Origin of the sequence: Bacterioplanes sanyensis, assembly GCF_014652515.1 — a bacterium.
GTDB classification, from domain to species: domain Bacteria; phylum Pseudomonadota; class Gammaproteobacteria; order Pseudomonadales; family Oceanobacteraceae; genus Bacterioplanes; species Bacterioplanes sanyensis.
The window spans coordinates 115,344-171,974 of record NZ_BMYY01000008.1; the positions used below are offsets into that span (position 1 = coordinate 115,344).

Annotated in this window: 58 protein-coding genes (2 of these 58 running past the window's edge); 35 read left to right on the top strand and 23 right to left on the bottom strand. The window is 53.5% G+C overall.

From position 1 onward, the window contains the following. Positions 1-716, top strand: partial view of a Tex family protein gene (locus IE090_RS12470; RefSeq protein WP_189388718.1) — the 3' end only. 1,615 nt of this gene lie to the left of the window's left edge; only the last 716 of its 2,331 coding nucleotides appear in the window; its start codon lies beyond the left edge, outside the window; the stop codon is at positions 714-716. Positions 717-833: 117 nt separating this feature from the next. Further along, positions 834-2,396 carry a glutamate--cysteine ligase gene (gene gshA, locus IE090_RS12475; protein ID WP_308428507.1) on the top strand — a complete coding sequence of 521 codons (1,563 nt, stop codon included), beginning with the start codon at positions 834-836 and terminating at the stop codon, positions 2,394-2,396. A 12-nt stretch (positions 2,397-2,408) separates the two neighbouring features. Here the strand turns inward: gshA and IE090_RS12480 are convergent, their stop codons facing one another. Beyond that, the gene (locus tag IE090_RS12480; RefSeq protein ID WP_189388719.1) at positions 2,409-2,840 is read right to left on the bottom strand and encodes a flagellar basal body-associated FliL family protein; all 432 of its coding nucleotides are present in this window, start codon (positions 2,838-2,840) and stop codon (positions 2,409-2,411) included. A 120-nt stretch (positions 2,841-2,960) separates the two neighbouring features. Between IE090_RS12480 and IE090_RS12485 the strand changes: the two genes are divergently transcribed. From IE090_RS12485 to IE090_RS12495, 3 genes are all read left to right on the top strand, one after another. Further along, complete coding sequence (locus IE090_RS12485) at positions 2,961-3,491, top strand: disulfide bond formation protein B (protein ID WP_189388720.1); 531 nt, start codon at positions 2,961-2,963, stop codon at positions 3,489-3,491. A 135-nt stretch (positions 3,492-3,626) separates the two neighbouring features. Next, positions 3,627-4,100: a sigma D regulator gene (gene rsd, locus IE090_RS12490; RefSeq protein WP_189388721.1), complete on the top strand. Its 474-nt coding sequence runs from the start codon at positions 3,627-3,629 to the stop codon at positions 4,098-4,100. Between the two features lie 23 nt (positions 4,101-4,123). Further along, positions 4,124-5,089 (top strand): WD40 repeat domain-containing protein, encoded by a 966-nt coding sequence (locus IE090_RS12495; RefSeq protein WP_189388722.1) that lies wholly within the window; start codon positions 4,124-4,126, stop codon positions 5,087-5,089. A 7-nt stretch (positions 5,090-5,096) separates the two neighbouring features. Here IE090_RS12495 and IE090_RS12500 read toward each other — a convergent pair whose 3' ends face one another. Beyond that, the gene (locus IE090_RS12500) at positions 5,097-5,540 is read right to left on the bottom strand and encodes a DUF4124 domain-containing protein (protein WP_189388723.1); all 444 of its coding nucleotides are present in this window, start codon (positions 5,538-5,540) and stop codon (positions 5,097-5,099) included. 128 nt (positions 5,541-5,668) lie between these two features. Between IE090_RS12500 and IE090_RS12505 the strand changes: the two genes are divergently transcribed. Both IE090_RS12505 and IE090_RS12510 read left to right on the top strand, forming a co-directional pair. Next, positions 5,669-6,442 carry a nucleotide-binding protein gene (locus IE090_RS12505; RefSeq protein ID WP_189388724.1) on the top strand — a complete coding sequence of 258 codons (774 nt, stop codon included), beginning with the start codon at positions 5,669-5,671 and terminating at the stop codon, positions 6,440-6,442. Positions 6,443-6,527: 85 nt separating this feature from the next. Next, positions 6,528-7,766 carry a hypothetical protein gene (locus IE090_RS12510; protein WP_189388725.1) on the top strand — a complete coding sequence of 413 codons (1,239 nt, stop codon included), beginning with the start codon at positions 6,528-6,530 and terminating at the stop codon, positions 7,764-7,766. Here IE090_RS12510 and IE090_RS12515 read toward each other — a convergent pair. Beyond that, positions 7,746-8,219, bottom strand: a complete 474-nt coding sequence (locus IE090_RS12515; protein WP_189388726.1) for a DUF2390 domain-containing protein — start codon at positions 8,217-8,219, stop codon at positions 7,746-7,748. The genes IE090_RS12510 and IE090_RS12515 overlap by 21 nt on opposite strands. Before the next feature lie 19 nt (positions 8,220-8,238). On the opposite strand from IE090_RS12515, the gene IE090_RS12520 reads away from it, so the two are divergent. Further along, positions 8,239-10,134 (top strand): ATP-binding cassette domain-containing protein, encoded by a 1,896-nt coding sequence (locus IE090_RS12520; protein WP_189388727.1) that lies wholly within the window; start codon positions 8,239-8,241, stop codon positions 10,132-10,134. A 57-nt stretch (positions 10,135-10,191) separates the two neighbouring features. On the opposite strand, the gene IE090_RS12525 is transcribed toward IE090_RS12520, so the two are convergent. Then, positions 10,192-11,508: a Na+/H+ antiporter NhaC family protein gene (locus IE090_RS12525; RefSeq protein ID WP_189388728.1), complete on the bottom strand. Its 1,317-nt coding sequence runs from the start codon at positions 11,506-11,508 to the stop codon at positions 10,192-10,194. A 219-nt stretch (positions 11,509-11,727) separates the two neighbouring features. Between IE090_RS12525 and IE090_RS12530 the strand changes: the two genes are divergently transcribed. Beyond that, complete coding sequence (locus tag IE090_RS12530) at positions 11,728-12,201, top strand: Dps family protein (protein WP_189388729.1); 474 nt, start codon at positions 11,728-11,730, stop codon at positions 12,199-12,201. A 132-nt stretch (positions 12,202-12,333) separates the two neighbouring features. Here the strand turns inward: IE090_RS12530 and IE090_RS12535 are convergent, their stop codons facing one another. The 7 genes from IE090_RS12535 to IE090_RS12570 all read right to left on the bottom strand — a co-directional run bounded on the left by IE090_RS12535 (position 12,334) and on the right by IE090_RS12570 (position 17,021). Next, entirely contained in the window at positions 12,334-12,759 is a 426-nt protein-coding gene (locus IE090_RS12535) for an NUDIX hydrolase (protein ID WP_189388730.1), read from the bottom strand. 11 nt (positions 12,760-12,770) lie between these two features. Next, a complete protein-coding gene (locus tag IE090_RS12540; RefSeq protein WP_189388731.1) occupies positions 12,771-13,277 on the bottom strand; it encodes a GNAT family N-acetyltransferase in 507 nt (168 codons plus the stop codon). 378 nt (positions 13,278-13,655) lie between these two features. Beyond that, complete coding sequence (locus IE090_RS12545; RefSeq protein ID WP_189388732.1) at positions 13,656-14,309, bottom strand: FkbM family methyltransferase; 654 nt, start codon at positions 14,307-14,309, stop codon at positions 13,656-13,658. A gap of 479 nt (positions 14,310-14,788) precedes the next feature. Then, the gene (locus tag IE090_RS12555; protein WP_229815755.1) at positions 14,789-15,175 is read right to left on the bottom strand and encodes a DoxX-like family protein; all 387 of its coding nucleotides are present in this window, start codon (positions 15,173-15,175) and stop codon (positions 14,789-14,791) included. Continuing rightward, positions 15,168-15,599: a thiol-disulfide oxidoreductase DCC family protein gene (locus IE090_RS12560; protein ID WP_189388734.1), complete on the bottom strand. Its 432-nt coding sequence runs from the start codon at positions 15,597-15,599 to the stop codon at positions 15,168-15,170. The genes IE090_RS12555 and IE090_RS12560 overlap by 8 nt, the downstream gene beginning before the upstream one ends. A gap of 106 nt (positions 15,600-15,705) precedes the next feature. Beyond that, positions 15,706-16,179, bottom strand: a complete 474-nt coding sequence (locus IE090_RS12565; protein ID WP_189388735.1) for a DTW domain-containing protein — start codon at positions 16,177-16,179, stop codon at positions 15,706-15,708. 104 nt (positions 16,180-16,283) lie between these two features. Continuing rightward, the gene (locus IE090_RS12570; RefSeq protein WP_189388736.1) at positions 16,284-17,021 is read right to left on the bottom strand and encodes a hypothetical protein; all 738 of its coding nucleotides are present in this window, start codon (positions 17,019-17,021) and stop codon (positions 16,284-16,286) included. A gap of 308 nt (positions 17,022-17,329) precedes the next feature. Between IE090_RS12570 and IE090_RS12575 the strand changes: the two genes are divergently transcribed. The 3 genes from IE090_RS12575 to IE090_RS12585 are packed head-to-tail and all read left to right on the top strand — an operon-like array spanning position 17,330 to position 20,082. Then, positions 17,330-17,971: a TetR/AcrR family transcriptional regulator gene (locus IE090_RS12575; protein ID WP_189388737.1), complete on the top strand. Its 642-nt coding sequence runs from the start codon at positions 17,330-17,332 to the stop codon at positions 17,969-17,971. A gap of 2 nt (positions 17,972-17,973) precedes the next feature. Further along, positions 17,974-19,863, top strand: a complete 1,890-nt coding sequence (locus IE090_RS12580; protein WP_189388738.1) for an MFS transporter — start codon at positions 17,974-17,976, stop codon at positions 19,861-19,863. Positions 19,864-19,899: 36 nt separating this feature from the next. Then, complete coding sequence (locus tag IE090_RS12585) at positions 19,900-20,082, top strand: hypothetical protein (protein WP_189388739.1); 183 nt, start codon at positions 19,900-19,902, stop codon at positions 20,080-20,082. A 51-nt stretch (positions 20,083-20,133) separates the two neighbouring features. On the opposite strand, the gene IE090_RS12590 is transcribed toward IE090_RS12585, so the two are convergent. Further along, positions 20,134-20,385: a DUF1145 domain-containing protein gene (locus tag IE090_RS12590; protein WP_189388740.1), complete on the bottom strand. Its 252-nt coding sequence runs from the start codon at positions 20,383-20,385 to the stop codon at positions 20,134-20,136. Between the two features lie 149 nt (positions 20,386-20,534). Here IE090_RS12590 and ubiE point away from each other — a divergent pair, with 149 nt between their 5' ends. From ubiE to tatC, 9 genes are all read left to right on the top strand, one after another. Then, a complete protein-coding gene (gene ubiE / locus IE090_RS12595; RefSeq protein WP_189388741.1) occupies positions 20,535-21,293 on the top strand; it encodes a bifunctional demethylmenaquinone methyltransferase/2-methoxy-6-polyprenyl-1,4-benzoquinol methylase UbiE in 759 nt (252 codons plus the stop codon). Further along, positions 21,293-21,922: a ubiquinone biosynthesis accessory factor UbiJ gene (locus IE090_RS12600; RefSeq protein WP_189388742.1), complete on the top strand. Its 630-nt coding sequence runs from the start codon at positions 21,293-21,295 to the stop codon at positions 21,920-21,922. The genes ubiE and IE090_RS12600 overlap by 1 nt, the downstream gene beginning before the upstream one ends. Positions 21,923-21,924: 2 nt before the next feature. Continuing rightward, positions 21,925-23,580, top strand: a complete 1,656-nt coding sequence (gene ubiB, locus IE090_RS12605; RefSeq protein WP_189388743.1) for a ubiquinone biosynthesis regulatory protein kinase UbiB — start codon at positions 21,925-21,927, stop codon at positions 23,578-23,580. Positions 23,581-23,660: 80 nt separating this feature from the next. Continuing rightward, entirely contained in the window at positions 23,661-24,041 is a 381-nt protein-coding gene (gene hisI, locus IE090_RS12610; protein WP_189388744.1) for a phosphoribosyl-AMP cyclohydrolase, read from the top strand. Between the two features lie 36 nt (positions 24,042-24,077). Further along, positions 24,078-24,410, top strand: a complete 333-nt coding sequence (locus tag IE090_RS12615) for a phosphoribosyl-ATP diphosphatase (RefSeq protein ID WP_189388745.1) — start codon at positions 24,078-24,080, stop codon at positions 24,408-24,410. Between the two features lie 26 nt (positions 24,411-24,436). After that, on the top strand, positions 24,437-24,769 hold the full coding sequence (locus tag IE090_RS12620; RefSeq protein WP_189388746.1) for a histidine triad nucleotide-binding protein: 333 nt from the start codon (positions 24,437-24,439) through the stop codon (positions 24,767-24,769). Between the two features lie 27 nt (positions 24,770-24,796). After that, a complete protein-coding gene (gene tatA, locus IE090_RS12625) occupies positions 24,797-25,054 on the top strand; it encodes a Sec-independent protein translocase subunit TatA (RefSeq protein ID WP_189388747.1) in 258 nt (85 codons plus the stop codon). Beyond that, positions 25,054-25,347, top strand: a complete 294-nt coding sequence (gene tatB, locus IE090_RS12630; RefSeq protein WP_189388748.1) for a Sec-independent protein translocase protein TatB — start codon at positions 25,054-25,056, stop codon at positions 25,345-25,347. The genes tatA and tatB overlap by 1 nt, the downstream gene beginning before the upstream one ends. Next, positions 25,344-26,099, top strand: a complete 756-nt coding sequence (gene tatC / locus IE090_RS12635) for a twin-arginine translocase subunit TatC (protein ID WP_189388749.1) — start codon at positions 25,344-25,346, stop codon at positions 26,097-26,099. Before tatB ends, tatC begins: the two co-directional genes overlap by 4 nt. 34 nt (positions 26,100-26,133) lie before the next feature. On the opposite strand, the gene IE090_RS12640 is transcribed toward tatC, so the two are convergent. Further along, positions 26,134-27,537, bottom strand: coding sequence for a sensor histidine kinase (locus IE090_RS12640; RefSeq protein WP_189388750.1), 1,404 nt, complete (start codon positions 27,535-27,537; stop codon positions 26,134-26,136). Further along, complete coding sequence (locus tag IE090_RS12645) at positions 27,534-28,715, bottom strand: FIST signal transduction protein (protein ID WP_189388751.1); 1,182 nt, start codon at positions 28,713-28,715, stop codon at positions 27,534-27,536. Before IE090_RS12645 ends, IE090_RS12640 begins: the two co-directional genes overlap by 4 nt. Positions 28,716-28,842: 127 nt before the next feature. Between IE090_RS12645 and IE090_RS12650 the strand changes: the two genes are divergently transcribed. The 3 genes from IE090_RS12650 to pbpC all read left to right on the top strand — a co-directional run bounded on the left by IE090_RS12650 (position 28,843) and on the right by pbpC (position 37,012). Then, positions 28,843-29,553: a glutathione S-transferase family protein gene (locus IE090_RS12650; RefSeq protein WP_189388752.1), complete on the top strand. Its 711-nt coding sequence runs from the start codon at positions 28,843-28,845 to the stop codon at positions 29,551-29,553. Between the two features lie 92 nt (positions 29,554-29,645). Then, positions 29,646-34,724, top strand: coding sequence for an alpha-2-macroglobulin family protein (locus tag IE090_RS12655; RefSeq protein WP_189388753.1), 5,079 nt, complete (start codon positions 29,646-29,648; stop codon positions 34,722-34,724). Then, a complete protein-coding gene (pbpC, locus tag IE090_RS12660; RefSeq protein ID WP_189388754.1) occupies positions 34,724-37,012 on the top strand; it encodes a penicillin-binding protein 1C in 2,289 nt (762 codons plus the stop codon). The genes IE090_RS12655 and pbpC overlap by 1 nt, the downstream gene beginning before the upstream one ends. Here the strand turns inward: pbpC and IE090_RS12665 are convergent. Continuing rightward, on the bottom strand, positions 37,009-37,296 hold the full coding sequence (locus IE090_RS12665; protein WP_189388755.1) for a hypothetical protein: 288 nt from the start codon (positions 37,294-37,296) through the stop codon (positions 37,009-37,011). The two genes, pbpC and IE090_RS12665, sit on opposite strands and share 4 nt — an antisense overlap. Before the next feature lie 2 nt (positions 37,297-37,298). Continuing rightward, positions 37,299-38,297, bottom strand: a complete 999-nt coding sequence (locus IE090_RS12670) for an LLM class flavin-dependent oxidoreductase (RefSeq protein ID WP_189388756.1) — start codon at positions 38,295-38,297, stop codon at positions 37,299-37,301. 177 nt (positions 38,298-38,474) lie between these two features. Here IE090_RS12670 and IE090_RS12675 point away from each other — a divergent pair, with 177 nt between their 5' ends. Together IE090_RS12675 and IE090_RS12680 are read left to right on the top strand one after the other, a co-directional pair. After that, positions 38,475-38,801 (top strand): hypothetical protein, encoded by a 327-nt coding sequence (locus tag IE090_RS12675; RefSeq protein ID WP_189388757.1) that lies wholly within the window; start codon positions 38,475-38,477, stop codon positions 38,799-38,801. A 69-nt stretch (positions 38,802-38,870) separates the two neighbouring features. Beyond that, positions 38,871-40,253 (top strand): M17 family metallopeptidase, encoded by a 1,383-nt coding sequence (locus IE090_RS12680; protein WP_229815756.1) that lies wholly within the window; start codon positions 38,871-38,873, stop codon positions 40,251-40,253. Positions 40,254-40,433: 180 nt separating this feature from the next. On the opposite strand, the gene IE090_RS12685 is transcribed toward IE090_RS12680, so the two are convergent. Together IE090_RS12685 and IE090_RS12690 are read right to left on the bottom strand one after the other, a co-directional pair. Further along, positions 40,434-41,414 (bottom strand): hypothetical protein, encoded by a 981-nt coding sequence (locus IE090_RS12685; RefSeq protein ID WP_189388758.1) that lies wholly within the window; start codon positions 41,412-41,414, stop codon positions 40,434-40,436. 228 nt (positions 41,415-41,642) lie between these two features. Continuing rightward, a complete protein-coding gene (locus IE090_RS12690; RefSeq protein ID WP_189388759.1) occupies positions 41,643-43,019 on the bottom strand; it encodes a hypothetical protein in 1,377 nt (458 codons plus the stop codon). Positions 43,020-43,683: 664 nt separating this feature from the next. Between IE090_RS12690 and IE090_RS12695 the strand changes: the two genes are divergently transcribed. From IE090_RS12695 to IE090_RS12705, 3 genes are all read left to right on the top strand, one after another. Further along, positions 43,684-43,884, top strand: coding sequence for a M17 family metallopeptidase (locus IE090_RS12695; protein WP_229815757.1), 201 nt, complete (start codon positions 43,684-43,686; stop codon positions 43,882-43,884). 179 nt (positions 43,885-44,063) lie between these two features. Then, positions 44,064-45,842 carry an SLC13 family permease gene (locus tag IE090_RS12700; protein WP_189388760.1) on the top strand — a complete coding sequence of 593 codons (1,779 nt, stop codon included), beginning with the start codon at positions 44,064-44,066 and terminating at the stop codon, positions 45,840-45,842. A gap of 328 nt (positions 45,843-46,170) precedes the next feature. Beyond that, positions 46,171-46,638 (top strand): hypothetical protein, encoded by a 468-nt coding sequence (locus tag IE090_RS12705; RefSeq protein ID WP_189388761.1) that lies wholly within the window; start codon positions 46,171-46,173, stop codon positions 46,636-46,638. Between the two features lie 84 nt (positions 46,639-46,722). Here the strand turns inward: IE090_RS12705 and IE090_RS12710 are convergent, their stop codons facing one another. Further along, on the bottom strand, positions 46,723-47,610 hold the full coding sequence (locus IE090_RS12710) for a hypothetical protein (RefSeq protein ID WP_189388762.1): 888 nt from the start codon (positions 47,608-47,610) through the stop codon (positions 46,723-46,725). A 21-nt stretch (positions 47,611-47,631) separates the two neighbouring features. Continuing rightward, a complete protein-coding gene (locus tag IE090_RS12715; protein WP_189388763.1) occupies positions 47,632-48,537 on the bottom strand; it encodes a hypothetical protein in 906 nt (301 codons plus the stop codon). Between the two features lie 176 nt (positions 48,538-48,713). On the opposite strand from IE090_RS12715, the gene IE090_RS12720 reads away from it, so the two are divergent. From IE090_RS12720 to nadN, 3 genes are all read left to right on the top strand, one after another. Further along, on the top strand, positions 48,714-49,556 hold the full coding sequence (locus IE090_RS12720; protein WP_189388764.1) for a hypothetical protein: 843 nt from the start codon (positions 48,714-48,716) through the stop codon (positions 49,554-49,556). 367 nt (positions 49,557-49,923) lie between these two features. After that, positions 49,924-50,286: a hypothetical protein gene (locus tag IE090_RS12725; protein WP_229815758.1), complete on the top strand. Its 363-nt coding sequence runs from the start codon at positions 49,924-49,926 to the stop codon at positions 50,284-50,286. 586 nt (positions 50,287-50,872) lie between these two features. Then, on the top strand, positions 50,873-52,732 hold the full coding sequence (gene nadN / locus IE090_RS12730) for an NAD nucleotidase (protein ID WP_189388766.1): 1,860 nt from the start codon (positions 50,873-50,875) through the stop codon (positions 52,730-52,732). A 368-nt stretch (positions 52,733-53,100) separates the two neighbouring features. Here the strand turns inward: nadN and IE090_RS12735 are convergent, their stop codons facing one another. Continuing rightward, on the bottom strand, positions 53,101-53,637 hold the full coding sequence (locus IE090_RS12735) for a dihydrofolate reductase family protein (RefSeq protein ID WP_189388780.1): 537 nt from the start codon (positions 53,635-53,637) through the stop codon (positions 53,101-53,103). A 55-nt stretch (positions 53,638-53,692) separates the two neighbouring features. Here IE090_RS12735 and IE090_RS12740 point away from each other — a divergent pair, with 55 nt between their 5' ends. The 3 genes from IE090_RS12740 to IE090_RS12750 all read left to right on the top strand — a co-directional run bounded on the left by IE090_RS12740 (position 53,693) and on the right by IE090_RS12750 (position 55,274). Next, positions 53,693-54,202: a TetR/AcrR family transcriptional regulator gene (locus IE090_RS12740; protein WP_189388767.1), complete on the top strand. Its 510-nt coding sequence runs from the start codon at positions 53,693-53,695 to the stop codon at positions 54,200-54,202. Between the two features lie 75 nt (positions 54,203-54,277). Next, on the top strand, positions 54,278-54,808 hold the full coding sequence (locus tag IE090_RS12745) for a GNAT family N-acetyltransferase (protein WP_229815759.1): 531 nt from the start codon (positions 54,278-54,280) through the stop codon (positions 54,806-54,808). Positions 54,809-54,989: 181 nt separating this feature from the next. Continuing rightward, positions 54,990-55,274, top strand: coding sequence for a GNAT family N-acetyltransferase (locus tag IE090_RS12750; protein WP_229815766.1), 285 nt, complete (start codon positions 54,990-54,992; stop codon positions 55,272-55,274). Between the two features lie 405 nt (positions 55,275-55,679). On the opposite strand, the gene IE090_RS17855 is transcribed toward IE090_RS12750, so the two are convergent. Continuing rightward, positions 55,680-56,054 carry a hypothetical protein gene (locus tag IE090_RS17855; RefSeq protein WP_229815760.1) on the bottom strand — a complete coding sequence of 125 codons (375 nt, stop codon included), beginning with the start codon at positions 56,052-56,054 and terminating at the stop codon, positions 55,680-55,682. A gap of 83 nt (positions 56,055-56,137) precedes the next feature. Continuing rightward, a protein-coding gene (locus tag IE090_RS17860; protein ID WP_229815761.1) for a hypothetical protein crosses the window boundary here: on the bottom strand, positions 56,138-56,631 show its 3' portion. The gene runs 31 nt beyond the window's last position; 494 of the gene's 525 nt are visible here — the last part of the coding sequence; its start codon lies beyond the right edge, outside the window — the gene reads right to left on this strand; its stop codon occupies positions 56,138-56,140.

Below are 56,631 nucleotides of genomic sequence, written 5' to 3' on the forward strand. Positions count from 1 at the left end.
AAAAAGTCGCTCGTTTAGGCCCTAAGGCCTTTGAGCAAGCGGCGGGTTTTTTGCGCATTATGAACGGTGACAATCCGCTCGATGCCTCAGCCGTGCACCCTGAGTCTTACCCTGTGGTGGAAAAAATCGCCCATCAGTTCAGCAAAGATGTGGCCAGCCTGATTGGCGATGGCAGCCTATTGAAATCGGTCAATGCGGCAGACTTCACTGACGACAGCGTCGGTGAAATCACCGTGAAAGACATCATCAGCGAGCTGGAAAAGCCGGGCCGTGACCCGCGTCCTGAGTTTAAGTTTGCCGAGTTCAAAGACGGCGTGGAAGACATCAAAGACCTTAAGCCCAATATGGTGCTGGAAGGCGTGATCACCAACGTCGCCGCTTTTGGTGCGTTTGTTGATATAGGTGTGCACCAGGATGGCTTGGTGCATATTTCGGCGCTGTCGGACACCTTCGTTAAAGACCCGCGCGACGTGGTGAAAGCCGGCGATATCGTTAAAGTCAAAGTGATGGAAGTGGATGTGCCACGCAAACGCATTGGCCTATCTATGCGCATGAGTGACGACGCCCAGGAAAAAGCCAATGAACGCTCGCTGGGTGAGCAAAACAAAGAGCGTCGTGGCCGTTCACAGCCGAAACAACGCAGCGCAGCGCCGGCCGGTGGTGCCATGGCCGGTGCCATGGCAGCCGCCTTTGCTAACGCCAAACAGCGTAAATAAGCACTGGTGCTAACACGGCAATGGGCTGTTCCACTGAGCGGGCCCATTTGCCGGTTTACCTGCGACCAGCGCAATCCTCTATAATCTCCCGATTCCGACTCCTACTCCGAGGCGACCTTGATCACATACCAACAGCGGCTGGCCATGCTCAGCCACCCAGAGCATCAACCCCTGCTGACTCAGCTGCGACGCGGTGTTGAAAAAGAAGGTTTGCGTTGCGACAGTCAGGGTGTGATCAGCCAGCAACCGCATCCGCGCGGCTTGGGCTCTGCACTGACCCACGACAGCATCACCACGGATTATTCGGAAGCGCTGCTGGAGTTTATTACCCCAGTCTTTGTCAGTGCTCACGAAGCCATCGCCTATTTGGACGTGGCGCATCGTTATACCTACAGCCAGCTAAATGGCGAGATGATTTGGCCCAATTCCATGCCCTGTATTTTGCAGGGTGAAATGAGCATTCCCATTGCCGATTATGGCCGCTCTAACGTTGGCCAGTTGAAGCATGTCTATCGCCACGGCTTATGGCACCGCTATGGCCGCATGATGCAATGCATCGCCGGTATTCATTACAACTTCTCGTTGCCAGATGAGCTGTGGCCATTATTACAACAGCAGGAAGAAGACCAACAACCGCTGCAGGATTATATCTCCAGCCGTTATTTTGCTCTGATTCGCAACTTCCGCCGTTATTCCTGGCTGTTGTCGTACTTGTTTGGTGCCTCGCCAGCCTTGTGTGAAAGCTTCCTTGATGGCAAGCAGCACAACCTTGAGCGCTTGCATAAGCACACCTTGTACGCGCCTTACGCCACCTCATTGCGCATGAGCGACCTAGGCTATCAAAATGATGCGCAATCGGATTTGATCGTTTGTTACAACCGCCTCGACAGTTACATCGACACCCTTGGCAAAGCCATCAGCATCCCAGTGCAGCGCTACGAAGATATCGGCATTCAAGATGAGGACGGTACCTTCAAGCAGCTCAATACCAACTTGCTGCAAATCGAAAACGAGTATTACAGCGATATTCGCCCGAAACGCGTTGGGCCAAATGGTGAAAAGCCGCTGCAAGCGCTGGATAAATATGGCGTAGAGTACATTGAAGTGCGCAGCACCGACCTCAACCCCTTCCTGCCTCTGGGGCTGGATGTGCCGCAAATGCAGTTTATGGATGTGTTCCTAACTTGGTGTTTGTTGCAACCTAGCCCAGAGCTGGATATGGACGAATATCTGCGTATTCGCCGCAACCAGCAAAAAGCCCTGATGGAAGGGCGTAAGCCAAGCCTTCAGCTGGAAAGCGCTGACGGTGAACGCAGCCTGGTCGATTGGGGGCGCGAGGTATTGGAAGGCATGCGTGGCTTGGCTGAGCAAATGGATGCCGCCAATGGTCACAGCTTCCATATCGATAGCCTGAACCAGCAGTTACTAAAGCTGGCCGATAGCGAGCTGACGCCATCCGCGAAGGTGCTGGCCGCTTTGCGTGAACAGTCGCTTGAGTTTGGGGAATTTACCCGCCAGCAAGCACTGCAGCATCGCAAGACCTTGTCTGAGCCGCTGGCCGCCGAAGTGCGTCAACGCTGGCAGCAACAGGCGGAGGCATCGCTAGAGCAGCAATACGCGATGGAGGCCGCCGACGACCGGCCCTTCGCACAGTTTTTGGCCGAGTATCAGCAGCGCTAACACAGCTGCAGGTCAGTTCTGTACTACAAAATTACTGAAATAGAGGTCGTCTATATAAGGCGACCCTTCTAGCTCCACCATCACAGCGCGTACTTCATCCAACGCCACTTGGCGCAGGGACTCTCGCCCTTGGGCGGTATTCATCACATCGCCTTCCTGGGCACTGAGCAGCATCACCAAATTGTTGCGAATGTAGGGCTTATGGTGGCTGACGCGTGATGCTGCATCGCTACCCGTCACCCGCAGGGCTACCTCCGTACGCAAGTATTTCATGCGCCCTTCGCTGCCGTAATTTAGAACAAACGCCGGCTCCAAATGAATGTACCTCGCTTGTGCTGATGCCTCAGCGGCGCTTTCTTCGTCAACAGCCTCCTCCTCAGCACTGGCCCAGATTGGCCATGCCAACAGCAAAGACATGATCGCCAGCAATGCCGCACGGAACATATCGACTCTCCTGTAAACTAATAGCATTCTCGATTTTAGCGCATCGGCTCGGCCACAGGCTTTAGTTTTAGCAGCGCAAGTCCTAAACTCGATACGGCTTTAAACTGGATAAAAACTCTTATGTCATCAAATCCTGTTATTCGTTTTCTGCAATCACCGCAATGGCTGGGGCGAGCGGGCCTGCTGGGCTTTTTAACTTGTGCGGCGTTGCTGGCAACCGCCTACTACTTTGAGTACGTCCTGTACATGGAGCCTTGCCCCATGTGCATGGTGCAGCGGCTGGCCTTTTTGTTGATAGGCCTGGGCTGTTTGGCGGTGTTCTTCGCGCGTAATCATTACAGCTTGCGGCTAGTCACCTTAGCCTTGACCGTAGCGGCGGCCATCTTTGGCTATTGGAGTGCCGATCATCACGTGTGGTTGCAAAACCTTCCCCCCGAAGAGGTGCCCGATTGCGGCCCCAGCTTTGGCTACCTGATGGATACTCTACCGCTGACGGAACTGTTGAAGATCATGCTGCAAGGCAATGGCAATTGTGCCGAAATCTCCTGGAGCATGTGGGGCCTGAGCATGCCGGAGTGGACGCGCATCTGGTACGCCGGTTTTGCTCTGGTGGTGGGTACTGCATTTTTCAGCAATCTGCGCCGCGATTAGGTCATTTCCGGCACAAGTCATTGTGGGTCAATAAAAGCGACATCAAGGCTTGCACCTTCATTTCTCTGACACATATATTGGACTCATGTCGCGGACATGGGTCCGCTGTTTTCACGGCCGCGAATGAGGCACGTTATGTTAGAGAACTGCAAAACTGCACAAGAACGCTGGGGCGGTGTTCATCGCTTAATCGACAAGTGGCTGAATGATCGTAAACAGCTGATCGTTCAGTACTACGCACTGAGCTCATGCCAGCCATTGGCCAATGACTATAATCTAGGAGAGGCCGTCAGTCGTTTGTGTGAGGCCATGGTCGATTATTGCTCTGTGGGTCACTTTGAAATATATGAGCAACTGATCAACGAAGCCAAAGAATATGATGATGGCGGCTTAGATTTGGCGCGTGAGTTGGTACCTCGCCTAGATCAGCTGACCACTCGCTGCGTCGACTTTAACGATGTCTACGATCAGCATTGCGGCTTAGAAGATTTGGCTAAATTGCCCGCTGACTTATCCAGCATTGGTGAAGCGCTGGAAGAGCGGTTCGAGTTAGAAGATCAACTGATCGAAAAGCTGCATAACATTCACCGTGAGCTGGCTACAGAGTAGTCAGTTAAAGCAACGGAACCTCTATGCCTGACAACCGCTTTGCCCTGCTTTGCTGTCTCACTCTCAGTGTGTTGCTGAGTGGTTGTGAACAGGGCAAGGCCCCTAGCAGCAGCCGAGAGGTCGCGCGTCAGGGCGCTTATAGCATGCAGTTTTCCCATAGTGGTCAACATGTAATGGTGGGGAGCTTGCACCACGGCGGCAGCTTATGGAGCCTAGCGCCGTTTGAGCGCCGCTACGACTGGAATCATATGGCCGAGGGCTATAGCAACCTCACCAGTTTGGCTTTTTCTCCACAAGACCAATACGTCGCCACTACAGATTTACGCACCATTGTGTTGTGGCAATTAGAAAACGGTGAGGCAGTCTGGTTTTGGAATGCGCCAGGCGACATCGAAGACATTGCCTTGGGTCCGAATGGCGACTTTGCTCTGCTGGCCATGCAGGACTACACCGCCACCCTGTTTGACAGCAAAAACGGTGGCATTTTGCGCCGCTTAGCCCATGACGGCATCGTCTATGACGTCAGCCTCAGCAGCAATGGCCTGCTTGCGGCCAGCGCCAGTGATGACTTAACCGCCAAGGTGTGGAATCTGCAAAACGGCGAGCAATTACAATCCTTCGAGCATGCTAACCAAGTGCGCACGGCGGAGCTATCCGCCAAAGGTGACGTCCTGTTTACCTCAGCCATGAGCAGCTCGGGCAAATTATGGGATGTACGCAGTGGTCAGCTGCTGCACAAGCTGGGTAATACCCGTGGCTATTTCAGCGCGGCACGCTTTGATGACAATGGCCGCCAGCTCTTAACGGGTACCACATCTGGTTTGATTAGCCTGTGGGATGTCAGCAGCGGCAAACTGGTACAGCAATGGCATGCCGAGCAGCGCGATAGCTGGGTTAACAAAAGCGTAGTCATTGAAGACGTTGCCTTTATCGCGGGAGGTTACCGCGCCGCCGGAGCCAACGGCTTAGTGTTTGAATTGCAAAAGTGAACCTGCACTACTGAATTTGCTGGAGCTGCTCGTTGCGCTCGTTCATCAGGTTTTGCACATCCTTGGCTTTATCCATCATGTCTTTAACGCCTTCCGGGTCTACCGTCATCGGCAGTGGCATGGTTTTTTCAGGCTTCAGCTCTTCTTCTTTGTCTTTTTCTGGCTCTTTTTTTGCCACAACAACGGGCTGCAAAATATTAGCGGCGGTATCAACACTCACAGCCTTTGCCTGCACACCCTCGGGCGGCTCATCGCCAAAATGCCACTGGCCGTTGTCATCCTGCCATTTATAAAAGGTTTGCCGCGTTTGCTCGGTGGAAATAACGTCACGCATCACAGGTGTGCCGTCGCTGCCCATATTCAAATAACGACTCATTAAATACGGCCCCATCAACGCACCGCCCAATAACAGCACCATAAACCCGATACGAAACTTGGTTCTTGTTTTCACTTTTTCTATCCATGATTACCACCTTGGCGCAGTATAACCTAAGCTTTGGTGACAAAAACCCGTGCATGTTCTCCGTGTCAGCCATGCTGGGTAGCGGCCACAGGACGTATAACAGCGCATGAATGCTTATGACTGAGCCCAGCAACTCCACCATTTTTCGCCCCCAGGCACGCGTTGTGGGCTATACCGCGCCCATTCGAGTCATGGTGGCCAATGCCAAGGGCGGATGTGGCAAAACCACCTTGGCGACCAACCTCGCTAGCTATTTCGCCCAGCAACACCAGACCGCGCTTATCGATTACGACCCGCAAGCCTCGGCGATGGACTGGCTCAAAGTGCGCAGCCCTTATTTACCCAACATTGAAGGTGTGGCGGCGTTTAAAAAACATCAGCCGCATGTATCCACTCGCACTTGGAGCTTGCGCGTAGCTGCCAACACCAGCCGAGTGGTGATTGATACGCCCGCTGGCCTGCATAGCAATGAGCTGAGTGACATGATTCAACATGCCGATGTGTTGCTGATTCCGGTGATTCCTTCCGCCATCGACATTCGTGCTGCCACCCGCTTCATTAGTGACGTCATGCTGTCGCGGCCTTATCGACTCAACCCGCGCCCAATAGCAGTGGTGGCCAACCGAGTACGCAAGAATACGCTTATTTATTCCAAGCTGGAGCGCTTCTTAAACAGCCTGCAAATTCCCTTTGTTACTTCCCTCCGCGATACCCAGTTTTATGTGCGGGCCAGCGAGCACGGCTCAGGCATTGTTGATTTGGACGATGCCCGCGAGCGCGATGGGCAAGACTGGTCACCTCTACTCGACTGGCTCGACAGCATCACTTGCCAGTTAACCGCCGCCAACGATGAACATAAAGCGTTGTCGTCTGCCCCTAGGCAGGAATAACCTAGCGCCGTAAACTCAGCACTTCTCTGCAACGCCCAACGGCATTGCACGAATGCGTTCAATGACAGGATTGAGGTATCACTTTATGGCCGCCGCAAAAAAGACGACCGCCAAAAAAACTGCTGCGAGAAAAACACCGGCGCGCAAAGCCAAAGCGGCCGCACTGACCCCCGTGCAGCAGCTAGAAAAGGACATCGCCACGCTGCAAACCAAGCTCGAAAAAGCCCGCGCCAAGCAGCTGAGTGATACAGAAAAAGCGGTGCAAAAAGCGGAAACGGCGAAGAAGCGCGCCGCCGAAAAAGTAAAAAAAGCCACCGAAGCGCGTAAAAAAGCCAGCGCCAAATGGAAAGAGCGCAAAACCGCAGCCGTCGAGCGCCAGTTGGATAACGCACGAGCCCGCTTGGAGCTGGCCAAAACAGAAAAAGACGCCGCGCAACAAGTACTGGTTGATGCCAAAGCTGAGCTCGCTACTTTGAAAGCGGAAGAAAAGCAGCGCCTCGCTATTGCCAAAGCCGTCGCAGCGGCCGAAAAGCAGCTCAACCGCAGCGCGAAAAAGGCCCCGGTGCGCAAAGCTAAAGCCCCAGTAAGCAAAACCACAGCCGCCAAGCCAGCCAGCGCAACGAAGAAAACAGCGGCGGCGAAGCCTGCCACGAAAGCGGCAGCGAAACCCACGACCGCCAAGGCCTCTAAAACAGCCGCAGCAAAAAAATCCACCAGCAAAGCGGCAGTGAGTAAAGCCGCCGCCAAGACCACAACCAGCAGCAAAAAAGCACCGGCGAAAAAAACCGCAGCCAAGACCACGGCCAGCAGCAAGGCCGCCAGCGCCAGCAAATCAGCAGCGAGCAGCAGCAAAAAAGCGCCGGCAAAGAAAACCACCGCCAACAAAGCAGCAAGCACAGCACCCGCCAGCAAAACCACCGCTGCAAAGAAGACCAGCGCGGCTAAAAAGCCAGCCAAACCGGCAGCAAAGAAAACCACCCAACCAACGCCAGCGGCTCAACCAAACAATGAGCCAGACACAGCGCCAGCGGTAGAGCCTGCTCTGACTAAGCCAGAGCAACCGCCAACGGCTCAGCCCGCGGCAACCATGCCAGAGCAGCCAGAGACACATGCCGCAGAAACGCCGTCCGAAACCCAAACGCCAGCACCGGTGAGCGTCGATCAGCCGGCAAGCAGCCCCGTCGATAACGGCACACCCGCTCAGGTGGAGCAGCCCAGTTCAACCCCAGCCGAGCCAGAGCAGCCGGCAGAAAACCCAGCGAGCCCGAATAGCGATAAGGGCGCCAGCGGCTCTGTCTTCAGCCTATTTGGCGACGACGAGTAACTCCGCTATGCGTTCGGCTGCCAGCGCATCCTCAGCGCGGCAGTCGGCTTGCCAGGGCTGCCCGAGGGCAGTGCTGGCTGGCTCTGGCGAAGGTTGTTGAGGCTGCTCCTGCAGCCATTGCCACAAATACGCCAGCCCCTGCTGCTCGGCTTCGATTTCCACTTGCTGCAAGCTTGCCCGCAGCGGCACTTGTTTATCTAACTGGCCACGCAAACGGCGCAGCGGCCAAATCATTTGCTCTCGCCAGTGCCAGTAATGCCGCGGCACCTCCGTGCTGGGCCAGCCTTGCTCGTTGCGCTGCAGCCATAACATCAGCAGCAGCAACAGCACATCGGCCTGGTGTTCATTCTGCAGTTGCAGCAAGCGCACACGCACGGCCTCATCGTTATAAATGTGCAGCGCAAACTGCCACAGTGGGTTATCCAGCGTATCTGTGGCACACTTCGGCGGCATTTTTTTCATCTCCACGGTTATGATCGAATTTAATCAGGTTACCCTGCTGCGCGGCGTGCAAACATTGCTCGATGGCGCCAGCTTACGCATTCACGATGGCCAAAAGCTGGCCTTAATCGGCGCCAACGGTGCCGGCAAATCCAGCTTGTTTGCCTTGCTCAATGGCGAGCTCAGCCTCGATGGTGGCGATTTGTTGCTGCCCAGTAAATGGCGAATTGCCCATATGGCCCAGGAGGTCGAAGCCAGCGAGCGCAGCGCGATCGATTACGCCATTGACGGTGACCAGGATTATCGCCGCATCGAGCAAGGCATCGCCAACGCCAGCGATGACAATGAGCTGGCCAAATGGCTCGACCAGATGGACCACCATCAGGGCTATGAAGTCACGCCAAGGGCCGAGCAACTGTTACATGGCTTGGGCTTTAGCCAAAGCGACCTGCAACGCCCCGTCAAAGACTTTTCGGGTGGCTGGCGTATTCGCTTGAATCTGGCTCAGGCCTTGATGATGCCCTCTGATTTGCTGCTGCTCGATGAGCCTACCAACCACTTGGACTTAGAAGCCACCGTCTGGTTGGAACAGTGGTTAAAGAACTACCGCGGTACCTTGCTGTTTATTTCTCACGACCGCGATTTTATCGACGGCGTCGCCGACCATATTGTGCACTTGCACCAGCAAGCGCTGACGGTTTATCCGGGCAACTATTCTGCCTACGAGCGCATTCGTGCGGAAAAACTCGCACAGCAGCAAACCCTGTATGAAAAACAGCAAACACGCGTGGCAGAAATTGAAAAATTTGTCGCCCGCTTTCGTGCCAAGGCCAGCAAAGCCAAGCAAGCTCAAAGCCGGTTAAAAGAGCTGCAGCGCATGGAGCTGATCGCCCCAGCCCATGTCGATTCACCTTTCCGGTTTGAATTCCCCTGCTACGAAAAGATGTCGAGCCCGCTGCTGGCCATTGATCACGCCAGCCTCGGCTACGATGGCACAGCCATCTTGCCAGAGTGCAAATTATCGTTAGAGCCGGGCCATCGCATAGGTTTACTGGGTCCTAATGGTGCGGGTAAATCGACCCTACTTAAGACTCTGTGCCAAGAAATTCCTATGCTCAGCGGTGAGCGCAGCGAAGGCGAGCACCTGCGCTTGGGCTATTTTGCCCAGCACCAGCTGGAATCCCTCGATACCAGCGCCTCTGGCGTGACCATTTTGCAACGTCTTAAGCCCCAGGCCAGTGAACAGGAAATTCGTAATTTTCTCGGCGGCTTTGGTTTTCACGGCGATAAAGCGCTGGAAGTCATTGCGCCGTTTTCCGGCGGCGAAAAAGCCCGTATGGCGCTGGCCTGTGTGGCTTGGCAAACGCCGAATCTGCTGATTCTCGATGAGCCGACCAACCATTTGGATATCGAGATGCGCGAGGCCCTCACCTTAGCGCTGCAAAACTTCGCCGGCGCCATTGTCATCGTTAGCCACGATCGCCATTTGCTTAAAGCCACGGTGGACGAATACTGGCTGGTCGACCATGGCCAGGTGCAAGCCTTTGACGGCGACCTGGATGACTATCACCACTATATGCAGCAGCGTGATCAAGCCGCCAATAGTGACGCCACGGCAGAGGGCAATGCAGCGACAGCAGCCAAAGCTCCCAGCGTCGATCGCAAAGAGCAAAAACGCCTGGAGGCTGAACGCCGACAGCGACTAGCGCCGATCCGCAAGCAACAGCAAGCGGCTGAAAAGCAGATGGAAAAACTCAGCAGCCGGTTGGCCGATATTGAGTCACAGCTGGCCGATAACGGCCTGTACGACGCTGAACGCAAGGATGAACTCAATCATTTGCTGCAAGAGCAAGGGCAGATTAAGGGCGAGCTGGAAGAAGTGGAAATGCAGTGGATGGAGCTGACCGAGCAGTTAGAGGCGGAATAATTGCACTTAATTCCCCAGCCCTATAACAGGGCTGGGGGATTCTCGACAACAGCCGCCTTAAGCTTCCTTCCCTCGCGGCCAGCCAACCATCACAGATATCAACGCCATCAGGCCCAATAACCAGCAGTACACCACGGTGGTCACCAGCTGCAGTGGCGACACACCTGCAATCGACGCCGCCAACAGCATTTGCGCGCCATAGGGCAAGATGCCCTGCACCACACAAGAAACGATGTCCATCAAGCTGGCGCTGCGCTTAGGGTCGACGCCGTAGCGCTCGGCAATGTCCTTGGCCAGAGAGCCTGAGATTAAAATCGCCACGGTATTATTGGCCGTACAGGCGTTAGATAATGCCACCGCTAAGCTGATGCTCAGCTCACCGGCACGACGATGGGCCTTGGGCTGCTCGCTGCTACGACTTAAGCGGTCAATCATATTCGCCAGCCAGGCCAAGCCACCACCGGCCTTCATCATGGCGCCAAGACCACCGATCAGCAGAGATAAAATCAGAATTTCCTGCATGCCGGTGTAGCCGGCATAAATGTCTTTCGACCATTGAGTAATGCTGTAATCGGCCACCTGGGTCAAGCCAACCACGCCCGCCAATACAATGCCGGTTAGCAGTACTACCAGCACATTGAGGCCAGATACCGCCAACATCAGCACCGCCAAATACGGCAGCACTTTAATAAAGCTGGCGTCTTCACCTGGCGTGACCTGAGTATCACTGCCCTGGAAGAACAGCCATACCAGCGTCAACAGCGCCGCCGGCAATGCGATACGCAAGTTCAGGCGGAACTTATCCGCCATCGAACAGCCTTGGGTGCGCGTCGCAGCAATGGTGGTGTCAGAAATAATCGATAAGTTATCGCCAAACATGGCACCGCCCATCACGGTCCCCACGGTGAGCAACAACGGCAAGTCTGTGGCTTCGGTCAGACCCACAGCAATGGGAGCCACAGCAGCGATGGTGCCCATGGAGGTGCCCATGGCGGTGGCCATAAAGGCCGTCATCACAAACAAGCCGGGCAGTAACAGCGAGGAAGGAATCACGCTCAAGCCCCAGTTCACGGTGGCATCCACCCCGCCCACGGCCTTGGCAACGCTGGCAAAACCGCCGGCCAGCAAGAAGATCAGTAACATGGTCACTAAGGTGTGATCACCACAGCCTTTAACGAAGGTGTCGACCCGAGCATTGATGCTGCCGCGACCGAGCAGCAATGCCAAAATCACCGCCGGCAAAATCGCTACCGGGGCCGAGATTTCATAAAAAGCAAACTCAACACCAGCAGCCTGATGATACAAACCACTGCCGATAAACAGCGCCAAAAACAGCAGCATGGGCAACAACGCCCAAGGGGATCGCTCAACCATGACCGGCCTCTCCATAAAAAGCGCCGTATTTTACGGGTTCGCATGCGGCTGAATAATACTTTTTTGTTATTTGCTTGGAAGCCTTAGCTATGGCGGCTCGCAGTAAAGCAAGCGGCGATTTATTTAGACAATCGCTTCTATTGATATAACTCACTGGGCATTTCGTGCCCAACCTGTTTTTATAGAAGTGAATTCAACGGCAGCACAAGGAGCAGTCGAATGACTAAGACATTTATTGGATTGAAGCAAGAAGACGCCCAAGCACTGGCGCAACAACTCAACCAGCTGCTGGCCAACTACCAAATTTTGTACATGAACGTGCGCGGTTTTCACTGGAACATCAAAGGTGAAAACTTCTTCGAGCTGCACGTTAAATTTGAAGAGCTGTACAACGACCTATTGCTCAAGGTCGACGAAGTGGCCGAGCGCATTCTGACCTTGGGCCAACAACCCAGCCATGCGTTTAGCGATTACATTGAAGCGTCCGCCATCAAAGAACGCAAAAACGTCAGCGATGGCCGCACAGCCGTAGAGAGCATTGTTGAAGGCTTGGCCCAACTGGTTGGCCAACAGCGCGCTGTTTTGGCCAGTGCTTCCGACGCAGACGATGAAGGTACCGCTGCGCTGATGAGTGATTACATCTCCCAGCAAGAAAAACTGCTATGGATGTATCGCTCTTACCTGGGCCACTAAGCCCAGCAGTAGGACTTGCCCCCTTGCCTGACTTACAAGCCGCCTGCGGGCGGCTTTTTCGTTCGTGGATAAAAAATATCCGCTGCTGTGCGTTAAAGCGGGAGCCATAACCAGGCAAATAACCAAGCAGGGCTAGCTATTTATCACTTTCAGAGCACCCTGTTTTAGCAACTTTTGCAGTTTATTAACGGCCGTTTCTGGTTGCACATTAATGACTCCCAACTTTGCAATATCAACCCACTGGGGTGTGTAGGCGTTGCTTGCGGATTGCTTTAGCTTTTCAGGACCATTACCTAATTCAATCTTGCTAGGTGCCGTGCCTACCAAGAAGTAGCTCTCTTTGCGACCGGCATTGAATTGTTCGAATGCAAGGCTAACGCTTTCCGCCATCAAGCTGGTTTCTTCTTCAACTTCTCGAACAACAGCTTGTTCAGCAGTTTCACCTGGCTCAATGCCCCCACCAGGAAACACCCAATACTCACGGCCATCTTTTATGCGATGAATCAGCAGTATTTGTTGGCATTCATTCAGTATCAGCGCACAGGCTCTTGGCTTCATATAACGCGACCTTATACAGCTGCCTGCTGAGCCAGCAGCAGGTGCATTTTTAAACTTTGGGCTTTATCGCCATTAGGTAATGTCACTTCCTCTCCTGTGCCAACGTAGTGAAAACCAAAGGCTTCATAGAGTTTTCTGGCGGCGATATTCGACTCATAGACTTCAAGCTTGAGCGCTTGGTAAGCAAAGCGCTTGCTATCCGCAATAACACGCTCTAATAGCTTTTTGCCAATGCCTTGGCCTCTAAAATCACGGTGGACTTGGGCACCCAAAAAACCAATATCTGTGCCTTCTTGCCCACACATAGAGCCAGGAAAAGCCTCAACACTGGCTATTACTTTACCATCTGATAAGGCCACAAAGTTTGGAATTTCAAGCTTCTCAACTTTGCCAAGTACCGATAACACTTTCTCTTTAGGCGGTGGCGGACTTCTGAGATAAGCCCCCTCTTCAAATACGCCTTGCCAAAGAGCAACAAAGCTCTCTAAATCGTCTTGTTTGATTCTTCTTATTTCCATATTAGTCTCGAAATCACGGTGCTTGCGTTATATGTATTAACCGTTGTGGCTGAAAACCACGAGTCTCTTCTCGGGTATCACCATTAAAACAGCCTCATGTTTGCACGAATAGTACGAACCTGCGGCTCGTCCACTCTCTACGATTTCATCGTACTAGGAGTCAGCGATACTCCCACCGCACAGCAGCTGATATGACCAATCTTCTGCTCTGCGCCAGCCATCTCTGGGCGTTTTCTTTCACTTAACATAAACATGGAATCCACTAGAAAAGCCAGAACACGACAGCCATTCTGAGTCCCTTATTCGCTTGAGGGAAAGTATACCGCATACCGGAGTTCTGAGCTTAAGCTCTGACCTCCGGTAATAGAACAAACGCAGCTATAACCCCAAGCAATTATTATCACGATAAAAAATAGTGGTACGGTCTGGGCTATAGCCCGCCGGTTTTAGCCCTTCTATGTTTAAGTGGCGAAAGCCTTTAAGGCGTAAGTATTCGAAGGCCTCTGAATATCGCGTTCGCAATGAGTCGTCCAAAATAATGACGCCCGTTTCCGATAAGCACTCGGCGCTTTGCTTGATGCAGTTCACTCGGTCTCTACCATCAACGACGACCACATCAAACACCTGACCGGTGTCATGAATGGCGCGGCAGTATGCGCCATTAACGTCTTTTTCTTTAAACAGCAGCTTAACATTGGCAGGTGCGCTGTCAGCCACACGCTGTAGCCATGCCTGGTTGTACTCTAACGAAATAACGTCTCGAACCAGCTGTGCGTAAAATGCCGTTGAGTAGCCGCTGCCATATTCGAACAGGTGCAGATGTTTATGTAGCCGCTCTTTTAGAAAGTTCACGACCGGGTAGTTCATCCATGGAACCTCGACACCTTCGGCGTCGCATGGGCAGCCACGTTTTAGTGACTCAACCCACCCTGTTAAATATAAATAGGAACGACGGTTAAACGCCAATTTACGCAGCAGTGTTAAGCGCCAGAATTTTTTACGTAGCAGTGCTTTGATGTCTCGTTTTTTCATCGCTCAATCTCACGCCGACAGCAACCAGCGAAATACTTAGGAAGTACTGAAGCAGTGCTGGTTCTCTGGGTTTACTGGCAGTCGATGTACCGCCCTAAAGAAGCCTCTGAGCCGTTCGATACCACTCTTAACAAGAGCTGCAGGCCATCAGATCCAGGGGCTACAACAATCAATGCCGCCCCCTTGTCCTGCAAGCACCGAACGGCTCAGAGACGGCGTTAGATTAGCGCGGGTTAAGCTGAGCTTAAATGTGACATATGTCATTAAGACAATCACAGATGCTTATACCCCAAGCAAAGCGCTTGGGCCGATTTTTGCTCTTGGGCCGACTTTTGCTCTTGGGCCGACTTTTGCTCTTGGGCCGACTTTTGCTATAGCTGGCTAGAGCAGCAAACCGGCTTCGTGATCTGGAGCCCTCTGACGATCCAGAGCGTGCACCGGATTATTCAGAGGTGCCCTTAGTTTTATACGTTTCGCTATCAGGTTGACTGCTCATGCTGAAGTTGTAGCGTCAGCCAAGCTAAGGCCATCACGGCAATATTGGTAGTCACAGGGTTAAAAGCACCGAGGGCCAGTTGCGGCTGCACCAGCAAAACAAACGTCAATAACACAGGCATCGCTGCCAAGGTTAACCAAAGAGGCCAGCGCTGTCGCCAAAACACCAGCATGCACAGGGCCATGACGATTTCAGCGATGCCCGCCAGTTGCGCAGCATTGACTGCTTCTGCGTGTGACATGCCCAGTGCCATATTCATCGCCAACTCATCTTTATGCTGGCTTAGCAGTTTTGGTACCAGGCCATGGTAGAACCAGATAAAGGCCAGGGTTACACGGCAGATCGCATAACTGCTGCGTGTGCTATTCACCCCAAAACCTCGCATTGTGATCTTTGCTGGGCAGTACGCAGGCCTCTAAACGGCCAAACAAGCGGTAGCGATTTAGAGCAATGCGATCATATAGCCAATTGCGCAGTGGGCCGGGAATTAACCAAGTTACGCACAGCAGCGGCCAAGGCCAGGGCAAACGGCGCATCACACGTAAAAAGGCCGTCGACTGAATGTAGGCTTTGTCGCCTTCAATCAGCACCATGGTGTCGTAGTGGCTGGTAGGCAAACCGAAGTGTTGCAGCAATGCCTGGCCCTGCGGCGACTGCACCGTCGCTAATTTAAACTGGTGCTGACGATCAAAGCGAATCAAAAACCGCGCCCAGGCGGAGCACAGCCGACAAACACCATCAAATAATACGACTCTTTCCTGCGGGCCAAGCGCTGGGGTTGGCGATGTTTGCATGGGTGTAATCACCTCTAATGACTGGCGGGATAAGCAAGCCAAGGCAGACAAAAATACTGTCTCTCACCAAACAGTATCGCACGCACACTGTTGTTGAGAAAATCAGTTATCGCCGACCCTCGCCAGCAATAAACTCCGCCAACCGCTGCTGCAAACGCTCAGCGTTCAGTTGCTCGTTATTGGCGTTTAACAGTTCAATAACACTTTCAGCCGTGCATAAACCACCGTCGACTTGATTACGTCGCAAGCGAAACATAGAAGGCTGTAAAGCACTGATGGCGATTTTATCTAATTTATGTAGATACGGGCTGCGGTTATAGATTTTTCTGGCTTGCTGCCAGGTGCCATCTAACACAATGTAATGCCGGTAGGATTTAGCCGTTGCCAACGGTTGGCTTTTTTCGCCGGGAAACAACAGCGCCGCCTCGCCTTGCTCAATTTGCTCTAATAACCAAGGATCTGGCCGAGTGCGCTCCCACACCACTAGCCGCGCACGCTCTCCCAGCTCCTCTGTCACCAGTACGCCGGTATTGGTGCCTTTGCTGAGCTCACAGCTATGGGTAAGCAATATGATAGTCATGGAATGGCGTATCTGGCTGCTTTAAATCTTGTGATAGAAAGATAAGGATCAGTTTTTAAATAGAATTCGAGGTGGTGAGCCAAACACCACCCCAAATCACTGGCTTAGTTGGAGCGCTTGGTAAAAGTGCTTCCTTCACTGTCAGCAGAAACATCCATCGATGAGATTTCATCGTAAACCAAGTGAATAGTGGACTCTTCTCCTATCCTAGCCCAGCCAACGGTGCCATACACTTGTACGTTGGCATTCGATTTATCGCTGGTCAACCAAGGAACATCGCCATTAACAAACACATTACCGGTGAAGTTTTCCATAAATAGATTGGCAATATTTCCATCTACACAAACAGTGCCCTGGTAGTCGTAGAGATGCACACCATGGTGTTCAGCTGTTGGCTTCACCCGATACAAATTGACCTCGTTACCGTCAATAATTGCGGTGCCTTCTATCAGCTCTGCTCCTGAGCACAACTGCTTGGCAGACTCGTAAGTGGCTACGTTCGCACCCGGTTGCTCCGGCTCTTCTGGCGTATCATCGCCGTCAGTATTGCCCTCATCCACCACAGGATCAGTGGTACTGGTGTCGTCATCGCTAGAAGAACTTCCGCCGCCACCACCGCATGCCGATGTCATTGCAACCAAAAGCGACAGTATTAGTAGATTTGATTTTTGCATGAAAGTATTCCCTCTTTCGTTAGTTTTGCTGTCCAGAATTAGCAGCCATAGCGATGCTATCGCAAACATCCCCATGGATAAAATCAGCCGTCGACCAATTGCTAACAGCGTGTGCCAGATCACAAGACAAAATGAAGCGAGAGGGCTTGGATCGTCCGCTAAAAGCATACGAACTGCTGACTCTCGACATTAGCTCATCAACCCTCGAAAACGGCGCCAACTATAAAGCAAACTCGCCACAGCCATCAGCCCTGCCAACCAGCCATAACCGCACATCGCAACTATGGCAGCCAAAGCCATGCTGGTGCGCGGCCCGTGTCGTTCTAATCGTGAGCGCGTCGAAGTTTGTGGTTTCATGCTGACCTCCTCCGTGTGGCATCGGCCACAAAATATGAACACCGTTCAAAATACACTTGCATTATGAACACCGTTCACTATAGTTGCAAGCCATTGGATAAAGCATTGGAGTAAACAACATGGCACGGCGCAAAGATCACACCCACGAGCAAATACGCTCACTGGCCATTGAAGCCGTGCTGGCACATTTACAGCAGGCACCGGCCAGCGATATGAGCTTGCGCAAACTGGCACAGCAGTTGGGCTATTCACCCGGCACCTTGATCAACGTTTTTGGTAGCTACGACTTGCTACTACTCAGCGTCAACGCCCACACCCTAGATCAGTTAGCGGCGCACTTGCCCAGCGCCGATTTGGCGTCAACAGAGCCAACAGAGTTAGCAACGCTAGAGCACACACACCTTCGGCTGTTGGCACTGGCCTCTGCTTACCTCGACTTTGCCCGCCAACATCGCTATCAATGGCAGCTGCTGTTTGATCATCGTTTGCCGGAAGATGAGGCTCTGCCAGTATGGCAGCAGCAACGCATCAGTGATTTATTTGCGCAACTGGAGGCTTTGCTCGCCGCTTGCTCACCTCGGGCCAGCGCCGGCGAGTGCCAACGTGCGGCCCGCACATTGTGGGCATCGGTACATGGCATCTGTGTTCTGTCACTGAGTGAAAAGCTGTTTACCAGCGAAGTAGATGATGGCCCAGCCATGCTGGCATCGTTAATTCAGCATTACATCAGCGCCTGGCATCAGGCCCACAAGGAGTGTTAATCATGAGCGAGCACAGCCAGTTTACCCTGCTCGGCAAACGCCGTTTTTTGCCCTATTTCCTCACTCAGGCTTTGGGTGCCTTCAACGACAATTTATACAAGAATGCGTTATTGCTGCTGATCGCCTTTGGTGGCATTACCAGCCAAGACAACAGTGCTTTGCTGACTAATTTGGCAGCCGGCATCTTTATTTTGCCATTCTTTTTATTTTCACCGATTGCTGGCCAAATTGCCGATAAAACCGAAAAATCCGTGTTGATCCGCTGGGTAAAGCGTTTAGAGCTGGTCATTATGCTATTAGCAGCCTGGTGCATCATTAGCGGCAATATCTGGGGCATGATGTTGCTGTTGTTTTTAATGGGTTTGCAGTCGGCCATTTTTGGGCCGATAAAATTTGCGTTATTGCCACAACACCTGCAAAGCGAAGAACTGGTAGGCGGCAATGCGCTAGTAGGTATGGGCACCTTTGTGGCGATTTTAGCCGGTACCATTGGCGCCGGCTTTTTATTCAGCTTTGCCGACAAAGAAGTCTGGCTCGCCATCGCTGTGGTTGCTTTTGCCTTAGCAGGCGTGGCCGCCAGTCAGTTTATTCCCACCGCTCCGGCCAATGACCCGAAGCTGCGTATTAATTGGAACCCTTTAACTGAGTTGGTAAACACCCTTAAGCAGGCGCGTCATAACCGTGCCGTTTTTTTGGCCATTGTCGCCATCAGCTGGTTTTGGTTTATGGGGGCCAGCTATCTGACTCAGTTCCCGAATTTTTCCCGTGACTACCTAGGTGGCTCAACTGAGCTGGTCACTGTGCTGCTGACGTTGTTTTCGTTAGGCGTTGCTGGCGGCTCGTTATTATGTGAGCGCTTGTCGGGTCATAAGGTCGAGCTGGGCATTGTGCCGATTGGCTCACTGGGCATGAGTATTTTTGGCATAGATTTATGGTTTGCCATCGACCAGTTAGAAGTCACTGCCAACATGAGTGCGATGGCGTTTATCAGCCATCCAAGCAACTGGCGCTTAATGATCGACATTGCCCTGGTCAGCGCCTCCGGTGGTTTATTTGTGGTGCCACTGCAAGCATTGATTCAGCAACGCAGTGACGATAAAAACCGCGCACAAATCATTGCTGCCAACAATGTATTGAATGCCTTGTTTATGGTGGCCAGCGCTGCCATTGGCATTTTGCTATTGGGTGTCATGCAGCTGTCGATTGGCGATTATTTTTTAATTCTTGCGCTGATGAACATTGCCGTGGCGGCTTATGTTTATACCCGTGTGCCGGAGTTTGCCCTGCGCTTTATGATTTGGCTGCTCAGTCATACGCTGTACCGTGTGAGCCATAAGGGGCTGGACAATATTCCCGAGCACGGGCCAGCGGTATTGGTGTGCAACCATGTGAGTTACGTTGATGCGCTATTAATTGCCGGGACTTATCAGCGTCCAATTCGCTTCGTAATGGACCGCGGCATTGCCCAAATGCCAGGCCTAAAGACCTTTTTTAAACTCGCCAAAACCATTCCCATTTGCTCACCCAAAGCCGATGCCGCAACCTATGAACGGGCATTTGCACGCATCAAAGAAGAACTCAATGCTGGCGAGCTGGTATGTATTTTCCCCGAAGGCAAGCTCACTCAAGATGGCAACATCGACGAGTTTAAAAAAGGCATTGAGCGCATCGTCGCGGAAACGCCCGTGCCTGTGGTGCCCATGGCCTTAACCGGCCTGTGGGGCAGTTTTTTCAGCCACAAAGACGGCCATGCTTTAACCACACGCCCCAAACGCTTTTGGTCAAAAGTTGGCTTGCAAGCCGGGCCAGCCATTGCTCCTGAGCAGGTCAAAGCCGATGCGCTGCGTGAAACTGTGCTGGCGTTAGCAGCCCAGAGTAAGCAGCCAATCTAAACTGTGCCTTTGAACCCCCTGGGTCTGGAGATCCGTATGAAATTGATTGCCATCTTAATCACTGCCGCCGCCATCAGCGCCTGTAGCCCTAGCGAAGAACAGGAAAAAACCGACCTGCTCAAAGGCCAGCGCGAGGCGCTGGAAAAGGCCAAACAGGTCGAAGGCTTATTGCAAGAGGCTGATGAAAAACGTCGCCAGCAGCTAGAGCAAGATCAATAAGGCACCTCGGAATAGTTCGGCGCCCACACTGGGTCACAACAGGGCTCTAGGTCACGAAGCCGGCCGAATAAAGCGCTGCAAATGAAAAATGCCAAATACAAAAACCTGCAGCGCATCTAGCCCCGGTTGCTGGCTGTGCTGTTTTAGCCCCAGCCAGAAGTACGCCACTTCCAGCGCATGAATGGCCGCCACCAACACGGCAAAGGGAGGCAGCCAGGCCAACCAACCGTCCCATCCTTGTAGCCAAGCCAAAGCGGCCAGCAGCCAAAACAGCAAGGTGGCGATTTTATTGAGTACAATCACAACGTGCTCCTGTCGTCATATGATGCACGCCAGCTTACCCCAGTCACCTTTATTGCACAGGTCCGTTACTGCCGCAGCGCAAGACTTTCCCCATCAGGGTCGCTAAAATGCCGGATCATTCAGACTTTCCCAGCACAGCGGAGTGCCCGATGTCAGAGCAGCCTAAAGACGATACCACCCACTTTGGCTACCAAACGATCGAAGCCGAAAAGAAGCAAGCCATGGTGGCCGATGTATTCCATTCGGTAGCGAGCAAATACGATCTGATGAACGACTTAATGTCGTTTGGCATTCACCGCTTATGGAAGCGCTTTACCATTGATATGAGCGGTGTGCGCCCAGGCAACAGCGTGCTCGACTTAGCCGGCGGCACCGGTGATTTAACCAAAAAGTTCTCTCGCATTGTCGGCCCCAGCGGTCGTGTGGTGCTGGCCGATATCAACTCGTCGATGCTCAATGTTGGCCGCGATCGCCTGACCGACCAGGGCTATGTCGGCAACATCGAATATGTGCAAGCCAACGCCGAGTGCTTGCCCTTTGAAGACAACAGCTTCGATGTCATTACCATCGCCTTTGGCCTGCGCAACGTCACCGATAAAGACGCGGCCCTGCGCTCGATGGCACGGGTGTTAAAGCCAGGTGGTCGCTTGTTGGTATTGGAGTTCTCTAAGCCTACCAACCCGCTGATGAGCAAAGCCTACGATCTGTATTCGTTCTCGGCATTGCCGATGATGGGCAAGATAGTCGCCGGCGATAGCGACAGCTATCAATATTTGGCGGAGTCCATTCGCATGCACCCGGATCAAGAAACCCTGAAAACCATGATGGAAGAAGCCGGTCTGGTGCGCTGCAGCTATCACAACATGACCAGCGGCGTGGTGGCCCTGCACCGTGGAGTCAAACCCTAATGAGCAGCGTGTTGCAGGCTGGGCTACTGCCGGTTGAACACAGCATCAATGCGCTGCTGCGCCAAGACCCAGCCAGCTTGCTGGCGCTGGCGCCACTGCAAGGCCGCTTGGTGGCGCTGCAACTGACCGAGCTGCCGTTTGTCATCGGTATTCGCTTATTTGACGACGGCATTAGCTTGTCAGGGGCGGCTGACCAGGCCGATGGCGGCTTGCACGGCTCCATCAGTGATTTTCTGCAGCTCGCCAGCAGTGCCAACAAAGCCAGTGCGCTGATTAACAGCCGCATTCAACTGAGCGGCGATACCGAGCTGGTGCTCGCACTGGCGCGCATCGCCGACCGTTTAGACATCGATTGGGAAGCGTTCGTCAGCCCAGTCACCGGCGGCTTGCTGGCCCACCAGCTGGGCAAAGGCGTGCGTAGCCTGCTGCGTTGGGGGCAGGATACCGCCCGCACCAACCGCATGGCCGTCAGCGATTATCTGCAAGACGAAGCACGCGTCATCGTGCACTGCCAAGAGCTGGAGCAGTTTGCCAGCAGCGTCGACCAACTGCGCCTCGACAGCGACCGCTTAGAGGCCAAACTGCAACAACTCGCACAACAACGCCAACAACAGCGCACTAAGGACTGACTATGGCCAACTGGTGGCGCCTGTGGAAAATTCTGTTTGTTTTTACCAAATACCGCCTCGATAGCCTGGTGCCGCTGCAGCAGCTACCGCTGTCGCTGCGCATTTTGCTGTGGCTAGCGCCCTGGCGCCTGAATCCAGTGCCCTCCAAATACAGCCGCGGTGCTCGCCTGCGCCTGGCACTGGAAGCATTAGGGCCAATTTTTGTGAAGTTCGGCCAGATTCTCTCAACCCGACCGGACTTAATCCCAGATGACATCGTGCAAGAGCTGCGGCGCTTGCAGGACGACGTGCCGCCCTTTCCTGAGGCTGAAGCCATTGCCCTGATCGAAGATCAGCTGGGGCAATCCGTCGCGACGCTATTTGCGGAGTTCTCCCCGCGCCCGCTGGCCTCCGCCTCCATTGCCCAGGTGCACGCCGCCCGTCTGCATCCGCTGAGCAGCAGTGATGCTGGCCAAGAGGTGGTGGTCAAAGTGGTGCGCCCCGGCATTGAAAACACCATTGAGCGTGACTTACAGCTGTTAGAAACCATGGCGCGGCTGCTGGTGAAATACTCCGCCGAAGGCCGACGCTTAAAGCCGCTGGAAGTGGTCGAAGACTATCGCCATACCATTTACGGCGAGCTCGATCTGCAAATTGAAGCGTCCAATGCCACCCAGCTGAAGCGCAATTTTCAGGATTCTGAGCTGCTGTACATGCCCGATGTTTACTGGGAGTACACCCGCAGCAAGGTCATGGTGAGCGAGCGCATTTATGGCATTCCCGTGGCCGATGTCGATGCCTTGAATGCGCAAAACACCAATATGAAGGTGCTGGCCGAGCGTGGCGTCGAGATTTTCTTTACCCAAGTGTTTCGTGACAGCTTCTTTCATGCCGATATGCACCCGGGCAATATTTTTGTCTCGCGCCATAACCCACAGCAGCCGCAATACATTGCCATCGATTGCGGCATTGTCGGCAGTCTGACCGAAGAAGATCAAAACTACCTGGCGATGAACTTGCTGGCGTTTTTAAACCAGGATTACCACCAGGTGGCGCAGCTGCACATCGACTCGGGCTGGGTACCGCCCAGCACCAAGGTGCATGAGTTTGCTGCTGCTATTCGCAGCGTGTGCGAGCCGATTTTCGACAAACCCCTGGCCGAGATCTCCTTTGGTCAGGTGCTGATTCAACTGTTCAGTACCGCGCGGCGCTTCAACATGGAAGTGCAGCCGCAGTTGGTGCTGCTGCAGAAAACCCTGCTCAACATCGAAGGCCTAGGCCGCCAGCTGTATCCGCAGCTGGATTTATGGACCACCGCCAAACCCTTTTTAGAGCGCTGGATGCGCGACCGCTTCGGCCCCAAGGCAGCCTGGCGCGAGCTCAAACGCCAACTACCCGGCTGGATCGAAAAGGGGCCGCAAATTCCCGGGCTGGTGCATGGCGCCCTGAGCCGCATCAACCATATGGACGAGCAACAACAGGCACTGCAAAGTGAGCTGATGGCCCTGAGGCAAGATTTGGCCCGCCAGCGCCAGCTTAAGCGCCAGCAAACCTTGGGCCTGGCCGGCCTGATCAGCGGTGGCTTTTTATGGTGGCATGCGCCCTTGTTGGGCTTGCCTGATATAGCCGGTCTCATTATTGCGGCCTGTGGCCTGGCATGGCTGGCACTCAACACCTGATTGCTTTCCCGCCCCACGCCCATGCGGTATGCTGCGTCGTCCGGCAATAAGCGCCTAGCGGCACAGACACGAGGAACGGTATGAGCGACTGGCTGGATCAAGTAAAGTGGGACGAAAACGGTTTGATACCGGCCATCGCCCAAGATCACCAAAGTGGCCGTATTTTGATGATGGCGTGGATGAACCGCGAAGCACTGCAGCTAACGGTGCAGGAGCAGCGCGCCATTTATTATTCGCGCTCGCGCCAACAGCTATGGCGCAAAGGCGAAAGCTCCGGCCATGTGCAACAGCTGCACGAAGTTCGCCTCGACTGCGATGCCGATGTAATCGTCCTGCAAGTCGAGCAAAAAGGCGGCATTGCCTGCCATACTGGCCGCGAAAGCTGCTTTTATCGCGTCTATGAAAATGGCCAGTGGCGCACCGTGGATGAGGTCATTAAAGACCCCAGTGAGATTTACTGAGCCTAACGGCCATAAGTTAACGAAACTGAAACAGCTATGAGCAATATTCTTCCGGCTCTGGGCGATATCCTAGAGCAACGCAAGCACGCCGAGGCCGATTCTTCCTATGTTGCTAGCCTGTACGCTAAAGGGCTGAACAAGATTCTAGAAAAAGTCGGTGAAGAAGCCACAGAAGCCATTTTGGCGGCCAAAGATGCCGAACACAGTGGCGATAACCAGGATCTGATCTACGAAACGGCCGACCTGTGGTTTCATTCGCTGGTGGCCCTCGCCCATTTGGGCGAACGTCCTGAGGCAGTGTTGCAGGAGTTGGCGCGACGCTTCAATATCTCTGGATTGGATGAAAAAGCAGCGCGCCAAACTGATTGAGCGGATTCAACAGCGATGGAGGCCGTATGAGCGATTGCCTGTTTTGTAAAATTGTTGCCGGCGAAATTCCCGCCCGCATCACTTATGAAGATGAGCTATTACTGGCCTTTCACGACATCGCCCCTAAGGCCGATACGCATTTGCTGGTGATTCCTAAACAGCACATTGAAAACCTGAATGACCTCAGCGCCGATGATGCTGAGCTCATGAGCCATCTGATGCTAAAGCTGCCGGTGATCGCTCGCCAACAGCAACTCAATGGCTTTCGCACCATCGCCAATACCGGCAAGGACAGCGGTCAGGAAGTGTTCCACATGCACTTTCACATTCTCGGCGGCGAGCAGCTGCCCGGATTTTGAATCAATACGAATAAAATGAGGTAATCCATGCTCGGTGGTATCAGTATCTGGCAACTTCTGATCGTGCTGGCCATTGTCATCATGATTTTTGGCACCAAAAAACTGCGCAGTTTAGGTGGCGATTTGGGCGGAGCCGTCAAAGGCTTTAAAAAAGCCCTCAACGAAGACGAAAAGAAAGACGACGAGCAGGCCGAGAGCAACGACCCGCTGAAAACCCTGCCGAAGGAGGACTCTCAGGTGCAGGATGCTGACTTCAGCAAAACCAAGGACAAAGACAAACACTGATGTTCGATATCGGTTTTTTGGAGCTGATGGTGGTCGCCATCATCGGCTTATTGGTGCTGGGGCCTGAACGCCTGCCGCAAGCGGCGCGCACGGCGGGCTTGTTTTTGGGCCGCATACGCCGCTCTTTAAACAACATTCAGGACGACCTAGAGCGCCAAGTGCGTACCGAAGAGCTGCGCGAAAAGCTCAAAGACCCATACGCCACTTTCCTTGATGACGATGTCAGCGAGCCGGCCAAGCCGACGCCGAAAGCCGAGCCCCAGCGCTCTGAACAAGACGATAAGCCCTCATGACCCAGGACCAAGAGCAGCCTTTAATTGCCCATCTGGTTGAACTGCGCAACCGCCTGCTAAAAGCGATTTTGGCGGTGTTGCTGTTGTTTCTTAGCCTATTTTATTTCGCCAATGATCTGTACTTGATTCTGGTGGAGCCCTTGTCGAGCCTTTTGCCCGACAGCAAGAATATGATCGCCACCGGCGTTGCCTCGCCGTTTTTGGTGCCGTTTAAAATGACGCTGGTGCTGGCGGTGCTGTTGGCTGTGCCTTACATTCTGCATCAGATCTGGGCGTTTATCTCGCCGGGCCTGTATCAGCACGAAAAGCGCTTTGCGATTCCGCTGCTGATCTCCAGCATCGTGTTGTTTTACAGCGGCATCGCCTTTGCCTATTTCGTGGTGTTGCCACTGGCATTTGCGTTTTTTACCGCTGCAGGGCCTGAGGGCATTTCCTTTTTGCCCGACATCAGCAACATCTTGAACTTCATCCTGAAGATCTTTTTCGCCTTTGGCATCGCCTTTGAAATTCCCATTGCCACCTTCTTGATGGTGCTGACGGGCATCACCACGGTGGAGTCTCTGCGCGCCAAGCGGCCCTATATTTTTGTCGGCTGCTTTGTGGTCGGCATGTTGGTAACGCCGCCAGATGTGATCTCACAAACCATTTTGGCCGTGCCCATGTGGCTGCTGTTTGAAATCGGGGTGCTGTTTGCCAGCCTGATTAAAGCGCGCGAAGCCGATGCCGAAAGCGAAGAACAGGACGCCGCCTAAGCCCTAAACGCGAAGTACCAAACAGGGCTTCGCGTTAAACCGGCGGTGCCGACTCCGGCAGCCACAGGGTAAAACGCGTGCCCTCGCCCACCTGGCTGTCGACCTCGATCCAGCCGCCCATTTTTTCAATGATGGAATGACAAATCGCCAGCCCTAGCCCAGTGCCTTTGCCTTCTTCTTTGGTGGTGAAAAACGGATCGAAAATACGCTTTAAATCGTCGCTAGCGATGCCTTTGCCGGTGTCCGCCACCGACACATAGGCGAACCACCCTTGCGGCCATTGCTTGCGACCGCTGGCCACCGTGACGGTGCCTTGTTGCTCGATGGCGTGGCCAGCATTGACCAGTAAGTTGGTGAGTACCTGATTGAGCTGGCCACTGGAGCCTAACACCTGGCCAGTCGGTTGTAGTTGAACATTCACCGTGCAGTGGTATTTCAGCTCGTTGTTGACCATACGCAAGGTCGTCTGCACACACTGATGAATGTCGATAGGTTCAGATACGCTGTCGTCCTGGCGCGCAAAAGTACGCAGACCGTTAATGATGTCTTTGATGCGATTGAGGCCATCGCTGCACTCTTTGGCAACGTCCGCCAGTTCTTGGCAGCGCTCCAGATATTCCTCTTGCTGCAACTGCTCAAACAAACGCGATGCCGCGGTGGCGTTAGCGTCCGAGCCTTTCATCAATGGCGGCAATAGCAGCAACAGTTGCTGAGTGATGTCTTCACTGAGTTCAGAAAACTCCTGAATGTACTGCATGTTGCTGCTGATAAACCCCACCGGGTTGTTGATTTCGTGCGCGACACCTGCGGCCAGCGTGCCCAGCGAGACCATTTTTTCAGCATGCAAAAGGCTTTGCTCGGCGCGTTCTTTAGCGCGTTGTAACTCGTCGCTTTGCAACGCCTGCAGTTTGGCTTCAAAACTCAACCTTGCCTGACGAGTCAATCGGGTGTAACGCCGCAATATCTGCACATGATCCTGCAAATAAAAGCCGGGTTGCGGATGAATAAACACCAGCAGAGCTTCGCGATCCTGACTGCTAAAAGGCCCATATAACAAAGCACCGGTCTCATCACCAATGGCTTGTTGCCAGGCCGGCTGACGGCGAGCATTGACCACTGCCACCGGCTCACCCTCTAACGCTCGTTGTAATATTTGGTCCAATGGCCAGCGCTGATCGAGCCAGGCGTTATCCGTGGCAGCGACACAGCGCAAACTGTTATCTGCTTGCTTCTCCAGAATCAGGGCGTGCTGATAGTCGAGCAGGCTGGAAAACAAAGCAAAGATTTGCTCATACAGTTGCGCACTGTCGGCGGCTTCCAAAATGGCCTGCATGGCTTTCAACATCAACTCTGCTTCGCGCCGCCCAGCCTCGGCCTGCTGACGCAGGCGATTCTGCAGTTGCAAGGCTTCGCGCAGTTCTTCCTGGGTTTGAGTCATTGGCCAAATACCACGGCTGAAATCATTAAGTTACCATGCCGGCTTTGACCATCCACGAAGCAGCCTTGCTCGCCGAAGGTATAAAGCCCCATGATTGGGATGTCTGTACTGGCGGCCATATGCTGTGCCATGGCTTGAACCTGATCACCAATGGTCAACATGCAACCGGCGCAGTAGATCATCAGCGCGCCTGCCGGTTGCTGACCGCTGGGTAACAGGGCAATGGCGTTTTGCAATACGCGCTCGCCGCGCTGCACCAAGCCCTCGATACTGCCCGTCATTAGCTCTAAGGTTTCGCCTTGCTCTACTTCAGAAAAAAGCGACAAGCCGCCATCGTGGGTTACGGCATCTGGATGGCTGAGTAAAAACTCCTCAGTGCCAGCGCTGGCTGCAATGCGTCGCCCAAACGGATGTAAGGTGGTTAGCGACAACACATTACCGCCCTGTAGCTGTTGCTCAATACTGCCACCGGTTAATTGATTAAAGCGTTGCGCTGCGGCGATGCCGTCTAACTCTAACAATTGGCGCTGCTGCACTTGAGTAGCTTTAACCTGCTGACCGCTGGGCTGATAGCCCGAGCTGAACGACAGCCCGAGACCAGCAGAGGGAAAAAACACCGCTACCTGAATCAGCTGATGGCCACAGCAGTGCTGGTTAAACTGCTGCCACTGGCCAGAAACATCGTTATCAGCGCTGCTGCCTCCCAATACCGGCACATTCGGCCCGACGGTATCGGCAAAGCCTTGTAATATTTGTTCTTCCTCACCCGGAGGCAAGACGCACCACAACAGCGCTGGGCTTTCGCAGTCACGGCCAGACTGCTGCAACGCCATTTCCAGCGCTTGCTGGGCCGCGTGACGCGGGGCATCGCCCTGCTCGCAATAACCGACGCCGTAGCTGCCGTGGGCGTCTTGCAATGCCCATAGCACCAACCCAGCTTGAGCCTGGGTTTGAGGTTGAGCGTTTGTTCGCTGCTGAATTGCGAGTGCGCCGAGGCAAGACGAGCCCGCCATGATCGGGCAGTCCAGCGCGGCCAGTTGATGCTGCAATAACGCGCCATCGTGGTGGGTATTAAAACCAGCAATCACCAACTGCGGCTTAAACGTCAGCGCCTGCATCACATCGGCACACGCCAACACGGTATCGTCGAGGTCAGAGCTGACTGTCATAATGTTCATAGGCGACTCCGGAAGCATAATTAATTCCAGTGTAGACAGAGAGAGCGGGCAAAAACCGACCTATGGCCATCTGCTCGTTTGCCGGTACACTGCTGACACAATGACGGGTTAAAGGAAGCCTCCGGTCATGGCCGATATCTGTTTGTATCAATATCCGATTTCGCCGTTTTGCGACAAAGTACGGCGTGTTCTTAATGCCAAGCAGCTGGACTATCGCTGTGAAAATATCAGCCTGCTGGCAACCTTGCTGGGCCGGGTAAAACGCCTCAGCCCGGTGGGCAAGTTGCCGGTACTCGGTATCGATGGCCGCAGCATCCCCGATTCCACCACCATTATTGAAGAGCTGGAGCAGCTCTATCCGCGCATCAATGTCATGCCAGACGACCCTGCCGATCAGGCCTTGGTGCATTTCTTTGAGGATTGGGCCGATGAGAGCCTGTACTTTTTTGAAGTGCATTTACGCTTTGGCCTGCGCAGCAATGCCAGCTACTGGGCTGAGCAAGCCACGGCCGACGATCACCCCAAGCTGGCGCCCTTGCTGCGCCTGATTGTGCCCGGTGTCATTGCCAAAACGGCGCAAGTTCAAGGCACTGGACGCAAAAGCTGGCCCATGATCGAACAGGATTTACGTCGCCACTGTCAGGCACTGGCGGCTTGGCTCAGCGGTAAGCGCTGGCTGGTGGCGTATCAGCTGACCCTGGCCGATATCGCCGTCGCCAGCCAGATCAGTGCCATCGCTCATACTCCAGAAGGTCAGGCCATCGTTGGTCAGTTTCCGGAAATTCTGGCCTGGCTGGCGCGCGTCGACGAGGTCACCCTGATCCCCATCAGCAAATAACCACACAGACCCAGAGATCACTGGCCAGAGCCGCGGCCTTTGACCATAATTCGCAGCCTTACCCGCCCACCTTTTTGCTGCAAGGGATTGTTATGAAACCGTTATTGCTTTTGCTCAGCTGCTGGCTATTAGCCACCAGTGCGCACGCGGCCAGCTTTGACTGCCAGCAGGCCAGTCAGGCGATTGAACAGCGCATCTGTGCCAATGAGCGTATTTCGCTGCAAGATGAGCGCCTCAGTCAGCGCTATCAACAATTGCTGGCGCTCAGCCAGGACAGCGATGCGCTGCGCCAACAGCAGCGCCAATGGCTGCAACAGCGCAATCAATGCCAGACCGATGACTGCCTGCTGCAACAGTACCAGCAAAGGCTGCAGCAGCTGGACCAGCAATACCAGCGCCAGCGCTATCGCGATCAGCCCATGAGCGTCAGCTCGGTCAAAGAAGAAACTTGGAACAACGGCGCAGCGCTGGTCATTCGCACCACAGTGCCGGTCGATGCTGACAAAAACTGGCGGCGCTTTTTGCAGGTCAAACAAAACGGCGAGCCGCAACCTGCGGACCATTGGGTTTTGAGTGACGACGGCTTAAAGCTGATTTATCCGTTTGTTGAGCCCGCAACGAAGTACCACATCGAAATCAAGCCCGGCCTTAGCGCCATCAATAATGAGCGCATCGTGCGCCCCGGCGAGCATGATCTGACGACTCGTCGCACCCAGCCCAGCGCCGCCTTTAGTGGTGGCGGTCATGTGCTGTCGAGTGCCGTCCGCCAAGCGCTGCCGGTGACCACGCTGAACGTCGATGCCGTCGATATTCGCATTCATCGCCTCAATGACGAGCAGCTGGCACGTTGGAGCCGCTGGAGCTTTGACAACAGCGAGCGCTACTACCGTTTGGACGAGTTTGCCAAGCACAACCCTGAGGTGTTCGCTGGCCGTTTTGATATCGAGCACCAGCGCAATCAACGCACCACCCGCAATATCGACCTCAGCGATATCGACGCCTTGCAGCAGCCCGGCGCCTATTTGGCGGTGATGCAAATCGCCGGTCGTTACGAAAACAACTATCAGATCAACTTTTTCACCGTCAGTGATATCGGTGTACAGCTGCGCAAAAATGCCCAACAGCTGCGGGTGAATACCCATTCCATCGCCTCCGGCGAGGTGCTGACCGACGTGACGATTTCACTCTACAACGACCAAAAGCTGGTCGCCGAGCAGCCAGTGGACAAAAACGGTGAAGCGGTATTTGCCGATTATCACAGCGAAGGCCATACCCTGATCGCCCGCCGCGGCGAGCATATGACGGTGTTGCGCTACGATCGCCAAGCGTTGGATTTATCCGCCTACGACAACGCCGTCAGCCGCCACAGCGAGCTACAGGCGTTTGCCTGGTCACCGCGCGATTTGTACCGCCGGGGCGAGCGCTTGGAGTTTAACGCTTTACTGCGCGACGCCGATGGCCAAGCCGTCGATGCTCTGCCGCTGGAGGCCAAACTCATTGACCCCACCGGCAACCGGGTCGCCAAAACAACTTTGCAACGCCAAGATGCCGGCCACTATGAGTTTAACCACACGCTCAGCGACAGCGCCAAAACCGGCCCCTGGACACTGAATCTGGCCAGCAGCGCCAAACCCGATACTGTGCTCGCCAGTTATGAAGTTAAGGTAGAGGATTTCCAGCCTGAGCGACTCGAACTCAAACTGTTTGACGGCGATCATCAAGCCCGACGTATGACGGATGCCGGTGATGAGCTTTCGATTCCGGTCAACAGCCAATACCTGTACGGTGCGCCGGCGTCGGGCAACCGCGTCGATGGCTTTGTCATCGCCGAGTTAGACCGCAAACCACTGGCCGACTGGAGCAGCTATATTTTCGGCCTCGAAGGCGAAAGGATTTCACGCCGCCACCTAACACTGCAGCCCACCGATCTCGACAGCAACGGCGAAGCCAACCTCAAAGCCTCGCTGCAACACTGGAAAAACTTACGCTCACCGCTGGCGCTGATTGCTAACGTCAGCGTGTACGAAAGTGGCGGCCGCCCCATCACCCGCAAAGCCACCATTACTCATTGGGGCAGCGATGAATTGGTGGGCCTGGAGCCACAGTTTAAGCAACGCCCAGACAACCACAGCCTGGTGCGTTTTAAAGCCATTTTGGCCGATCGCAGCGGTGAGCTGCACTCAGGTGATGATTTCCAGCTGCGCTTAATTCGTGAAGACCGCAACTACTACTGGCGCTACTCCGATTCTGAGGGCTGGCGCTGGCGCTACGAGTCGCTGGAGTTCGTCGAGTACAGTCAAAATCTTGAGTTTAATGACGACGCGCCCATCGACCTTGCTCTGCCGGTGGAATACGGCGACTATCGCGTCGAGATTTATAACGACGACAACCAACTGGTAAACCGCTATCGCTTCCGCACCCGTTGGAGCGGCTGGCGCAGCTCCGGCGATAGCTTAAAACCCGACCAGGTACAGTTGGCGTTTGAACAGCAAAGCTATCAGCCCGGCGACACCGCTACCTTGCTGATGACTCCAGCTACCGATGGCTTGGCGCACATTACCGTCGAGAGTAACGACGGCGTATTGTGGCGCGGTCAGCGTGAGGTGAAGGCCAGCGGCGAGCGCATCGAGATTCCTACCCAATCGAGCTGGAAGCGTCACGATATATACGTCACCGCCACCGTCTTTACCCCGGGTGACATGAAGCACTCAGTGGCACCGAAACGCGCCTTTGGTTTTGCCCATTTGCCGCTGCGCCGCGCCGATGCCGGCCTGGATGTCAGCCTGCAGGTTAAAGACAAGATCACACCGCGCCAGCCGACCAAGGTCACCGTGAATCTGGCCGACGCCGAGCAACATGACGACGTGTGGGTGCGCATTGCCGCCGTCGATGTCGGTGTGCTCAACATTACTCGCTTTAATACGCCAGACCCGCTGGGGTATTTGTTTGGCCCGCGCCGCTATGACTATCAGCTGTTCGATGTGTACGACCGCATCATTGAAAACGCCGGTTTTGATTACGCCGCCCAGCGCTTTGGCGGTGGCCTGGTGCAATCGGAAGCCGAACTGGTACGCGGCGGTGAAGAGCCGAAAAACGAAGTCAAAATCATCGCCTGGCAAACCGAGCCCGTGCGCCTTAGCGACGCTCAGACTGAGATCGAGCTGGATATTCCCGACTTTAATGGCCGCTTGCGGTTGATGGCCGTCGCTTGGGACGAACACAGCGTTGGCAGCGCCGAAGCACAAACCACCGTCGCCGATCCTCTGGTGATGCAATTATCGCGGCCGCGCTTTTTAGCGCTGGGCGATCAATCGCAGCTGAGCTTGGATGTGGCCAACTTGTCTGGCCAAAGCCAAACCGTTGACGTCACCTTCAGCGTTGGCGGCATGCTCAAGTCGCAAAGCTGGAGCCGCCAGCTCAAACTCAGTGACGAGCAACGCGAGGTACTCACCTTTCCGGTGCTGGCACAAGAATTAGGACGCGGCACCATCGAAGCCAGCCTCAGCGCCAACGACGGCGAGCAAACCCTGAAACTGGAGCAGCAATGGGCCTTGCACAGCCGCGCCGCCTACCCGGCGTTAACTGAGCGCCGCCAAACCGTGCTAGAGCCGGGCCAAAGCTGGGATAACGACCTCACGGTGGAGGGCATGATCGCCAGCACAGTGCAGGCTCAACTGACGCTGGACAGCAGCCCTCCCATCGATACCCGTGGTCACTTTGATTCACTGTTGCGCTACCCCTATGGCTGCACCGAGCAAACGACGAGTAGCGGTTACCCTTGGGCATTGGTAACACCGGATGCCGCCCGACGCTTTGAGCTCAGCAAGATGTTAGAGCAACGCTTTAACGAGCCTTACACCGACGGTCTGCGCCGCCAGCAACTGGAGCGTGCGATTAAACGTCTGCAACCTCGTCAGACCAGCAGCGGCGGCTTTAGCCTGTGGTCCAATGGCGATGCGCGTAATTGGCTCAGCGTGTACGTCGGCGATTTCCTAACCGACGCACGCGAGGCTGGCGCCACCATTCCCGGCGGCATGCTGGAAGATCTGCAAAAGCATTTGCAGCGGTATTTACGCAGCGAAACGCCGCTGTATTCCTACCGTGGCGACCAGCACTATGGCTTGGCGACACGCGCCTATGCCGCCTACGTGCTGGCGCGCTCCAACAAGGCCTCGCTGGCGAACTTGCGCCGCTTGCAACAGGAAATGGAAGCCGAGGCCAAGGAGTTGAAATCCGGCCTGCCGTGGGCGCACCTGGCCCGCGCCATGCAGTTAAGTGGCGATGCCAACGCTGCAGCCAGCTTATTCGAGCGCGCCAAAACCATCAGCTATGAGCCGGGTTATTACGGCGATTACGGCAGCGTCGTACGTGACCAGGCACTGACCTTTGCCCTGCTGGCGGCTGGTGGCTTTGATACCGCCGAGCCGTTATTGGCACTGTTCGATGAAGTGCAAAAACGTCGTTGGCTGAGCACGCAGGAGCGCAATGCCTTGTTCCGCGCCTCACTGGCGTTAGATGAAAATGACCAGCCCCTGCGTAGCCTGATTCAACTCAGCGACATGGAGCAAAACATCGAACAGGATAAGGCCTTCCGCAGCTTATTGGATGCCGATCAAGTGAGTCGCTTGCAGCGTGTAACCGCCCAGGATCAGCGTCAGTACCTCACCTTGGAGATGATCGCCCATCCGGCAGTTGCGCCAGAGCCAACCCAGCGCGGCATGGCGATTGAGCGCCGCTACTACAACCTAGATGGCGATATCATCACGCCAGAGCGCTTGGCCACCGGTGAGCTGGTGGTGGTAGAGCTGGAAGTCTCCACGCAAGATCACTATGTGCGCGATGGCCTAGTGGTGGATTTGCTGCCCGCCGGGCTGGAGCTGGAGAATCAGAACCTCGCCAATGCCAGTGTCGATTTGAGCAAGTTGATGATTCGTGACCAACCGCTGGATGGCTGGCAGCAACGCGCTCGGGTCGAGCATGTCGAGTTCCGCGATGATCGCTTTGTCGCCGCTCTACCAATCGACAACTATGGCCGCCGCTATCTCTATTATCTGGCGCGAGCGGTGACACCAGGCAAGTATTCGGTGCCCACGCCGTTTGTTGAAGATATGTATCGCCCGTATCAACACGGCATTGGCGCAACCCTGCCTGAGCTGGTGATTACGCCCTAATGCGACGGCGGCTCACCTGGGCGCTGCTAGCGCTGCTGGCGGTGCCGCCACTCGTGTTGTTGCTGATCGACTGGCTGGCGCCGGTCGATTTGCAGCCGCGTGCCGGTGCCACCCTGGTGGTCGATCATCAAGGCGAGCCGCTGCGGCGCTTTGCCGATGAACGCGGCGTATGGCGCTACCCCACCACCATCGAGCAGGTGTCAGACAACTACCTGCAAGCCCTGCTGACCTATGAAGATCGCTGGTTTTACCAACACCCGGGCGTCAATCCATTGGCCTTGGTGCGCGCAGCCGGGCAGTTTTTGCGCCACGGTGAAATCATCTCAGGTGGCTCCACCTTAACCATGCAAGTGGCGCGCTTGCGCTACCCACAACAGCGCGGCTTATGGGGCAAGTTGGTGCAAATGGTGCGCGCCGTGCAAATCGATTGGCACTTCAGTAAGCGCGACATTTTAACCTATTACCTCAATCACGCGCCTTTTGGTGGCCCCATCGAAGGTGTCGAAACCGCCAGCCGACACTACTTTGGCCACAGTGCACGCTGGCTCACCGATGCCCAAGCGGCGCTGCTGGCTGGGTTGCCGCAAGCACCAAGCTGGTATCACCCACGCCGCCACCCTGAACGTGCCTTGCAACAGCGCAACAAGGTATTACAGCGACTGGCAACATTCGGGCAGTTGACCAACGAACAGCTGCAACAAGCCCTACAAGAGCCGATCAGCCTGGCCGAAGTGTCGACGCCGTTAAAGGCACCGATACTGGCGCGACGCTTGCGTCAAAGTTACCCACAGCAAGGCCGCATTCAAACTTATATCGACGCTGAGCTGCAGCATGCTCTGGCCAGTTTGGCCAGCGAAGCCCGCCAGCGTCTGCCGGCCGGGGCGTCGGTGGCGATACTGGTAGTCGAGCATGGCAGCGGTGCCGTTAAAGCGTATGTTGGTTCCGCCAAGTTTGGTGACCGCAGCCGCTTTGGCCATGTAGACATGGTCAGTGCCCTGCGCTCGCCCGGCTCGACGCTAAAGCCGTTTATTTATGCCCTGGCCATGGATAAAGGCCTAATCCACAGTGACAGCCTGCTGATGGACGTGCCGCTGCCCTTTGGTGATTACCGCCCAGAGAACTTTTTGCACGGTTTCAGCGGCCCGGTGAGCGTGCGCCATGCTCTGCAACGCTCATTAAATATTCCAGCTGTACAGGTGTTAGAGCAGCTCGGCCCCGCCAGCTTTTATGCCGACCTGCACACCGCCGGCACGGAGTTACAACTGCCCGTGGGCGCCGGCCCCAGCTTGGCGTTAGCTTTGGGCGGCGTTGCCACGTCACTGCAAGAGCTGGTACAGCTGTATACGGCACTGGGCAACGGTGGGCAGGTGCTGCCGCTGCGTTTGAGTGATGCCGATACCAACCTTCATCGGCCAAGACCATTGCTCAGCCCAGCCAGTGCCTGGATCACTCGGCAACTGTTACTGGATCGCCAGCAACCGGGGCTGGCGGTGAAAACCGGCACCAGCTCTGGCCTGCAAGATACTTGGGCGGTGGCCTCGACGGTCAGCCATACCTTGGGGGTGTGGGTTGGCCAGCCGGACAACGCCAATATGAGTGGCCACCACGGCAGTGCCACTGCCTTACCGCTGCTGCGCGCCGCCGCACGATTATTGCCACGCAGTGAGCAGCGCTGGCATGACAAACCGGATAACGTCAGTCGGCAAACGATTTGCTGGCCCAGCGGCCAGCAACGAGCGGCCGAGTTGTGTGATGAAGCCTTGGATGCCTGGCTGATCGATGGCCAGCAGCCGCGCAGCTGGCATCATACCCGCACCCTCACCAGCCAAGACAACCGCAGTGAGCGCACGCTCAGAGTGGCCAGCGACAGCGGTCTGCGCCTTGGCCTTGGCTGTGAGCTGCCTGCGCGCAGCAAAACCGTGGCGATCTGGCCAGCACCGCTGCAGCCGTGGCTGCCACCTGACTGGCAGACCAAAAACCGCATTGCGGCCATTGATCCACGCTGTCAGCGCCAGCAGGCCTTGTTGCAAGCGGAGCCGTTGCGCATCACGGGGCTTGCCGACGGCAGTCATATACGCCGTCACGCCAGTACACAGCAGCAGCCGACGCTGCGTGTGCGGGCCGTCGGCGGCCAGCCGGATTGGTATTGGTTTTTAAATGGACGCTTGTTAGACGAGCGCGGTCAAACGCTGACCCTGCCTTTGCCAAGCGCCGGACGCTATCAAATCAGCGTCAGCGACCAAGCCGGCAGCAGTGATCAAATCAGTTTTGTGGTGGAGGCGAGTTAGCGCCTGTCGCGTAGCCGATCAGACAAACTCGCAAATAATTTTGAAGCCAACCGCACCGCCAGCCAACTGCTGGCGTAAGACAGTGCCAGCAGCACTAACCAAAACAGTGGCGCCGGGCGTAAATATTGCGGGACAAAGTCGGCCCCGCCTATGTCGCAAGCAAACCAGTGATCCGCCACAACACCGTCAGCATCCAAGCAGGAATCAGCACTGGCCAACCCCAGCAACAGCAGGCCAACAACGGCAAACACCAGACTCTGCAAGGCCATTCGCAGCACGCTCATACTCACCCAGACACTAATTCAGCGGCCAAATCTAACGCCTGTAAGCGAAGCTGTTCATCATAAATATCATTGGTGAACATCAGCTCATCCACCGGCATTTGCGCCAGCAAGCTCTCGAGTTTGGAGCGCGCACTTACAGGCCCTCCAACGACGGATAACGCCAGAAAATCCTGCACCTGCGCCTGCTGCATCACGCTCCAGTGTTCATCCATATTGTCGACTGGCGGCGGTAAATACAGTGGCTGGCCTTGCATCAAGGCCAATACCCGCTGCTGGGAGCTGGTGGCCAAATAGCGCGCCTGTGCATCGTCCTCGGCCAATACCAGCGGCAAACACAAGATGGCGTACGGTTCTGCCAGCGAGGACGATGGCTGGAAGTGAGAGCGATACAGCTCCAACGCCTGCTGCGCCAAGCGCGGTGCGAAGTGCCCGGCAAAGGCGTAAGGCAAGCCGCGCTCGGCGGCGAGCTGGGCGCTAAACATGCTCGAACCAAGCAACCACATTGCCACTTGGCTGTTGGCTCCAGGGTAGGCCTTCACGCGTTTTTTGGTTTGCTCTGGGCCGAGCAAGGCTTGCAGCTCGGCAACTTCTTCGGGAAAGCGTTCAGCACGCATATCATCACGACGCAATGCACGGCTGGTAATAGGGTCGGTGCCCGGTGCGCGCCCCAAACCCAGATCGATGCGGCCCGGATACAAGGCATCTAGGGTGCCAAACTGCTCGGCCACCACCAGCGGTGGGTGATTGGGCAACATAATGCCACCCGAGCCAATGAGAATATTGTGTGTATGCGCTGCCAACTGGCCAATCAACACCGCGGTGGCACTGGAGGCAATGCCCTCCATGTTGTGATGCTCGGCCAGCCAGAAACGTTTAAAGCTCAACTCATCGGCGCGTTGGGCGTAGCGTTGCAACCTTTGCAAAGTCGCAGGGATGTCCATGCCCGTAGGCACAGAAGCCAGATCCAACAGAGAAATAGGAAGATTTGCCAAGCTTGCCATAATGTCGTCACGAGCCGAAAAATTGGCTGCACAGGGTGCCATAAGCATCACGGTCGCGGCAGGCATACCTGAAGAACAAAGCGTTGCGCTTTACCCTGGCCTTGCCCGCCAAAGGGTGTGCCAGCGCAGCGCATCCGATACACTGTGCGCCGTTGTTATCACCTGCTCCGGAGTCCCATGAAAAACCTGATTTTGCCAGCCCTATTGTTGCTACTCAGCGGCTGCAGCTCCATGACTTACATCGAAACCCAACCCTACGCTGACCAGCTCAGCCAGCGCTGTCTGCAACAGCAAGACCAAGCCGACGAGGATGTGCAAGAACAATGCGAAGAAGAAGCCGAGCATGACGCCCGCATAGCCGAGCGCATTTATGAGCTACGTGCTGCCAAAGACTTAGAGAGCTGCCGCGCAGAGCACCAAGATGAGCAAGCCATCGACCAGTGCTTTCAACAGGCACAAAAAGCCTTTTACGACCTGTACTTTTCCACTAGTCGCGAGCACTAGCGCGATTCGGCACGCTGGGTATGAATATCGTATGATGACGCGGTTTTCACGCTAGTAGGAATACCCAACGTGCTTAATTTTGAATATCGCCCCATTGACGTTGTGTGCGTCAGTGATGCCAACCCGCAAACCTGTGTGCTGGAATGGCGCGCACAAAGTCAGTTGACCGCTCTGCAAGGCAACCAACGCGATCGCTGCAGCCACCTCAGTGATGGCCACAGCTGGACCTTCGTTAAACGCAAAGATGCTGCTAATGCCTTCGAGCGCCTGACCCAAGCCCGCAAAGCCATCCAGGGCAGCTGGCACCACAGCGATACCACCCTCACCTTAATTGCCGACGATGCTGAAGGCCTGGACGCTCTGCTCAGCGCTGCCTTGGCAAACACTTATCAACTACCAACGCACAAGCGTGAAGCCGACCCGCAGCCGCAAATCAGCCGCATCGAATTGGTAGGCGAGCTAAGCAGCTCATTAATTCAGCAGCGCCAGGCCGAAGCCGAAGGCAATGCATTAACGCGCTTTTTAGCCACCCGCCCAGTCAGCGACGTTAACCCCACCAGCTATCGTGAATGGCTGCTGGAGTGGGCGCCGCAACAGGGCATCGAAGTCATCGTGCACGATTACGCCAGCTTAGAGAAAATGGGCGCAGGCGCTTTTTGTGCCGTCGCACGCGGCGCCGATGACGGCGAAGCCAGCATTGTTGAGCTGCGCTACTCAGGCCAACCTGAGAGCGAGCAACATACTGCTCTGGTGGGCAAAGGCGTCTGCATGGACACCGGCGGCTACAACCTGAAAACCGGCGGCTATATGTTTGGCATGCACGGCGATATGACCGGCAGTGCCGTGGTGGTGGGCACACTGCTCAGCGCTGTGCGCCAACAGCAAGCCATTAACCTGCGCGGCTGGCTGGCGCTGGTGAATAACCATATTGGCCCCAAGGCCTACCACGCCAACGAAATTGTTACCGCGCTCAATGGCACCAGCATTGAAATTGTCGATACCGATGCCGAAGGCCGCATGGTATTGGCCGATACCTTAACGTTAGCCAGCCGCGAAAAGCCGCAACAGGTGATTGATTACGCCACCTTAACCGGCACCTGCGTATCGGCATTGGGCACCCGCACTTCAGGTGCCTTTACCAATCAAGATGAGTGGACCCAGGCCATTATCGACACCGGCCGAATCTCTGGTGAACGCGTATGGCCCATGCCATTAGATAAAGACTACGACGACGACATCGACAGTGATATCGCCGACGTGCAGCAATGCAACCCAGGCCGTGCCCCGGACCATATTAATGCTGCCCGTTTTTTAAGCCGCTTTATCGAACACGATACGCCTTGGCTGCACATTGATTTATCTGCCGCCGAGCATAAAGGCGGTTTGGCACATGTTGCTACCGAGCAAACCGGCTTTGGCGTGCGCTTTACCCAAGCGTGGCTGCAGCGTTGATGGCCTGACTGCTTAATCAAAACCGGCCTTGAGGGGTCGGTTTTGATGGTGCAGGACCGAGTCGGCTCTCAACAGATCATCGAACTCCAAAGTTGATTCGTCGCTCTAGCCAAAGGCAGCAAAATCGAGCTGGAGTTGTCAGGCGCATTCCTAGCTTGGCTACGCAATACTGGCAGTAATTTATTTTTCTTCTGCCGTTATAAACTCAGAAAAAACACCTTTCACATCAAATACGGCAATTTCTATTTGATATTGGTCAGCTGGAGCATCGAGCTCAAGATAGTGTTGGTTCACAGAGGCATCAAAAACCTTATAGTTGTAGACTCCGCCAGCTAAAAGGCGATAACGAACCTCAAAACCGCCTATGTCCCCTGCAGTCATCAGCTTGCCATCCACGTATTCAACCGGAGCTGACCAGTAAAGATTCACCCCAGAGACAGGATTACTACTATCGGAGTTATCGCCGCCGCTTGAGCTGTCGTCACTACCTGAGTTGTCGTCGCTACCTGAGTTGTCGTCGCTACCTGAGCTGTCGCCGCTACCTGAGCTGTCGCCGCTACCTGAGCTGTCGTCGCTACCTGAATTGTCGCCGCTACCTGAGTTGTCGTCACTACCTGAGTTGTCGTCACTACCTGAGTTGTCGTCGCTACCTGAGTTGTCGTCGCTCCCTGAGCTGTCGTCGCTACCTGAGTTGTCGTCACTACCTGAGTTGTCGTCACTACCTGAGTTGTCGTCGCTCCCTGAGTTGTTGTCGCTACCTGAGCTGTCGTCACTACCTGAGCTGTCGTCACTACCTGAGCTGTCGCCGCTACCTGAGCTGTCGTCGCTACCTGAGTTGTCGTCACTACCTGAGTTATCGTCGCTACCTGAGTTATCGTCGCTACCTGAGTTGTCGTCGCTACCTGAGTTGTCGTCACTACCTGAGCTGTCGTCACTACCTGAGTTGTCGTCACTACCTGAGTTATCGTCGCTACCTGAGCTGTCGTCACTACCTGAGCTGTCGTCGCTACCTGAGCTGTCATCACTGACGGAGCCATTTCCGTCGCCCTGGTCGCCTACGGGTGTTTGGGCTCGACCATCACCATCTCCACCGCCACAGGCTGATAGCGCCATCGTTGAAAAAATAATCATACAAACCAGTGATAGCCGTTTTTTCGACACAATTTTCTCCTCATCTGTATTTCCAAAAATAACTACTTGGGTACAGAGTGATAACTAGTTAAAAGCCTTTAGACAAAGAAGCATGACTACCATCACGAAGTATTGGTCAGCCATGCTCCAAGTATTAACTGAATCATGAGCCTGTCACTTTTTTAAAAGGTTCAAAAAATACTCAAGCTAGGTCATTCACAGCTTAGTTTGGGTTGCGACTGCTCTCAGTAACTCGTTTTATTCAATCTGTTTAATATGCAATATGGGTGGTTTAGGCCGATTAATCAGCAGCTCATAGACCAAAACTATCGGGGTCGGTTCATAATGGTTGGTGAGAGGATCAGCATGCCCAAGGACAATATAAAGCCGATTGTTTTTTTCGTCATAGTCGGCTGAAGCAATCAGTGCAGGTTGGCCGTTGCCATCAAGATCCTCAAATGGCAATGCCAGCTTTCCATATTCATAAGGCATCGCATCATGTTCCTCGGTTAAGCCATTTTTGTGATCAATCATATCCTGAACATCAAACAGCCAGATATAATTATCCCAGTCTGTAGCATCATACGGATATTCGCCTGAGCTAGGCTGAGGCCCACCATTGATTGGGAATATCTTATATGCAAGACCTTTCCTTACTCCTCCTATACGTCCCAATGTCAAGTAAGTTTTACTACCAGGAATGATGGTTCCATAAGAGGCACGAGACACTTCAGTCCAAAGGTCGTTCTCGAGTACGCACTCCTGCTTCCAATTATAATTAGCGGGTGTGTCGTGATCGATTTTCCATGATGGACAGTTAGGATCAGTAAATCTATGGCCACCCGAATAGTTCCAGTTATTAGCATTTGGTAGTTGCCACCAAAGTCTTTTGTTTAGGGGGTAGCGCTGCAGTTTAGTGGTCTGAACCACTCCACCCGGTGCTACATTCAATAAATTCGACTTATTAAAACTATAAGCACTTGGGCCAAGAGACCACCTTGAGTTAATTGAGGCAAAACGTGCACTACCGGTTAGATAGTCTCCGCCCAAGTCCGATCGCAAGTTGATAGGTATGGGAGATAGCCAGCCTGCTGCAAACATATTGCCTTCAATATTAAAATAACCTGTCACCTCGCTGGTCTTAAGGTTATAGGGATCATGAACTATAACCATATTATCAACATCCTTGATATGTGAAGCATCGTACGGATCATATACCGTCATCACTAGCTTCCCATCTATCAAACTTATTGGCCCCACATCTCTAATGTCGTTATCCTCGGTCTGGTGACTGACTCTACTTTTCCAGTCAACAAACTCCTGAACAGGTGCACCAGTAAAGGCTAAATCTTCTATCTTCTTTGAGTTGACAATCTCAGGTATTTTAAATTCAGCGATCGTTGAAAATGGTCTTCCTACCATAAAAAAAGTATTCGTGTCAGAGCTGACGGCTATACGTGATTTTGAAAATCCTGTACGGCCAACTCCATTGTTAGTGGTACTTACACGGAAAGCACCAACATATTGCAAATCCGACTTTTTCAACAGAACTGGCTCGGAGGAAAAGCTGTAACAAGAGCTCAGTAAAAAGCCCAAGAAGGTCAGCCATGGAAATTTTTTAAATTTTATCATCATTGTGACTTCTGTCTCGTTTATACCTTTTGACCAACATCTATAACACTTTAACCATACTTCCCTAGGGCACCTCTGAATAATTCGGTGCTCGCTCTGGATCGCCAGAGGGCTTCAGATCAAGAAGCCGGTTTGCCGCTCTAGCAAGGCTACAGCAAAAAACGGTGCCATAGAGCTGGAGTTCTCTGGCGCTCCCCGTAGGGCGCGGGCCGCAGGCCTTCATAACATTGTTAGCGATGTTGAAAAGGACTGGCCATTTTCTGCCATCACCGCCTTGTTCTGAAAGCTTGCTGCACTCGCGCTGGGCTGTGCAGAATTATTCAGAGGTGTCCTAGCTCTATTGCTGGGTGCTATTTTGACCCGACTACGAAGTTCATGGATAGGCTAAAATTAAACTATTTTTCCTGACCTAACACAGTGGGAACAGAAAAAATAGCTAGCCCCTTTTCGTTACAATGTCAGAATCAATACAACGTAAGAATACAAACTGATCAAAGCACAAACAGAAAACATGTAATGCTAACCAGTTCACTATTTTGGTTGGGATACCTCTGAATTATTCGGTGCCTTCTCTAGGTCACCAGAGGGCTCTGGGTAACGCAGCCGAATTGTTACCGTACTCAATCGCACCAGCATTGAAATTGTCGATACCGATGCCGAAGGCCGCATGGTATTGGCCGATACCTTAACGTTAGCCAGCCGCGAAAAGCCGCAACAGGTGATTGATTACGCCACCTTAACCGGCACCTGCGTATCGGCATTGGGTACGCGCACCTCCGGTGCCTTTACCAATCAAGATGAGTGGACCCAGGCCATTATCGACACAGGCCGAATCTCGGGTGAGCGCGTGTGGTCTATGTGTAATTAAAACGGTGATTGTCAACGTCGAACTTCAACATCTGCATTCCTTTTTTCGGGCTGTTGCTGCCAAGAGAGAAGACCTTGCTCTGCTTATATCGCAAGCGTATCAAACTATAAATTTTGATTCTTACTGCTTCTAAGCGGAATCCCCTACCATATCTACTTTTGCGTTGAGTGAGAACCTGAATGGACTGGCAAGGCTGGTTTGCTCTGGCATTAGCGGTGGGCGCGGTGGTCACCCTGAGCCTAACGCGGATTGCCCCGCATATGGTGATGATGGCGGTGCTGACGCTGCTGAGTGCCAGTGGCATCCTGACGGCCGAGCAGGCGTTAGCCGGGTTCGCTAACAGCGGCTTGATCACAGTGGCGGCGATGTTTGTGGTGGCGGCAGGCATTCATGGCTCCGGTGGTATCGACTTGCTGGTAAACAAGCTGTTGGGCCACCCTCGCTCTGTGCGCTCTGCTTACAGTCGGTTGTTTGCGCCTGTGTTGCTGCTGAGCGGCTTGCTCAATAACACGCCGGTGGTGGCGACCATGATCCCTGCTATTCATGCTTGGTGCCGCAAGATTCGCATCGCGCCGTCCAAATTGATGATTCCCCTCAGTTACACCGCCATTTTGGGCGGTAGCCTGACGCTGGTTGGCACCAGCACCAATTTGGTGGTGAATGGTCAGTACCAGCAGCTCACCGGCGATGATGGCTTTGCGTTATTCTCCATTACCTTAATTGGCGCGCCGGTGGCTGTGCTCGGCATGGCGTTTATTTGGTGGTGGTTTCCGCGCTGGCTGCCCGATCGGGGCGAGCAGCAAGCCTTCGGTAATTTGCGCGAATTTACCTTAGAAGTCACCGTCGACCCCCACGGTCCACTGGTTGGTAAAACCGTGGCCCAAGCTGGTTTGCGCCATTTAGAGCGCGTGTATTTGGCCGAAGTGGAGCGCCAAGGCGGTACTTTGGTGACGGCGGTGCCCTCGGAGGAAGTGCTGCAAGCGGGCGATCGCTTGGTATTTGCTGGCGATACCCAAGCCATTTCTGATTTGCTGCGCATTAATGGCATTTTGCCCTCGCCCGAAAATGGCCATTCGGCCACACTAAACCGTTACCGCGCCGAGCGCCGCTTGGTAGAAGCCGTGGTATCGCCACATTGTGCCGCCTTGGGTAAAAATATTCGTGATGCGAAGTTTCGTGAGCGCTATGGTGCCGTTGTACTGGCTGTGGCCAGAAACGGCGAGCGCGTCACCGGTAACTTGGGCAATATTCGCCTCAAAGCCGGTGATACCTTATTGCTGGAAGCCCGCCCAGCATTTGTTACCCGCCAGCGCTACAACAAAGATTTTTTATTGGTCAACGACCTTAACGCCGAAGCACCGCGCCATGAACGCGCGTATTTATCCTGGGGTATTTTACTTGTAGCCGTTGGCTTGGCCGCCGTGGGTGTGCTGTCGATGCTAAATGCCGCATTAATTGCGGCAGGGCTGATGATTTTTACCGGCTGCTGCAGCGTTAATCAGGCCGAGCGCAGCTTGGATTTAACCGTGCTGATTACCATTGCCGCTTCTTTTGCCTTGGGTACGGCACTGCAGCAAACCGGCGTGGCCGAGCTGCTGGCCCATGGCATTATTGATGTAAGCGGCGCCACGCCTTGGTTGATGCTGATTCTAACTTACATTGCAGTGTCGCTATTAACCGAGACCATCACCAACAATGCCTCCGCCGTGCTGATGTTGCCCATCGTGTTAGAAATGACCGACCAAGCAGGCTTGGCACATGAGCCGTTTGTGTTCGCCATTATGATGGCCGCCTCCGCCAGCTTCGCCACGCCGTTGGGTTATCAAACTAACTTAATGGTCTACGGCCCGGGCGGTTATCGCTTTGCCGATTTTTTAAAGGTCGGTGTTCCGATGAACCTGTTTATTGCTACCGTGACCTTGAGTTTATTGATGCTGTTTTGGCCACTGACGCGGTAAGGCACCTCCAGGTAACTCGGTGCCTGCTCTGGATCGCCAGAGGGCTTCAGATTACGAAGGCGGTTTGCCGCTCTAGCAAGTGGCAACACCGAGCTGGAGCTCTATGGCATTCCCCGCTGGGCGTGGGCGACAGGCGTCCATAACATCGTTGGCGATGTTGAAAAGGGCTGGTCATTAACTGCCATCACCGCCTTGTTCTGAACGCCTGCTGCATTCGCACAGAGCTGTGCAGAATTATTCAGAGGTGCCTAAAAATATCGGTATTGCCTTTTACCTGTTAACATAAGTCAGCAACAGCGTTACATCACTTAATAGCAAGGATCTGCCCATGTCTGAAGAGTTTTCTTTTTCGGTCTCTTTCAAGATGCCAACCCCGGAGCATATGGAAGCGTTTTCTGAAGTTTTAGAGCATTTAGAGCTGTACGAAGAAGACGAGGCCGAAGCCATTTTGCAGCAACATCAACTGGAAGCGGCACAGGCGCTTATCCCTGCACTCACCTCACCACATTCCAGTTATCATCAACAGAGTCGGCTGGTCAAGATGTATATCGACACCTACGAAGACAGCCATTGCGATGCCAGTTTCAAGGTCACTGGCGGAGGTAAAAAAGGCAAAATAAAACTGGAAGGATCTGACCACGATGCCGACGATGTCTGTGCTGCCCTGGTGCTTTTGTTAATTGCCATGGAAGCCCAATCAATCCAAGCGATGGGTGGCAGCGACTTTTGGACAGTCGAATATCACAGCAGCGCTGACGGGCATGTCAGCGCCACCTTTACAAGCGAGGGCAGTTAACGCCTGTCTAAGCAGCCTCTGATAGCTCTGCGCACTCGCGCAGAGCCGTACAGCATTATTTAGAGGCGCCCTCCTTAACAGGCCCTATAACTCCCAAGGGTTTTCAAGCTCGACCTTACCTGCTTTAACCGCCTGCCACATCTCCGAAAAATCAGCAATAAACGGTCGCTCATCTAGCATGGCACGCATTTTCAACAAAAAACGTGTGCGTGGGCTATCGCCCTCACGGTCGATATCAAAGTGATGAATGCGCCACAGTGCTTTCAGCACGATTTCTTGTTGCGTTGATTTGCCTGCAAAGTAGTCTTCCTGATGGGCGCTTACGCTCTGATACCACCACTCTAGGGGCTTATCGTACTGGTACAACATATCGTTATTGATGGGCCGCATGTTTGCTATGCGCAGCCATCTACTCATGACATTCGTCGAACTAAACAAGTCGGCTTGTGGAAACTGAAATACCATTTGACTACCAAGATCACAAGGCCGTGCCAACGGGTATTCGCGTTGTTGCCAGTTACCCATCATAATCTCAAACAGCAGTTCGTTATGGCCGTCGGTTTGTATCACATGGGATTCACTTTCTTCTGAGTGCTCGCAACACGCATCGATCGTTGCTATATGAATCAAGGTACTGAACCCTTGAGCAACATCGAGATACTTGACTTTATCGGAGGCCATATATTGGTCATATAAGGTTTGCAGCAGCTCTGGCTGCCAGGAGGGGTGCAACCATAAAAACATAAACAAATCGACATGGCGCCCCATATCCCCCCAGTCTGCCATTTTCTCCCAGTCTGGCAGCTTGCCTTTTAAATAGTATTGTTTGATCGCGGTTAGGCCCTTTTTCGATTTATGCCAAGCGCACATGCGCTCGATCACGGGCCAGTGGGCTTTGCGCTCGGCCTGCCAAGCTTTATCGTCGAGGTGCCAATGCGATGTGTCGATGTCTGGAAAGTTATAGTCAGTCATTCTGTGTTTTCATCCTTACACTTATTCTACAGCGCCATACTGCGACTCTACGGCTTGCTCAAACGCTTTGCCGGTGGCCAGCGACAACTCTGCCGGGCTCAGCTCAATAAGCTGCTTGGCCAGCAACGTATTTAAAGCATCAGCATCGGCCGCCCAGACGATCGCCGTTTGATCCCCCATGGGCAGAAGCACGAAGCGATATTGGCTATCTTGGTCAACGGCGATTTGATTCAGCAAGGTGAGCACCGCCTCCAAGTCGTACCAGTCGCCCAAGTTGCGTGCCTGTTGCTGGTAGGTTTTACCGTTAACCTTGGCTTCAAGTTGATAAGGTACGTCGTAGGAGGCATCCGACCCAGGCGGGGTTTCGCTAAACTCCGTTGCGGCTAAATCTGTTGTAGCGACAATGCTGTCCATCAAGTAGTGGTGCTGATTGGGGTAAACGCCGGTTTCGGCATCAAACCAATAATGATTACCCAGCTCGCGCAGGTAATCCGAGGCGGTGATGGCGGTGTCTAGTCTGCTGTATTCATCGGGTGAGTTAGGCAGTAACGCCAGCTCACGCAAGTATGATTCTAAGCTGCCAGGCTCAGGGAAGAGCGTCAGCGCCGCAATGACGGTTTTCAGCTCTGAACCAGGACGCGAAACAATGTGCCACTGACTGAGTGTACGCGCATCTTGCACCGCCTTAGCGCGATCGGTTTGCGCCAATTGGTATAAACAATGCTCCACATCAAACAGCTGAGCACCGTGCGCCAGGCTGCGCTGCCAGCCTACGCAACGGCCTTCCGCGGGAGGGTCGTTAGGCAAGTCAGCGTAAGGGTCTTGCGCCTGTTTTTGCTTAGCGACTTGCTGTTTGTACCAGTCCGAGTCGGTGCAGCCAGTCATCAGCAGCGTCATAATCAGCAGGAATCGCCTTAGTTCCATCATGGTCGTATCCGTGTTGTTAAAGCCAAGCGGTGCCTTGTTGCAAACACCTGGGTTGCAGACACTGGGGTTGCCCTCAGTACAGTTCTGACATTTTTACCGCGGCCCAGTATGCCATGCTCTATTCTATGTCCAACACGGTTTAACGCGATAACCCGCATCAAGCTATAGGTATCATCATGCCCATTAAACTCTGGCTGTGCTTATTGCTTTTGTTACCAATGGCGACACACGCACAGCTGGAAGTTCGCATCAGTGATAGCCGCAAGAGCAATATCTATATGGATGCATTGGTCTGGTTGCTGGATAAATCTGGCAAGGAATACCAACTCATTCATACTGACCATCCAACATCTACCCAGCAGCGCAAAGTCATTATGCTGCGAAAGAAAGAAATCGATGTCATGTATGCCGGCCACACGGCTGCTTTAGAGCAACAGTTGACCGCCATTCGCATTCCCATCACACGGGGCTTAATCGGCCATCGCTTACTGGTGGTGAACGCTCAGGCCCTGCCGCGTTATCAGGGCATCAAAACACTGGCTGCCCTGCAACAGAACCCAGCCTTATTAGGGTTTGGCTGGCCAGAAGTGGCGCTCTTTAGCGCCAATCACATTCCCGTTTATGAGCGCATTTACGATGAAATATTTGCTGCCGTCAATAATGGTCATCGCGGATTTTTTGCTCGGGGTGTGCTGGAGGTTTATGGTGAGCTGGCGGATCGGCCAGCCATGAATAACCTGAGGGTGGAGCCGAACATACTGCTGCGCTACCCATCCGCGGTGTTCTTTTTTGTTCATCCAGACAACCTCGAATTACAACAAGCGTTAAAGGAAGGTTTTAATAAAGGCTATGCAGATGGCAGCTATGTTCAGTTTCTCTATTCACACCCGCTCGTGCGCCAAGCACAACAGCAATACCAGTTGGACCAACGCCAAATGATCGAGCTGAATAATGATGCATTCGCTAGCATCTACCACAGCATTCCGCAAAAGTACTGGCACACTGGCGAGTTTTATTGATCGGACAGAAGGATAACGTTATAGCTTGCCTTTGACGCCGCACTGACCCTACTCTCAAGTCTCACGACTTTGTAGCAGAGAATTAATGCTAAAAACTTTGGGCACCTCTGAATAATTCTGCACAGCTCTGCGCGAGTGCGTCAGGCTTTCAGAACAAGGCGGTGATGGCAGGAAATGGCCAGTCCTTTTCAACATCGCCAACGAAGTTATGGAGGCCTGCCGCCTGCGCCCTACGGGGAACGCCAGAGAACTCCAGTTCGGTGGCGCCGATTTTTGCTGTAGCCTTGCTAGAGCGGCAAACCGGCTTCGTGATCTGAAGCCCTCTGGCGATCCAGAGCAAGCACCGAATTATTCAGAGGTGCCCTTGTTGTTGTGTTTACTGCTCGCAGTGGCAGGCTGTACTTCTGTTCCCCTTGCGACCATGGCCAAGCTCAGCACCTTTGACTGGCAAGATTTTAATGCGCTGAGTGCGGATGAAATTCAGGTAAAAATCACTGTGCCGCAAGGCTTTGAGCTAAACATAGAGCACAGCTGGCTTGGGTTTGAGCTGTCATCACAGCACAGTGAGCATCAAGGGCGATTTAATCTGCAGCAGGTAAGCACTGCTGCGTCCACTATGGATAGAGGCTTTTTTGCTGATGATCAGGAAGTTAGCGTTTACACACTGCAGCTGCACCCAGATTCGCATGGCGACTTTTCCGCATTGCAGGGCTATTTAGGGCACCTCTGAATAATTCTGCACAGCTCTGCGCGAGTGCAGCAGGCGTTCAGAACAAGGCGGTGATGGCAGGAAATGGCTAGCCCTTTTCAACATCGCCAACGACGTTATGGAGGCCTGCCGCCCGCGCCTTGCGGGGAGCGTCAGAGAACTCCAGCTCGGTGTCGCCGATTTTTGCTGTAGCCTTGCTAGAGCGGCAAACCGGCTTCGTGATCTGAAGCCCTCTGGCGACCCAGAGCGGGCACCGAATTATTCAGAGGTGCCCTCGGGCAGCATCGAGCGCATAACGTCGCCATTCGAGTAGTGCCTAAGTTGCAATCATTTCCAGCGACAGAACGCTTTGTGACCGTCTGGATTGATGTTCAACTTTCTCAGCAAGACGGTTTTTTTACTCTGGTTGATGGCGCACAATTGGCTCTGAGCCGGTTAAAAGTGAGCCAGGATTAACCGCAAACAAGCTACACACCTACACAGCTGGCGCTTTTGGTCTGAACACCACCAAATAACCACGACAATACCGTCATTCGTCATATAAATGTCACGGGCCTCCCGCTACCATCGCGGCATTTCAATGCCGATATCAAGGAAGCGAACGACAATGCCCACAACAACACGCAAGCAATTATGGCTGATGATGCTACCACTGCTCACACTGGGTGGCTGCGGCTCGGATGATGACGACGATAACGACTCTGGCACTGCGCCCACGACCGGCGAGGCAATGACGCTCAATATCCTTCACATTAATGACCACCACTCGCATCTAGAACCGGACGACCAAACGCTCACCATCGCCGGCCAAGCGACTGAATTTGCTAGCGGCGGCTTTCCCCGTGTCGCCGCTAAAATCAACGAACGCGCACAAGCGCTGGATAACGTGCTGAAATTGCATGCCGGTGATGCCATCACCGGCACTCTGTATTTCACCTCTTTTGAAGGCAAAGCCGACGCGGAGTTAATGAACCTAGTGTGCTTTGATGCCTTTGCTTTAGGCAACCATGAGTTCGACCGTGGCGATGAAGGGTTAAAACTGTTTCTCGATGAGTTAAATCAAGGCAGCTGCAATACCCCGGTGCTGGCTGCCAATGTTAAACCCGCTGTTGGCACACCGTTGGCGCCGCAAACCGCAACGGACTACATCCAACCTTACGTCATTAAAGAAGTCGATGGCCAACAGGTTGGTATTATTGGTATTGATATCGCCAATAAAACCAAAAGCAGCTCCAGCCCGCTGGCAACCACAGAGTTTCTGGACGAAAAAGCCACCGCGCAGGCCACCATCGATGAGCTGCAACAGCAAGGGGTGAACAAGATTGTTGTGCTGAGCCACTACCAATACGCCAATGAAGTGAACCTGGCGCAAAGCCTGCGTGGTGTGGATGTCATTGTCGGTGGTGATTCACACACATTATTGGGTGATTTTTCCAGCTATGGCCTGACCAGTGCCGGCGACTACCCAACGCAGGTTACCAACGCGGATGGCGATACCGCGTGCGTCGTGCAGGCGTGGCAATATTCACAAATTGTCGGCGAGCTGAAAATCGACTTTGATGCCGATGGTAAAGTCACCGCCTGCTCGGGCACACCGCATTTATTATTGGGTACGCCGATTGTGCGGGAAAACGAAGCCGAAGAAGAATACACTCCAACTGGAGACGAGTTGGCCGCTATTCAAGCAGCCATTGATGCCGCTCCGCAATTAAGCCTGGTGACACCCGATGCCAGCGTGCAAGCCAAGCTCGATACTTACACCGCTCAGCTCGATGATTTCCGCAACGAGGTAATTGGCACAGCCACGGAAAACCTGTGCTTAGAGCGTATTCCTGGCCAAGGGCGCAGCACCTTGCCGGATTGCCCGGCAAGCAGCACAGCGCAACGCGGTGGTGATATCGCCAACCTGGTCGCGCAAGCATTTTTGTATCAAAGCAAAGAAGCCGACGTTGCCATTCAAAACGCCGGTGGCGTGCGCGTAGATGTGCCTGCCGGTAATATCACCATCGGTGATGCTTACACCGTGCTTCCGTTTGCCAACACCTTGGTGAATCTGACCATGACGGGGGCAGAAATTCGTACGGTATTAAATGAAGCCGTCGACTTTGCCCATAACCCCAATGGCTCCAGCGGAGCTTACCCGTATGCCGCAGGCCTGCGCTGGAAGGTGGATATGAACCGCGCTGCCGGCAGCCGCTTATACGACATTGAGGTCAATCCGCGCGGTGCCGGTGAGTGGCGTGCCTTGCAAGATACCGATTCCTTGCAAGTGGTGAGCAACAGCTTTACCGCCGCGGGCCGCGATGGCTATGTTACTTTTGGCAGCGTCAGTAACGATGGGCGAGTTGTGGATACCTATCTCGATTATGCCCAGTCCTTTGTTGACTACGTACGCACCAAAGGCACACTAAGCAAGCCTGCTGCGGATGAATATTCAACGCAAAGCTTTATGCCGGCAGCACAATAGCCCCTACCGCCAGAGCACTGCTCTGGCGGTGCCTTCCTCCCGCAAATGCCTGCAAGGTCAGATGATTTGAGTACTCACACAACCAGCTGTAAAAAAATATCGTTGTGTCAGATATCTTTCTAGTTTTCGTACTACATCCAGAAGGCTTATCAGAATGTATTTTCGAGCCGTAGATATAAATCAATTTCTAAGATTTCAGCGCCACCACCTGATTAAAAACTATCGCATGGCTTTCCTCGACCAGATTAAACCGAATAATTTTTAAATTATGTTCCAAGATCGGTCCGTGCTACACCGCCCGGATCCGCATACATACATCGACATCATATTAACTAGATTTCAGGAAAAGCCTGACCAGCAAATAGTGGTCATGCTCTTATCTGGTAAACACTCTGTACTACTCCATTTTTGAACGCTTGCTGCCCCTGCAACTGCCAAGTCTGCAGCTGAGCCTTGCCGGTAGCTTGAAACAAAGGAATGCCAGCCCCCAAAGTCACAGGCAAAGTTGTCAGCGTCATGGAATGGATAAGGCCCTGGGCCAGAAAGCTTTGAATCAGTTGGCCACCGTCAATATAAGCATGCTCAAACCCACGCTGCTGCAACTTGGCGATTAACTCATGCGGTTCACCATGGGTGAGCTGCACCGACGATGGTGTTGTTTCAGGCAGCTGTGCCATAGCGCGGCTCACCACCACAACGGGCTTGTCACCATAGGGCCACTGCGGAAAGCTCATGACTTTTTCAAAGGTTTTACGTCCCATAATCAGCACATCTGTTGCATCCACAAACGCTTGATAGCCATAGTCTTCGCCTTTTAAGTGGGCACTGGCAAGCCAATCAATACCACCCTCTGAATCGGCAATGTAGCCATCTAAACTGATGGCGATAAATACAGAGCACTTCATCATTCTTTCCATTATAGATTCTACAGTGTAGAATGCTGACACAATAGGAGGCGCCATGACAACCAAGCTTAGCCGCAACGATATTCTTAAGGCCACCCAAGACTACTTTCTGATTCATGGGAAAATGCCAAGCATTCGCCAGCTTGGCGCTGAGTTGGGCTGTGACCCAATGGCCATCTACTACTACTTTTCCAACAAGCAGGCGCTACTGGAGGCACTGTGCATCGAGTTGGTAGGCTCTTTAGAAATCACTAAGAAAGGACGTTGGCCACTGCCAGTGCAAAGCTTCTGCGAGCAATATCTGGATTTACTGCAACGCTATCCAGGATTGCTGCACATACTGTTAACAATGGAGTCAAATGGACCTGCGCAATACTTCTGCCAGCAGCTCGACGAGATGTTAGCTGGACACTTTCCCAACGAGAAATTGACAACAGTGGTACACTTAATCGTTGACTATGTACATGGTGTGGCTTTAGCGGAAGAGTCACAACCCGAGCGCTGGCGAGAAGCCCGCCAGTCCTTCTCACGAGGATTGACCTGGGTTTTGCAGCAGGCCCTGTAGATTAGCATTGTCTTCTAACTTGGGAGGCTCATGCCTAAAGAATAAAAATCGTAAAAGCTTATGCGGAATAATAAAGTGATCATCAATGAAGCAAATCCTGAACAGTTAACAAAGTTTTTTGGCTACCTAAATCGTCAGCTAGCTGAAAATATTCATCCGCTATTTCAGCCACTAGCTAGAGAACACTGCTATGTATCTGATTCAATTAAAAAAAGGTTTATCAAAGGATTTAATTATCAGTTGGGCCAGTCTGGCTGGCGTAAGCTGTGGTTAGCATGGAGTGAAAACGACAAAATCTTAGGCCATATTGACCTTCGCCACTACAGCGAGGCGTACAAATCTCACCGCTTACTGCTAGGTATGGGTGTTGATAGCAATGCTCGCCAACAAGGCTTGGGTATGCGTTTGGTACAGCATGTGATCAATTTTTGTCAGCAACAAGATAACGTCGACTGGCTTGATTTAAATGTACTGTCAAATAATATACCCGCCAAAAATCTGTATCTCAAAGCCGGCTTTGAGATCGTAGGCGAGGTCAACGACTGCTACCGCATTGATGGTGAAGCCGTCGCTGAGACCAGTATGACGTTGAACACGCGTTCTTGAAAGCAAGCACCGACTCACACCGATAAAACTATCGAGGATTTTTTTTGATCAAAGCGTTAACCGATGAATTGATAGAGCCCGTTTTTGCTTTAATGAAAAGCAACATGGAACCCTACTACATCAGCAGAAACGAGCCTTGGCATGAGAACCGATTCGCAAGCATTTTCTGGCTCAGTGTGGCATCGTTTTAGAGAAAAATGGCACATTAAAAGGATTTTCTTTTTATCAGTATGCCGATCACCGCCTGCACATTCATACTTTACAAATAGCACCCGAGTTTCAAAACAGAAATCTCGGTGGCCGCTTTCTAAGCTGGTACCGGAAACAAGCGCAAGTGCTGGGCGTACAGTTCATTACCTGTGGCGTGTTCGCCAACAACCCGGCACGCCATATGTACCATCGCATCGGATTTGAAGAAGTGGGCGAAGATAATGGCATCGTGCAAATGTCGCTGCCAGTTAAATAACTAGGACTCTGCTGGATAGCCGGCAGTAGCCGCTCAATTTGGTTATCCGCTAGCTTACCATCGGGTGTGCATGTCCAGCGAAAACGTTGGTTTTTGCTCTGATCAAAGCGAGAATATTACACATCCACCCTAGCAACAGCTTTCAGATATGGTGAGCATTGCCGGTTGAACCGTTACCGGCAGCATGGTTTTTCGGAAAGAGTGGCCTTAACTAAAGAAATTTTACGAGTTTCTATGCCTTAGTAGTCAGTCTGGCACGCAAGTTATCCTCAAATTATCTCTGATAATGGTGAATAACTAGGAAGGAGGTATTGTCAGGCTGATCGGTCGAGTAATGAACGACATCGACTGAGTCCCGGAGGACGCTGATAATTTAGTGCTTCACAGGCTAGGCGTAGTTTTTCTTCACCGCCGGCGAAGGTGTTGAAAACAGTCTTCAAAATGTTCGGCCATGGCTAACCATTGCTGGTCATCAATGCCTAAGCGATCGAGAATAGCGGCGGTATTTTGAGCAATGGCACCACGTTTATCATGGCGAATGATTCGCCCTGTCCAATCAACCAGTTCGAGATAATCCGTAAGTTTCATTTGAATGCCTAGCGGAATGTTTTGTCGGGGATTGCCAACAAAAGGCAATAAATCTTTGGTTTGTTGGCTAGGGTGGTTTGACTGCCTGCTGGATTTGGCTTTTTTGATCCGACGCTGAACAGAAGTGTGAGAAGATTTTTCTGGCGTAGCGGCCATATTTGCTCGAACCGGATTAAGATCGACGTAGGCCATGCACGCAGCCAGTGCGGCATCATCCAGCAGCGCCTGAGACTTAAACCGGCCCTCCCATCAATATTCGGGAAATATTGACACGGCTACGCCGCCCGCAGGGTGGAGCTCAAGGATGAGCGAAATGATAAACGGCCTGAGCACTGATCTTCTTGATTAGCTTCTCGCGCAATGGCTTCATTCAGAACTCGCATAAACCAGCTAATACTCGACAAGCGTGAGCGCCATTCTTCCACATAAATTTGGAGTCGCTTTTGCTCCGCCACGCCAAGCACATCGCCATTCAAAAACCGCTGAGATAGCATATTGCCGCTAAATAGCACGTGCCAGCGTTCGATGACTTCAGTATCGCTCCAGTGGCTTGCACGCTCAGCATCAATAAATAACACGGCATGATAGTGGTTGCTCATAATGGCATAGGCCGCCACGTCGATAGCAAATACCTGCGGCAAGGCCAGTAACTTATCTTCCAGCCAGCCTCTTCGATGCTCGTAGAACTGGCCGCTCAAATGATCCGTACCACATAGAAAAGCGCGCCGCACACAGCGCGATACACAGTGATAATATGGCGTGGCGTCGA

Excerpts from the sequence above, each read along its gene's own strand:
- IE090_RS12700 (WP_189388760.1), top strand. The coding sequence starts at position 44,064 with ATGGACTGGCAAGGCTGGTTTGCTCTGGCATTAGCGGTGGGCGCGGTG.
- IE090_RS12510 (WP_189388725.1), top strand. The coding sequence starts at position 6,528 with ATGGCCGCCGCAAAAAAGACGACCGCCAAAAAAACTGCTGCGAGAAAA.
- ubiB (WP_189388743.1), top strand. The coding sequence starts at position 21,925 with ATGGCCAACTGGTGGCGCCTGTGGAAAATTCTGTTTGTTTTTACCAAA.
- IE090_RS12560 (WP_189388734.1), bottom strand. The coding sequence starts at position 15,599 with ATGCAAACATCGCCAACCCCAGCGCTTGGCCCGCAGGAAAGAGTCGTA.
- IE090_RS12540 (WP_189388731.1), bottom strand. The coding sequence starts at position 13,277 with ATGGAAATAAGAAGAATCAAACAAGACGATTTAGAGAGCTTTGTTGCT.
- IE090_RS17855 (WP_229815760.1), bottom strand. The coding sequence starts at position 56,054 with ATGGCCTACGTCGATCTTAATCCGGTTCGAGCAAATATGGCCGCTACG.
- tatA (WP_189388747.1), top strand. The coding sequence starts at position 24,797 with ATGCTCGGTGGTATCAGTATCTGGCAACTTCTGATCGTGCTGGCCATT.
- IE090_RS12580 (WP_189388738.1), top strand. The coding sequence starts at position 17,974 with ATGAGCGAGCACAGCCAGTTTACCCTGCTCGGCAAACGCCGTTTTTTG.
- IE090_RS12695 (WP_229815757.1), top strand. The coding sequence starts at position 43,684 with ATGGTATTGGCCGATACCTTAACGTTAGCCAGCCGCGAAAAGCCGCAA.
- IE090_RS12655 (WP_189388753.1), top strand. The coding sequence starts at position 29,646 with ATGAAACCGTTATTGCTTTTGCTCAGCTGCTGGCTATTAGCCACCAGT.
- IE090_RS12530 (WP_189388729.1), top strand. The coding sequence starts at position 11,728 with ATGACTAAGACATTTATTGGATTGAAGCAAGAAGACGCCCAAGCACTG.
- IE090_RS12600 (WP_189388742.1), top strand. The coding sequence starts at position 21,293 with ATGAGCAGCGTGTTGCAGGCTGGGCTACTGCCGGTTGAACACAGCATC.
- IE090_RS12740 (WP_189388767.1), top strand. The coding sequence starts at position 53,693 with ATGACAACCAAGCTTAGCCGCAACGATATTCTTAAGGCCACCCAAGAC.
- IE090_RS12670 (WP_189388756.1), bottom strand. The coding sequence starts at position 38,297 with ATGGCAAGCTTGGCAAATCTTCCTATTTCTCTGTTGGATCTGGCTTCT.
- IE090_RS12525 (WP_189388728.1), bottom strand. The coding sequence starts at position 11,508 with ATGGTTGAGCGATCCCCTTGGGCGTTGTTGCCCATGCTGCTGTTTTTG.
- IE090_RS12545 (WP_189388732.1), bottom strand. The coding sequence starts at position 14,309 with ATGAAAAAACGAGACATCAAAGCACTGCTACGTAAAAAATTCTGGCGC.
- IE090_RS12515 (WP_189388726.1), bottom strand. The coding sequence starts at position 8,219 with ATGCCGCCGAAGTGTGCCACAGATACGCTGGATAACCCACTGTGGCAG.
- tatB (WP_189388748.1), top strand. The coding sequence starts at position 25,054 with ATGTTCGATATCGGTTTTTTGGAGCTGATGGTGGTCGCCATCATCGGC.
- IE090_RS12480 (WP_189388719.1), bottom strand. The coding sequence starts at position 2,840 with ATGTTCCGTGCGGCATTGCTGGCGATCATGTCTTTGCTGTTGGCATGG.
- IE090_RS12720 (WP_189388764.1), top strand. The coding sequence starts at position 48,714 with ATGCCCATTAAACTCTGGCTGTGCTTATTGCTTTTGTTACCAATGGCG.
- pbpC (WP_189388754.1), top strand. The coding sequence starts at position 34,724 with ATGCGACGGCGGCTCACCTGGGCGCTGCTAGCGCTGCTGGCGGTGCCG.
- hisI (WP_189388744.1), top strand. The coding sequence starts at position 23,661 with ATGAGCGACTGGCTGGATCAAGTAAAGTGGGACGAAAACGGTTTGATA.
- IE090_RS12705 (WP_189388761.1), top strand. The coding sequence starts at position 46,171 with ATGTCTGAAGAGTTTTCTTTTTCGGTCTCTTTCAAGATGCCAACCCCG.
- IE090_RS12570 (WP_189388736.1), bottom strand. The coding sequence starts at position 17,021 with ATGCTTTTAGCGGACGATCCAAGCCCTCTCGCTTCATTTTGTCTTGTG.
- IE090_RS12640 (WP_189388750.1), bottom strand. The coding sequence starts at position 27,537 with ATGACTCAAACCCAGGAAGAACTGCGCGAAGCCTTGCAACTGCAGAAT.
- IE090_RS12585 (WP_189388739.1), top strand. The coding sequence starts at position 19,900 with ATGAAATTGATTGCCATCTTAATCACTGCCGCCGCCATCAGCGCCTGT.
- tatC (WP_189388749.1), top strand. The coding sequence starts at position 25,344 with ATGACCCAGGACCAAGAGCAGCCTTTAATTGCCCATCTGGTTGAACTG.
- IE090_RS12690 (WP_189388759.1), bottom strand. The coding sequence starts at position 43,019 with ATGATGATAAAATTTAAAAAATTTCCATGGCTGACCTTCTTGGGCTTT.
- IE090_RS12645 (WP_189388751.1), bottom strand. The coding sequence starts at position 28,715 with ATGAACATTATGACAGTCAGCTCTGACCTCGACGATACCGTGTTGGCG.
- IE090_RS12715 (WP_189388763.1), bottom strand. The coding sequence starts at position 48,537 with ATGATGGAACTAAGGCGATTCCTGCTGATTATGACGCTGCTGATGACT.
- IE090_RS12620 (WP_189388746.1), top strand. The coding sequence starts at position 24,437 with ATGAGCGATTGCCTGTTTTGTAAAATTGTTGCCGGCGAAATTCCCGCC.
- IE090_RS12665 (WP_189388755.1), bottom strand. The coding sequence starts at position 37,296 with ATGAGCGTGCTGCGAATGGCCTTGCAGAGTCTGGTGTTTGCCGTTGTT.
- IE090_RS12495 (WP_189388722.1), top strand. The coding sequence starts at position 4,124 with ATGCCTGACAACCGCTTTGCCCTGCTTTGCTGTCTCACTCTCAGTGTG.
- IE090_RS12710 (WP_189388762.1), bottom strand. The coding sequence starts at position 47,610 with ATGACTGACTATAACTTTCCAGACATCGACACATCGCATTGGCACCTC.
- IE090_RS12575 (WP_189388737.1), top strand. The coding sequence starts at position 17,330 with ATGGCACGGCGCAAAGATCACACCCACGAGCAAATACGCTCACTGGCC.
- ubiE (WP_189388741.1), top strand. The coding sequence starts at position 20,535 with ATGTCAGAGCAGCCTAAAGACGATACCACCCACTTTGGCTACCAAACG.
- IE090_RS12505 (WP_189388724.1), top strand. The coding sequence starts at position 5,669 with ATGACTGAGCCCAGCAACTCCACCATTTTTCGCCCCCAGGCACGCGTT.
- IE090_RS12485 (WP_189388720.1), top strand. The coding sequence starts at position 2,961 with ATGTCATCAAATCCTGTTATTCGTTTTCTGCAATCACCGCAATGGCTG.
- IE090_RS12520 (WP_189388727.1), top strand. The coding sequence starts at position 8,239 with ATGATCGAATTTAATCAGGTTACCCTGCTGCGCGGCGTGCAAACATTG.
- IE090_RS12675 (WP_189388757.1), top strand. The coding sequence starts at position 38,475 with ATGAAAAACCTGATTTTGCCAGCCCTATTGTTGCTACTCAGCGGCTGC.
- IE090_RS12650 (WP_189388752.1), top strand. The coding sequence starts at position 28,843 with ATGGCCGATATCTGTTTGTATCAATATCCGATTTCGCCGTTTTGCGAC.
- IE090_RS12735 (WP_189388780.1), bottom strand. The coding sequence starts at position 53,637 with ATGAAGTGCTCTGTATTTATCGCCATCAGTTTAGATGGCTACATTGCC.
- nadN (WP_189388766.1), top strand. The coding sequence starts at position 50,873 with ATGCCCACAACAACACGCAAGCAATTATGGCTGATGATGCTACCACTG.
- rsd (WP_189388721.1), top strand. The coding sequence starts at position 3,627 with ATGTTAGAGAACTGCAAAACTGCACAAGAACGCTGGGGCGGTGTTCAT.
- IE090_RS12615 (WP_189388745.1), top strand. The coding sequence starts at position 24,078 with ATGAGCAATATTCTTCCGGCTCTGGGCGATATCCTAGAGCAACGCAAG.
- IE090_RS12565 (WP_189388735.1), bottom strand. The coding sequence starts at position 16,179 with ATGACTATCATATTGCTTACCCATAGCTGTGAGCTCAGCAAAGGCACC.
- IE090_RS12535 (WP_189388730.1), bottom strand. The coding sequence starts at position 12,759 with ATGAAGCCAAGAGCCTGTGCGCTGATACTGAATGAATGCCAACAAATA.